Origin of the sequence: Bradyrhizobium sp. CCBAU 51765 (assembly GCF_015291725.1) — a bacterium.
Taxonomy (GTDB): Bacteria; Pseudomonadota; Alphaproteobacteria; order Rhizobiales; family Xanthobacteraceae; genus Bradyrhizobium; species Bradyrhizobium liaoningense.
Window position 1 is genome coordinate 3,980,445 of sequence record NZ_CP030038.1, and the last position, 55,516, is coordinate 4,035,960.

Annotated in this window: 56 protein-coding genes and 1 pseudogene (2 of these 57 only partly in view); 36 read left to right on the forward strand and 21 right to left on the reverse strand. The window is 64.4% G+C overall.

Translation table 11 applies throughout. The features are described 5' to 3' along the window. From XH96_RS19085 to XH96_RS19095, 3 genes are all read left to right on the forward strand, one after another. Positions 1–49, forward strand: the end of a protein-coding gene (locus XH96_RS19085; RefSeq protein ID WP_194393797.1) for a hypothetical protein. Its footprint begins 533 nt before the window's first position; 49 of the gene's 582 nt are visible here — the last part of the coding sequence; the start codon falls outside the window, past its left edge; it ends in the stop codon at positions 47–49. A 1,129-nt stretch (positions 50–1,178) separates the two neighbouring features. Then, a complete protein-coding gene (gene ilvD / locus XH96_RS19090; protein WP_194393798.1) occupies positions 1,179–2,900 on the forward strand; it encodes a dihydroxy-acid dehydratase in 1,722 nt (573 codons plus the stop codon). Next, positions 2,887–3,714 (forward strand): tetratricopeptide repeat protein, encoded by an 828-nt coding sequence (locus tag XH96_RS19095; RefSeq protein ID WP_194393799.1) that lies wholly within the window; start codon positions 2,887–2,889, stop codon positions 3,712–3,714. The genes ilvD and XH96_RS19095 overlap by 14 nt, the downstream gene beginning before the upstream one ends. A 60-nt stretch (positions 3,715–3,774) precedes the next feature. Here XH96_RS19095 and xth read toward each other — a convergent pair whose 3' ends face one another. Next, positions 3,775–4,572, reverse strand: coding sequence for an exodeoxyribonuclease III (gene xth, locus XH96_RS19100; RefSeq protein WP_194393800.1), 798 nt, complete (start codon positions 4,570–4,572; stop codon positions 3,775–3,777). A 133-nt stretch (positions 4,573–4,705) separates the two neighbouring features. On the opposite strand from xth, the gene XH96_RS19105 reads away from it, so the two are divergent. Then, entirely contained in the window at positions 4,706–7,036 is a 2,331-nt protein-coding gene (locus XH96_RS19105; protein ID WP_194393801.1) for an ATP-binding protein, read from the forward strand. Between the two features lie 84 nt (positions 7,037–7,120). After that, positions 7,121–8,227, forward strand: coding sequence for a dienelactone hydrolase family protein (locus XH96_RS19110; RefSeq protein ID WP_194393802.1), 1,107 nt, complete (start codon positions 7,121–7,123; stop codon positions 8,225–8,227). Positions 8,228–8,412: 185 nt separating this feature from the next. Here the strand turns inward: XH96_RS19110 and XH96_RS19115 are convergent, their stop codons facing one another. The 4 genes from XH96_RS19115 to erpA form a co-directional block, all read right to left on the reverse strand. Then, on the reverse strand, positions 8,413–8,847 hold the full coding sequence (locus XH96_RS19115; RefSeq protein WP_194393803.1) for a hypothetical protein: 435 nt from the start codon (positions 8,845–8,847) through the stop codon (positions 8,413–8,415). Between the two features lie 3 nt (positions 8,848–8,850). Beyond that, complete coding sequence (locus tag XH96_RS19120; RefSeq protein ID WP_194393804.1) at positions 8,851–9,372, reverse strand: hypothetical protein; 522 nt, start codon at positions 9,370–9,372, stop codon at positions 8,851–8,853. Then, the gene (locus XH96_RS19125) at positions 9,365–9,718 is read right to left on the reverse strand and encodes a hypothetical protein (protein WP_194393805.1); all 354 of its coding nucleotides are present in this window, start codon (positions 9,716–9,718) and stop codon (positions 9,365–9,367) included. The genes XH96_RS19120 and XH96_RS19125 overlap by 8 nt, the downstream gene beginning before the upstream one ends. A gap of 482 nt (positions 9,719–10,200) precedes the next feature. Then, positions 10,201–10,530, reverse strand: a complete 330-nt coding sequence (gene erpA / locus XH96_RS19130) for an iron-sulfur cluster insertion protein ErpA (protein ID WP_024342679.1) — start codon at positions 10,528–10,530, stop codon at positions 10,201–10,203. 110 nt (positions 10,531–10,640) lie between these two features. On the opposite strand from erpA, the gene XH96_RS19135 reads away from it, so the two are divergent. The 12 genes from XH96_RS19135 (at position 10,641) to surE (ending at position 22,757) form a co-directional block, all read left to right on the forward strand. Then, the gene (locus XH96_RS19135) at positions 10,641–11,849 is read left to right on the forward strand and encodes a deoxyguanosinetriphosphate triphosphohydrolase (protein ID WP_194393806.1); all 1,209 of its coding nucleotides are present in this window, start codon (positions 10,641–10,643) and stop codon (positions 11,847–11,849) included. 9 nt (positions 11,850–11,858) lie between these two features. Then, positions 11,859–13,649, forward strand: coding sequence for an arginine--tRNA ligase (argS, locus tag XH96_RS19140; RefSeq protein ID WP_194393807.1), 1,791 nt, complete (start codon positions 11,859–11,861; stop codon positions 13,647–13,649). Positions 13,650–13,789: 140 nt separating this feature from the next. Beyond that, the gene (locus XH96_RS19145; RefSeq protein WP_194394177.1) at positions 13,790–15,349 is read left to right on the forward strand and encodes an SPOR domain-containing protein; all 1,560 of its coding nucleotides are present in this window, start codon (positions 13,790–13,792) and stop codon (positions 15,347–15,349) included. Between the two features lie 46 nt (positions 15,350–15,395). Then, positions 15,396–16,424: a beta-N-acetylhexosaminidase gene (nagZ, locus tag XH96_RS19150; protein ID WP_194393808.1), complete on the forward strand. Its 1,029-nt coding sequence runs from the start codon at positions 15,396–15,398 to the stop codon at positions 16,422–16,424. Then, complete coding sequence (locus XH96_RS19155) at positions 16,421–17,260, forward strand: ScpA family protein (protein ID WP_028179491.1); 840 nt, start codon at positions 16,421–16,423, stop codon at positions 17,258–17,260. Before nagZ ends, XH96_RS19155 begins: the two co-directional genes overlap by 4 nt. Before the next feature lie 21 nt (positions 17,261–17,281). Continuing rightward, entirely contained in the window at positions 17,282–18,034 is a 753-nt protein-coding gene (gene scpB, locus XH96_RS19160) for an SMC-Scp complex subunit ScpB (protein WP_194393809.1), read from the forward strand. Between the two features lie 164 nt (positions 18,035–18,198). Further along, positions 18,199–18,432, forward strand: coding sequence for a twin-arginine translocase TatA/TatE family subunit (locus tag XH96_RS19165; protein ID WP_018317874.1), 234 nt, complete (start codon positions 18,199–18,201; stop codon positions 18,430–18,432). A gap of 87 nt (positions 18,433–18,519) precedes the next feature. Beyond that, positions 18,520–19,023, forward strand: a complete 504-nt coding sequence (gene tatB, locus XH96_RS19170; RefSeq protein WP_194393810.1) for a Sec-independent protein translocase protein TatB — start codon at positions 18,520–18,522, stop codon at positions 19,021–19,023. Then, positions 19,020–19,832 carry a twin-arginine translocase subunit TatC gene (tatC, locus tag XH96_RS19175; protein ID WP_028179494.1) on the forward strand — a complete coding sequence of 271 codons (813 nt, stop codon included), beginning with the start codon at positions 19,020–19,022 and terminating at the stop codon, positions 19,830–19,832. The genes tatB and tatC overlap by 4 nt, the downstream gene beginning before the upstream one ends. A 137-nt stretch (positions 19,833–19,969) precedes the next feature. After that, positions 19,970–21,301, forward strand: coding sequence for a serine--tRNA ligase (serS, locus tag XH96_RS19180; RefSeq protein WP_194393811.1), 1,332 nt, complete (start codon positions 19,970–19,972; stop codon positions 21,299–21,301). A 119-nt stretch (positions 21,302–21,420) separates the two neighbouring features. Beyond that, the gene (locus XH96_RS19185) at positions 21,421–21,783 is read left to right on the forward strand and encodes a hypothetical protein (protein ID WP_194394178.1); all 363 of its coding nucleotides are present in this window, start codon (positions 21,421–21,423) and stop codon (positions 21,781–21,783) included. Positions 21,784–21,989: 206 nt separating this feature from the next. Next, complete coding sequence (gene surE, locus XH96_RS19190; protein WP_124158183.1) at positions 21,990–22,757, forward strand: 5'/3'-nucleotidase SurE; 768 nt, start codon at positions 21,990–21,992, stop codon at positions 22,755–22,757. Between the two features lie 104 nt (positions 22,758–22,861). Here surE and XH96_RS19195 read toward each other — a convergent pair whose 3' ends face one another. After that, positions 22,862–23,233 carry a response regulator gene (locus tag XH96_RS19195; RefSeq protein WP_027576223.1) on the reverse strand — a complete coding sequence of 124 codons (372 nt, stop codon included), beginning with the start codon at positions 23,231–23,233 and terminating at the stop codon, positions 22,862–22,864. Between the two features lie 227 nt (positions 23,234–23,460). On the opposite strand from XH96_RS19195, the gene XH96_RS19200 reads away from it, so the two are divergent. Together XH96_RS19200 and XH96_RS19205 are read left to right on the forward strand one after the other, a co-directional pair. Then, positions 23,461–24,111: a protein-L-isoaspartate(D-aspartate) O-methyltransferase gene (locus XH96_RS19200; RefSeq protein ID WP_194393812.1), complete on the forward strand. Its 651-nt coding sequence runs from the start codon at positions 23,461–23,463 to the stop codon at positions 24,109–24,111. Between the two features lie 109 nt (positions 24,112–24,220). Next, positions 24,221–25,603 carry a LysM peptidoglycan-binding domain-containing M23 family metallopeptidase gene (locus XH96_RS19205; protein WP_194393813.1) on the forward strand — a complete coding sequence of 461 codons (1,383 nt, stop codon included), beginning with the start codon at positions 24,221–24,223 and terminating at the stop codon, positions 25,601–25,603. 185 nt (positions 25,604–25,788) lie between these two features. Here the strand turns inward: XH96_RS19205 and XH96_RS19210 are convergent, their stop codons facing one another. Next, entirely contained in the window at positions 25,789–26,781 is a 993-nt protein-coding gene (locus tag XH96_RS19210) for an ATP-binding protein (protein WP_194393814.1), read from the reverse strand. A 181-nt stretch (positions 26,782–26,962) separates the two neighbouring features. Here XH96_RS19210 and yajC point away from each other — a divergent pair, with 181 nt between their 5' ends. From yajC to XH96_RS19240, 6 genes are read left to right on the forward strand one after another with little or no spacing between them, the layout of a single operon-like run. Next, entirely contained in the window at positions 26,963–27,331 is a 369-nt protein-coding gene (yajC, locus tag XH96_RS19215) for a preprotein translocase subunit YajC (RefSeq protein ID WP_028179502.1), read from the forward strand. A gap of 47 nt (positions 27,332–27,378) precedes the next feature. Further along, positions 27,379–28,983, forward strand: a complete 1,605-nt coding sequence (gene secD / locus XH96_RS19220; RefSeq protein ID WP_194393815.1) for a protein translocase subunit SecD — start codon at positions 27,379–27,381, stop codon at positions 28,981–28,983. A gap of 10 nt (positions 28,984–28,993) precedes the next feature. Beyond that, a complete protein-coding gene (secF, locus tag XH96_RS19225; protein ID WP_194393816.1) occupies positions 28,994–30,013 on the forward strand; it encodes a protein translocase subunit SecF in 1,020 nt (339 codons plus the stop codon). Between the two features lie 60 nt (positions 30,014–30,073). Beyond that, positions 30,074–30,457 (forward strand): Mth938-like domain-containing protein, encoded by a 384-nt coding sequence (locus XH96_RS19230; RefSeq protein WP_194393817.1) that lies wholly within the window; start codon positions 30,074–30,076, stop codon positions 30,455–30,457. Beyond that, positions 30,454–31,317, forward strand: a complete 864-nt coding sequence (locus XH96_RS19235; protein WP_194393818.1) for a phytoene/squalene synthase family protein — start codon at positions 30,454–30,456, stop codon at positions 31,315–31,317. Before XH96_RS19230 ends, XH96_RS19235 begins: the two co-directional genes overlap by 4 nt. Before the next feature lie 45 nt (positions 31,318–31,362). After that, positions 31,363–32,604 carry a threonine ammonia-lyase gene (locus tag XH96_RS19240; RefSeq protein ID WP_194393819.1) on the forward strand — a complete coding sequence of 414 codons (1,242 nt, stop codon included), beginning with the start codon at positions 31,363–31,365 and terminating at the stop codon, positions 32,602–32,604. A gap of 6 nt (positions 32,605–32,610) precedes the next feature. Here XH96_RS19240 and XH96_RS19245 read toward each other — a convergent pair whose 3' ends face one another. From XH96_RS19245 to XH96_RS19265, 5 genes are all read right to left on the reverse strand, one after another. Further along, positions 32,611–33,789 carry an aminotransferase class V-fold PLP-dependent enzyme gene (locus XH96_RS19245; RefSeq protein WP_194393820.1) on the reverse strand — a complete coding sequence of 393 codons (1,179 nt, stop codon included), beginning with the start codon at positions 33,787–33,789 and terminating at the stop codon, positions 32,611–32,613. A gap of 78 nt (positions 33,790–33,867) precedes the next feature. After that, complete coding sequence (locus XH96_RS19250; protein WP_194394179.1) at positions 33,868–34,425, reverse strand: CAP domain-containing protein; 558 nt, start codon at positions 34,423–34,425, stop codon at positions 33,868–33,870. 94 nt (positions 34,426–34,519) lie between these two features. Beyond that, positions 34,520–35,614, reverse strand: a complete 1,095-nt coding sequence (locus XH96_RS19255) for a serine/threonine protein kinase (RefSeq protein WP_194393821.1) — start codon at positions 35,612–35,614, stop codon at positions 34,520–34,522. A gap of 7 nt (positions 35,615–35,621) precedes the next feature. Next, the gene (gene trmFO / locus XH96_RS19260) at positions 35,622–37,049 is read right to left on the reverse strand and encodes a methylenetetrahydrofolate--tRNA-(uracil(54)-C(5))-methyltransferase (FADH(2)-oxidizing) TrmFO (protein ID WP_194393822.1); all 1,428 of its coding nucleotides are present in this window, start codon (positions 37,047–37,049) and stop codon (positions 35,622–35,624) included. A gap of 125 nt (positions 37,050–37,174) precedes the next feature. After that, positions 37,175–37,327, reverse strand: a complete 153-nt coding sequence (locus XH96_RS19265; RefSeq protein ID WP_007590701.1) for a DUF1127 domain-containing protein — start codon at positions 37,325–37,327, stop codon at positions 37,175–37,177. A gap of 484 nt (positions 37,328–37,811) precedes the next feature. Between XH96_RS19265 and XH96_RS19270 the strand changes: the two genes are divergently transcribed. After that, the gene (locus tag XH96_RS19270) at positions 37,812–38,216 is read left to right on the forward strand and encodes a hypothetical protein (RefSeq protein ID WP_246790125.1); all 405 of its coding nucleotides are present in this window, start codon (positions 37,812–37,814) and stop codon (positions 38,214–38,216) included. Between the two features lie 83 nt (positions 38,217–38,299). Here the strand turns inward: XH96_RS19270 and XH96_RS19275 are convergent, their stop codons facing one another. Together XH96_RS19275 and XH96_RS19280 are read right to left on the reverse strand one after the other, a co-directional pair. Further along, the gene (locus XH96_RS19275) at positions 38,300–39,124 is read right to left on the reverse strand and encodes a lytic murein transglycosylase (protein WP_194393823.1); all 825 of its coding nucleotides are present in this window, start codon (positions 39,122–39,124) and stop codon (positions 38,300–38,302) included. Between the two features lie 135 nt (positions 39,125–39,259). Then, positions 39,260–40,168: a DUF2189 domain-containing protein gene (locus XH96_RS19280; protein ID WP_194393824.1), complete on the reverse strand. Its 909-nt coding sequence runs from the start codon at positions 40,166–40,168 to the stop codon at positions 39,260–39,262. 342 nt (positions 40,169–40,510) lie between these two features. Here XH96_RS19280 and XH96_RS19285 point away from each other — a divergent pair, with 342 nt between their 5' ends. Continuing rightward, complete coding sequence (locus XH96_RS19285) at positions 40,511–40,909, forward strand: DUF3597 domain-containing protein (RefSeq protein WP_131868342.1); 399 nt, start codon at positions 40,511–40,513, stop codon at positions 40,907–40,909. Positions 40,910–40,961: 52 nt separating this feature from the next. Here the strand turns inward: XH96_RS19285 and XH96_RS19290 are convergent, their stop codons facing one another. After that, positions 40,962–41,237: a GNAT family N-acetyltransferase gene (locus XH96_RS19290; RefSeq protein ID WP_194393825.1), complete on the reverse strand. Its 276-nt coding sequence runs from the start codon at positions 41,235–41,237 to the stop codon at positions 40,962–40,964. A 315-nt stretch (positions 41,238–41,552) separates the two neighbouring features. Between XH96_RS19290 and XH96_RS19295 the strand changes: the two genes are divergently transcribed. Beyond that, a complete protein-coding gene (locus tag XH96_RS19295) occupies positions 41,553–41,948 on the forward strand; it encodes an SPW repeat protein (protein WP_194393826.1) in 396 nt (131 codons plus the stop codon). 47 nt (positions 41,949–41,995) lie between these two features. On the opposite strand, the gene XH96_RS19300 is transcribed toward XH96_RS19295, so the two are convergent. Both XH96_RS19300 and XH96_RS19305 read right to left on the reverse strand, forming a co-directional pair. Further along, entirely contained in the window at positions 41,996–42,271 is a 276-nt protein-coding gene (locus XH96_RS19300) for a GNAT family N-acetyltransferase (protein ID WP_194393827.1), read from the reverse strand. A gap of 79 nt (positions 42,272–42,350) precedes the next feature. Further along, the gene (locus XH96_RS19305) at positions 42,351–42,710 is read right to left on the reverse strand and encodes a hypothetical protein (RefSeq protein ID WP_194393828.1); all 360 of its coding nucleotides are present in this window, start codon (positions 42,708–42,710) and stop codon (positions 42,351–42,353) included. A 93-nt stretch (positions 42,711–42,803) separates the two neighbouring features. Between XH96_RS19305 and XH96_RS19310 the strand changes: the two genes are divergently transcribed. The 3 genes from XH96_RS19310 to XH96_RS19320 all read left to right on the forward strand — a co-directional run bounded on the left by XH96_RS19310 (position 42,804) and on the right by XH96_RS19320 (position 45,884). After that, the gene (locus XH96_RS19310) at positions 42,804–43,301 is read left to right on the forward strand and encodes a hypothetical protein (RefSeq protein WP_194393829.1); all 498 of its coding nucleotides are present in this window, start codon (positions 42,804–42,806) and stop codon (positions 43,299–43,301) included. 105 nt (positions 43,302–43,406) lie between these two features. Continuing rightward, positions 43,407–45,014 (forward strand): acyl-CoA synthetase, encoded by a 1,608-nt coding sequence (locus tag XH96_RS19315; protein ID WP_194393830.1) that lies wholly within the window; start codon positions 43,407–43,409, stop codon positions 45,012–45,014. Positions 45,015–45,023: 9 nt separating this feature from the next. Continuing rightward, positions 45,024–45,884: a PCC domain-containing protein gene (locus XH96_RS19320; RefSeq protein ID WP_194393831.1), complete on the forward strand. Its 861-nt coding sequence runs from the start codon at positions 45,024–45,026 to the stop codon at positions 45,882–45,884. Between the two features lie 17 nt (positions 45,885–45,901). Here the strand turns inward: XH96_RS19320 and XH96_RS19325 are convergent, their stop codons facing one another. Beyond that, a complete protein-coding gene (locus tag XH96_RS19325; protein WP_194394180.1) occupies positions 45,902–47,983 on the reverse strand; it encodes a DUF1217 domain-containing protein in 2,082 nt (693 codons plus the stop codon). A gap of 286 nt (positions 47,984–48,269) precedes the next feature. Between XH96_RS19325 and XH96_RS19330 the strand changes: the two genes are divergently transcribed. The 3 genes and pseudogenes from XH96_RS19330 (at position 48,270) to XH96_RS19340 (ending at position 51,487) form a co-directional block, all read left to right on the forward strand. Further along, positions 48,270–49,037: an AAA family ATPase gene (locus XH96_RS19330; protein WP_194393832.1), complete on the forward strand. Its 768-nt coding sequence runs from the start codon at positions 48,270–48,272 to the stop codon at positions 49,035–49,037. Between the two features lie 916 nt (positions 49,038–49,953). Beyond that, positions 49,954–50,517 (forward strand): SRPBCC family protein, encoded by a 564-nt coding sequence (locus XH96_RS19335; RefSeq protein ID WP_194393833.1) that lies wholly within the window; start codon positions 49,954–49,956, stop codon positions 50,515–50,517. Between the two features lie 17 nt (positions 50,518–50,534). Beyond that, a pseudogene (locus tag XH96_RS19340) lies at positions 50,535–51,487 on the forward strand (cytochrome D1 domain-containing protein). Between the two features lie 130 nt (positions 51,488–51,617). Here the strand turns inward: XH96_RS19340 and XH96_RS19345 are convergent. Beyond that, the gene (locus XH96_RS19345) at positions 51,618–52,259 is read right to left on the reverse strand and encodes an HAD family hydrolase (RefSeq protein ID WP_194393834.1); all 642 of its coding nucleotides are present in this window, start codon (positions 52,257–52,259) and stop codon (positions 51,618–51,620) included. 140 nt (positions 52,260–52,399) lie between these two features. On the opposite strand from XH96_RS19345, the gene XH96_RS19350 reads away from it, so the two are divergent. Both XH96_RS19350 and XH96_RS39175 read left to right on the forward strand, forming a co-directional pair. Next, the gene (locus XH96_RS19350) at positions 52,400–52,552 is read left to right on the forward strand and encodes a DUF433 domain-containing protein (protein ID WP_246790128.1); all 153 of its coding nucleotides are present in this window, start codon (positions 52,400–52,402) and stop codon (positions 52,550–52,552) included. Positions 52,553–52,555: 3 nt separating this feature from the next. Beyond that, positions 52,556–52,729, forward strand: a complete 174-nt coding sequence (locus tag XH96_RS39175) for a DUF5615 family PIN-like protein (protein WP_246790130.1) — start codon at positions 52,556–52,558, stop codon at positions 52,727–52,729. A 253-nt stretch (positions 52,730–52,982) separates the two neighbouring features. On the opposite strand, the gene XH96_RS19360 is transcribed toward XH96_RS39175, so the two are convergent. Beyond that, complete coding sequence (locus XH96_RS19360; protein WP_194393835.1) at positions 52,983–53,582, reverse strand: YcxB family protein; 600 nt, start codon at positions 53,580–53,582, stop codon at positions 52,983–52,985. A 200-nt stretch (positions 53,583–53,782) separates the two neighbouring features. After that, positions 53,783–55,516, reverse strand: partial view of an excinuclease ABC subunit UvrA gene (gene uvrA, locus XH96_RS19365; RefSeq protein WP_194393836.1) — the 3' portion only. It continues 1,251 nt past the right edge of the window; only the last 1,734 of its 2,985 coding nucleotides appear in the window; its start codon lies off the right edge, out of view; the stop codon is at positions 53,783–53,785.

The following is a 55,516-nucleotide window of genomic DNA, read 5'->3' on the forward strand; positions in this document are numbered from 1 at the left end:
CGTGCGCCTGCTTGATCCGTTCGGGCGCAAGGGAGCGATGTCGGCCTGAGCAGTCCTCGCGTCGCCCGGATGGAGCGCGGCGAAATCCGGGACAAATCGTTCCATAGCGCGACACGTCCCGGACTGCGCTTCGGCGCCATCCGGGTTGCGTCGCCCGTGTCGCCCTCGGTCAATCCGATCGCGCGAAAATATTCCACTTACCGAAATTCGGATTTAACGTATGCGTCGCCCATCCCGGCTCACTCTTGAGGGGCGATCGTGAGGTCGTCATCGTCGCGAGCCGGGCTTGCGGTGGACGCGGCACCGTCGTGCACGAGAGGTGAAGGGCAGGGCGGATGCTCTCCGTGAGCCCTGAGCGGACGAGCGACGTTGCCAGACTTCGTCTCGCCAGTAGTAAGTTTCCGGCTCCGTCGACAGGGCCGGGAAAACTGCGGCGAAATGGCGGGCCGCGCGTACGGCAAAACCGTGTGGTCCTGGCCGTCGTTGCTACGGTCAAGCCCTCGCGAATGCTGCAGTCGCGTCAACCGGCGCGGCGCCGGTGAATTTCGCGAGGGCGATGCCGCCTTGCTCCGCCATTGCGAGCGCAGCGACTTGTCCGCCGAAGCCTTCGGCGAAGCGGAAGCAAACCAGAATCTTTCCATAGCGACAGCCTGGATTGCTTCGTCGCAACGGCTCCTCGCAATGACCAGGAGGAGGGCGTGCGCCAAATTCCACTGGCGTGCCCCGGACGCAGCGCAGCGTCCCTTCGACGGTGCGCTGCAGAGCCGGGGCCCATGCTGTTGTGTCGCATGCCGTGTGGCCGCGGCGGGTTGGCAGCCAATGCCCAAGCCGACTCAGCCGCCAACATGCGTTGTTCTCGGGACAGAAATGGGTGCGCTGCGTCCGTCGCAAAATCTGAAGTTGTCAGGTGGCCCATCCGCGGAGGTATCGAAGTAGCCTTATCCGTGTCTTCCGCGCCACGATTGTTGTGTCTTCGCAACACTCATGCCGCATTTAACCCTGATCACCGGCGGTCCGCGTCGTCGCCGCTTTTTGGCCACACCCGAACATGAATAAAATCACTCTAATGTTTTAAGGCAGTGGCGGTCTTCGAAGGCGACGAGAAAGTCCCAAGGTCGATTCAAATCTTGGCTCTGATTTTTCGGGTCTGAAAGGGTTGGCCGGGGAAACTGGTTGCGATGGTCGCGAAGATTGACAAGCAGAAGCTGCCGAGCCGTCACGTGACGGAAGGCCCTGCGCGTGCGCCCCATCGGTCCTACTTCTACGCCATGGGGCTGACCACCGATCAGATCCACCAGCCTTTCGTCGGCGTCGCCTCCTGCTGGAACGAGGCTGCTCCCTGCAACATCGCGCTGATGCGCCAGGCCCAGGCGGTGAAGAGGGGCGTGGCGTCGGCCGGCGGCACGCCGCGCGAATTCTGCACCATCACCGTCACCGATGGCATCGCCATGGGCCATGACGGCATGCGCTCCTCGCTGCCGTCGCGCGAATGCATCGCCGACTCGGTCGAGCTGACGGTGCGCGGTCATGCCTATGACGCGCTGGTCGGCCTTGCTGGCTGCGACAAGTCGCTGCCGGGTATGATGATGGCGATGGTCCGCCTCAACGTGCCCTCGATCTTCATCTATGGCGGCTCGATCCTGCCCGGCAATTTCCGCGGGCAGCAGGTCACCGTTCAGGACATGTTCGAGGCTGTCGGCAAGCACTCGGTCGGCGCCATGTCGGACGAGGACCTCGACGAGATCGAGCGTGTGGCCTGCCCGTCGGCGGGCGCTTGTGGCGCGCAGTTCACCGCGAACACCATGGCGACCGTCTCGGAGGCGATCGGCCTCGCTTTGCCGTACTCGGCCGGTGCTCCGGCACCCTACGAAATTCGCGACGCGTTCTGCATGACCGCGGGCGAGAAGGTGATGGACCTGATCGCCCAGAACATCCGGCCGCGCGACATCGTCACGCGCAAGGCGCTGGAGAATGCGGCTGCCGTGGTCGCCGCCTCCGGCGGCTCGACCAATGCTGCGCTGCACCTGCCGGCGATCGCGCACGAGGTCGGCATCAAGTTCGACCTGTTCGACGTCGCTGAAATCTTCAAAAAGACACCTTATGTCGCGGATTTGAAGCCAGGCGGCCGTTATGTCGCCAAAGACATGTTTGAAGTAGGTGGCATACCGCTTCTGATGAAGACGCTGCTCGACAACGGCTTCCTGCACGGTGATTGCCTTACCGTCACGGGCCGCACGATCGCCGAAAACCTCAAGAGCGTGAAATGGAATCCGCACCAGGACGTGGTGCGCCCGGCAGACAAGCCCATCACCGTGACAGGCGGCGTGGTCGGTCTGAAGGGAAATTTGGCGCCAGAAGGTGCGATCGTGAAAGTCGCGGGAATGTCCAACCTCAGGTTTACGGGTCCGGCCAGGTGCTTCGACCGTGAGGAGGATGCTTTCGAGGCGGTCCAGAACCGCACCTACCGCGAAGGCGAAGTCATCGTGATCCGCTACGAGGGGCCGAAGGGCGGCCCCGGCATGCGGGAAATGCTCCAGACCACAGCGGCGCTGACCGGCCAGGGCATGGGCGGCAAGATCGCGCTCATCACCGACGGCCGCTTCTCCGGCGCCACCCGCGGCTTCTGCATCGGCCATGTCGGGCCGGAGGCCGCCATCGGCGGCCCGATCGGGCTGCTCGAGGACGGCGACATCATCGAGATCGACGCGGTCGCCGGTACCCTTAACGTAAAATTGAGCGACGCCGAGCTCGCCCAGCGCAAAACCAAATGGAGCGCGCGCGCGACTAACCATACGTCGGGTGTGCTCTGGAAATATGCTCAGCAGGTCGGACCGGCGGTCGGTGGGGCGGTAACCCATCCAGGCGGCGCGCACGAGAAACAGTGCTATGCGGACATCTAGGCGTGCCATAGTTGCGTTTGTGTTGGGGGCGGCTGCGCTGGCCGCGCCGGCGCTCGCCTTCGACGGTGCGCCGGTCAACCCCAAGGACGCGGCCATCCCGGTCGTAACCACCTTGCCCGGCGCCGCAGGCGCGGTGCGCAGCAAGGTTCCGCCGGCGGTCGCACCCCAGGAAACCTCGCTCAGCGCGCTGCAATATGCCGCCGAGGGTGGCCACCCCATCGCGCAGTGGAAGCTCGGCCGCATGTACGCCAACGGCGACGGCGTCGCCCAGGACGATTTGCGTGCGTTCGAATATTTCAGCCGGATCGCCAATGCGCATGCCGAGGACAGCCCGTCGGCGCCGCAGGCGCAGATCGTGGCCAACGCCTTCGTCGCGCTCGGCCGTTATTATCTCAGCGGCATCCCGAACTCGAAGATCAAGTCGGACCCGGAGCGGGCGCGGGAGATGTTCTCCTATGCGGCCTCCTATTTCGGCAACGCCGATGCGCAATATGATCTCGCGCGGCTGTACCTGAAGACGCCGGACGCCTCGCGCGAGGATTTCCGCTATGGCGCGCGCTGGCTCGGCCTCGCCGCGCAGAAGGGCCAGCACCAGGCGCAGGCGCTGCTCGGCCAGATGCTGTTCAACGGCGACCGCCTGCCGCGACAGGCCGCGCGCGGCCTGATGTGGCTGACCCTGGCGCGCGACAGCGCCGGCGCCGAGGAGACCTGGATCAAGGAAAGCTACAACCGCGCCTTCGCCAAGGCCTCCGACGACGACCGCGCCATGTGCCTGCAAATGCTGGAGCAGTGGGTGCAGGGCCGCCGGGACTAGGTTGGGTCCTGCGGGATGGGCAAAGGCGCCTTGGCGCCGTGCCCGCCACCTGATCGGCGCTCACGCCGCGTCGAGATCCAGATCCGCCCACACCGGGACGTGGTCCGACGGCTTCTCCCAGCCGCGCACATAGCTGTCGATGCCGACATTGGCGAGCCGGTCGCTGGCCTGCGGCGACAGCAGCAGATGGTCGATGCGCAGGCCCTGGTTCTTCTGCCAGGCCCCGGCCTGGTAGTCCCAGAAGGTGTAGAGCCCGGGCTCGTCGGTGACGGCGCGCAAGGCGTCGGTCAGGCCGAGGCCGAGCAGGGACTGGAAGCTCTCGCGCGTCTCCGTCTTGAACAGGGCGTCCTCGGTCCAGGCGGCCGGATTGTGCACGTCGTGGGCATGCGGGATGACGTTGAAATCGCCGGCAAGGATCAGCGGCTCCTCGGCCTTGAGGCGCTCCTTCGAATATTCAAGAAGCCGGGACATCCATTTGAGTTTGTAGGGATATTTGTCGCTCCCGACCGGGTTGCCATTGGGCAGATAAAGGCAGGCGATGCGCAGCACCCCGCGCTTGAGCGTGACCACGCCCTCGAGGAAGCGGGCATGCGTATCCTCGTCGTCGCCGGCAAGCCCCGACTTGGTCTCGTCGAATCGCAGCTTCGAGAGCAGGGCGACGCCGTTGAACGTCTTCTGCCCATGGGTGACGACGTTGTAGCCCAGCGCCTCGATCTCCAGCCGCGGAAAGGCCTCGTCGACGCATTTGATCTCCTGGAGGCAGACGATGTCGGGCTGGCACTCCTTCAGCCAGGTCAGCAGCAGATCAATCCGCTGCCGGACCGAGTTCACGTTCCAGGTGGCTACTCTGATGGACATAGGGAGGGGCTCCGGGCGGGGCCATGGTTAGAACAAACTGCAAACGCGCCCGTCAAGGACGCCGCAAAATCTCCCACAAAATTAACCCGGTCTAAGCAGGCGGCGGGCCATTGATAATCGAAAGGTTCCGCGGATGGGTTGGCCGGACGAGTCGATGAAGCGAACTGAGCCGCGCGACGGCCTGATCGGCGCATTCCTGTATTGGCTTGGCGGCTTCGAGATCGAGGACGGCCTGACCGCCGATCTCAGCGAGCGCGAGATCCGCCGCATCCGCGCCAAGCAGATCGACGCCGTGACGCGGCTGATGCCGGTGACGATGGCGGTGACGATGCTGAACGTCGCCATCGTGCTAATCCTGTTCTGGGGCAGGGGCTGGAACGACTTCCTCGCGATCTGGGGCCTGACGCTCGCCGTCACCGCCTCGCTCGCGGTGCGCTCCTGGCAACGGTCGCATCAGAACCCGCCGCAGGAGGCCTCGCCCCGCGTCGCGCGCCAGATGCTGCGGCAGGCATTCTTCCTCGCCGCGATCTGGGGCACGCTGCCGCTCGCGCTGTTCAGCCGTATCGAGCCGACCAGTCAGCTCATCCTGGCCTGCCTGATGGTCGGCATGATGTCGGGCGGCGCCTTCACGCTCTCGACCTTCCCGCGCGCGGGCCTCGTCTATCTCGCCACCATGACCGTCGCCTGCGCCGGCGCGCTGCTGCTGTGCGGCACCGGGCCCTATCTCGTGACCTCGGTGTTCCTGCTGCTGTTCGCATTCTTCATGGCGCGCAACATCGTCTCGCAGGGCAATCTGTTCCTCGGCAATCTCAAGGCCCAGCTCGAGCTCGAGCGCCAGACCGAGATCATCTCGCTGCTGCTGAAGGACTTTCAGGAGAATGCCAGCGACTGGCTGTGGCAGACCGACGCCGACGGGCATCTGATCGACGTGCCCCAACGCTTCGCGGACGTCGCGCAGCTGCCGCTTCCGCTGTTGAAGGGATCCTATTTCGCGGACGTGCTCGACATGCTCTGCCCGGACGACAAGCGCGCAGCGTACAACGTTGTCGGCCTGATGGAGCAGAACGAGCCCTTGCACGAGATGAACCTCAAGGTCGTTGCCGGCGGCGAGGCGCGACTGTGGTCGCTGACGGCGAAGCCCGCCTATGACCGCGAGGGACATTTCCTCGGCTATCGCGGCTTCGGGCGCGACGTGACCGAGCGTTGGCGCGCTGAAAAGGCCGAGGCCGAGAGCCGCGCCAAGTCGGACTTCCTCGCGGTGATGAGCCACGAGATCCGCACGCCGATGAACGGCGTGCTCGGGCTCGCCAGCATGCTGCTCGAAACCAAGCTCGATCCGGAGCAGCGCGAAGCCGTCACCACGATCCGCGACTCCGGCGACAATCTCCAGCGCATCCTCAACGACATTCTCGACTTGTCCAAGCTCGAGGCCGGGCGCTTCACCTTCGAGGCGATCGACTTCGCCCCGCAGGCGCTGGTCGAGGCTGTCGCGACCGTTATTCGCGCGAGCGCCAAGAACAGGGGGCTGACGGTCAAGGTCGAACTCGATCCGAGCCTGCCGCCGACCCTGCGCGGCGACGTCGCACGCATCCGCCAGGTGCTGCTCAACCTCGCGTCCAATGCGGTGAAGTTCACCGACCAGGGCGAGGTGACGATTTCGGTCACCTGCCAGGCGCGACGCGACCTGCTGGCGACCGTCGAATGGACGGTGACCGACAGCGGCATCGGCATCGCCCCCGAAAAGCTCGGCCAGCTCTTCAGCGATTTCGCGCAAGCCGATGCCTCGATCAGCCGTCGCTTCGGAGGCACCGGCCTCGGCCTTGCGATCTCACGGCGCATCATCGAGCAGATGGGCGGCACCATCGGAGTCACCTCGACGCCGGGCGCAGGCTCGACCTTCCGTTTCACGCTGGTGCTGCCCTGGAGCCAGGCGCAGACGCCCGATCAGGCAGACGGCCGCGACGAGGCAGACGATCTCAAAGCCCGCATTGCCGGCCTCGACCGGCCGCTGAAGGTGCTGGTCGCGGAGGACGATGCCGTCAACCGCATGGTCGTGAGCAAGATGCTGGGATCCTTCGACGTCGAGCTGCGCGTCGTCGCCGACGGCGCCGAGGCCGTCGCGGCGGCATCCGAGGGCAATTACGACATCGTGCTGATGGACGTGCGCATGCCCGACATGGACGGGCTTGCCGCCACCCGCGCGATCCGCGCGCAAGGTGGGCGCCTCGAAGCCTTGCCGATCATCGCGCTCACCGCCAACGCCTTCCCCGAGGACATCAAGATATGTCGCGAGGCCGGTATGTCCGACTTCCTCGCCAAGCCGCTGCGCAAGCCGGCGCTGATCGCGGCACTCCTGCGCGCGCTGGACGGCCACGTCATGTCGGAGGATGCGCCGCTCCAGCCGGAGCTTTTGCCGGGCGACATGGAGTGGACGGACGAGGAAAGGCAGATGACGGGCGCGTAGGCGCTAACCACGTGCATGATATGTGTTTCGCACCGGATCGCTGGACGCTGGCAATTCGGATGCGCGGTGTTACCTTGCTGCGCCATGCGCCTCGTTGTCCTGCTTCTCATCCTGTTCACGGCCTCCGCCCGTGCCGGCGACGGGCCGCTGATGAGCGCGCACATGATGTTGCCTGTCGTGATCTCCGGCAACAAAGTGTCGCTGGAAAGCTTCGTCATACGTCCTGCTCGTCCCGGCAAATTTCCTCTCGTCGTGATCACTCACGGAATGCCTAGCGGCGGCGAGGAATTCTTCGCTGAAATCCTCAACCGTTCTCCAGTCGGTTACAGCAAGGCGGCCGTCGCCTTCGCGCAGCGCGGATATGCAGTTGTCTCGATCATGCGTCGTGGCTATGGACGATCTGGGGGAGGGTTCTCCGAGTCTGCGCGGCAGACCTGCGACTATCTTCCGGCCACGCGCGCCGCCAGCGACGATGTCATTGCGGCGGTCGCTTCACTGCGTCATGAGCCCTGGGTCGACGCTGAGCATGTCGTCTTGCTCGGTCACTCCGTTGGGGGGCTCACGGTGATGGCTGTCGCCGCACAGAACATACCGGGGGTCGTTGGCGCCGTGAACTTTGATGGCGGTCGGCATAGCTTCTCAGCACCCAACCAACCTTGCTCGCCTGATAATCTGGTCGAGATATCAGCCGCATTGGGGCGCTCGGCCCGTGTTCCCATGCTTTGGCTCTATGCCGAGAACGATCAATTCTACGGTCCAGACTTGGCACGGCGCATGTTCGCGGCCTACAGCGCCGGCGGCGCGCCTGCGCAGCTACAGGTGCTGCCTCCGTTTGGATCGAACGGCCACAATACCGTCATGCTCGCACCGGCGGACACCTGGTTTCCGTCCGTCGAACCCTTCCTCGAAAAGCTGGGGCTTCCTACCAAGACCGTCATAGAGGCGCCGCTGTTCGCTGAGCTGCCAATCCCGCCGGGGGCTGTCGCCGCTTGTCAGGGGGCATTCGCGGACTACCTCGCCAATCCCGATGATGCCAAGGCCTTCGCGGTGAGCACGCACGGCCATTGCGGGACTGGATTTGGCCGCACAGCTGTCGAGGCGCGCGAGCCTGCCTTGATGAAATGCAAGATCAATTCGCGCGGCGAAGATTGCCGGCTTTACGCGGTTGGACAGAAGCTGGCGGGGGATTGAACCACAGTCAGCATGTAACGCAGCGCCGTTACAATTTTCCATAGACCAGCGCGGCGACCGCCTTCAGGCGCTCAACCGAGCCGGACTCTGGATGTGGCTTGACCGGCGCGAACAGGATCGACGCTTGCCTGCCGTTCTTCACGGCATTGCCGTTGCCCTTGGTGCAGGAATGCTCGCCGAACGCTTCACTGCCGAGCGCTTGGGGGGATGGTCTGCCAGCAGAAAAAATCCTTGAAGGCCGAATTCTGTCGGATCGTCTCGGCGGTGCCTTGCCAGTGAATGAACTTGAACTCGGCGACACGCCGGTTGGTCTCAAGGTCGAACGGCCTTCCGGTATTGCCCGCACCGAGCGACACGTACTCGACGATCTCGCCTTCCTCCAGAATGTGCGGAAGGCAGAGCATGATCCCCAGCGCATGGATCGCCGTGTTCACCTGGCCTGCCACCAGCTTGAGCGAGGCGGCGGCTGCGAGCGCCTGCTTCTCGTCGCCGGACGAGGAGAGGGCGGCAAGGGATGCCGCTTGGGTCGCCCCCTTCAGTTCGCCCTCGATGCGCGCAAGCGCTCCCGTGAGGCCGGTGCCGCTGAATTTCTGCAAAGCGGCGGCGGCAGCAATATCCATGTCTCAACCCTGCTTCACGGGGGGCGCCTCCGGATTGGCCTCGGGCCAGCCCGGAATGATCTTGTTCTCGACGAAGGTGTCGATCAGGGACGCGCCATTGGCCGTCACGCGCTTCTTGTCACCCGACTCTCGAAAGGCCACGCCGTGCAGCTTCTTGTTGACGGCGACGACCTTGCCCTCCGGGTTCAGCTCCACATGCAGCTCCCAGAAGGCTCCGCCGCTCACCCCGCCATAGCTTTTGGGGACCCGGGGGCCGGTCTCATAGCTGACCTCGATCTCGACAAGATCCTTGCCGTCCTCCTTGAAGGGCCGGACGGTCTTGGCGGAGCCGAAGAGGCCGCCGACGTCGATCTTTTTTCCTTTGAGAAAGGCCGCTGCGCCGTCCTCGGTCCACTCGCCAACAACGCCGACGAGCGCATAGCATGTGCCCATGCGGTGCCCGGCAGTCCCGGCCTTGAACTCGCGCGGAATACCGAGGTTGTAGAAAATGGCCCCCTTGGCCTCCAGGTCACGTGCGTCAACCATCCGGGATGGATACGAACGCAAGATCGGGTGCGTCGCATTCCTTTCCGTTCCAGTCCATCACACGCTTGGTGTGGGCGAGGTTCAGCCGCCGGTTTTGAAGCGCAGGTTGGACGCTCGGAAAGCGGACAAGGCCAACCGTTTCATTCGGCTCAAGCTCTTTCAGGACATGACCCGCGGTCAGGATGCCGTACAATTTGCCGAGCTTGACGAAGGTGCCGGTGCCCATAGGCGTCGCGGTCTCATGATTGCCCTCGCGTCCGAATTTCAGGAAGCCCACGCTGTAGTCGCACACGGGACCGGTGAATGTATCATCGATCTTGATCGTGAATTCCTGTTGCAAAGACAATGCGAGGGCTCCGCTGAGAAGTCGGCGGCACGCATCAGCGGTCCCGCGCAAGGCGACGGAAGATAACAGCTTCCAGTTGCGCTATCGAGAGTAGAGCAGTGTGATGAGCAGCGCATCGATCACATCCCGCCAGCGCGCGATCTGTCCGCCGGGAGCCGACAACAACCGTGAACCAAGCGTGCTCGTCGAAATCTTGATCTGCCCGATCCTGTGGTCGTCTCGAAACACACGAGTGTTCGCGCCATAGTCGGCGCGCGCTCACCGAACCGCTGGTCGCGGAAATGGCAGGGGCCGCTTCGGCGTTGGGCTGTATCGAACCCACCGCATGTGTGTCCCGTCGAGCTCCCTTTTGGGGACATCGCGATGATCACACATTACCCCTGTTTTGCCCGACGCGTCAAATGCATTTCGTAAAAGACGAAACGTACGTGCCGGCGTCTCGGCTACTGTGCATGGGGTTGTTTTGCAGATTTTGACTCGGCCTAGACCGAGAAGCTGGTCCCGCAGCCGCAGGACGCCGTGGCATTGGGATTGTTGACGCGGAACGAGGCGCCGATCAGATCGTCGACGAAATCGACCTGCGATCCCGCCAGGAACGGCTGGGAGGCGGAATCGACCAGCACCACCGCATTGTCCTGCTCGATCACGAGATCGTCGTCGGTGCGGGCACGGTCGATGTCGAACTTGTACTGGAAGCCGGAGCAGCCGCCGCCCTCGACGGAGATGCGCAGCATCGCGCCGGAACCTTCGCCCTTGAGGATCTCCCCAATCCGGCGTGCGGCCCGGTCGCTGATGGTCACGGCAGTCGTCATCGTTCGTCTCCGATAGTCCCGCAGTCATACCCAATTCATTTGGTATCCCGCGCCCGACATAGTTAAGTGCCACCATACGCAGAATCAAATGGATAGGGACTAAATTCGCCGTGTCCGTCGGAATGGCAGCCCCCCGCGCGCCCTATGCCTGCGACCCCGATCGCAGCCGCGGCCGGCTGGTCGCCGAGCCCCCGAGCCGGACCCGCAGCCCCTTCCGGCGGGATTGCGACCGGGTGATCCATTCCACCGCGTTCCGCCGGTTGAAATACAAGACCCAGGTGTTCGTGTTCCACGAGGGCGACCATTACCGCACCCGGCTGACCCATTCGCTGGAGGTGGCGCAGATCGCCCGGGCGCTGGCCCGGCAGCTCGGGCTGGACGAGGACCTCACTGAAACCCTCGCGCTCGCGCACGATCTCGGTCATCCGCCGTTCGGGCATGCCGGCGAGCGGGCCCTGGACGCCTGCCTGAAGGACTTTGGCGGCTTCGATCACAACGCCCAGACCCTCCGCGTCGTGGCTTCGCTCGAGCACCGCTATCCCGAGTTCGACGGGCTCAACCTGACCTGGGAATCGCTGGAGGGCATCGTCAAGCACAACGGTCCGCTGATCGACCGCAGCGGCGCGCCGGTCGGGCGCTATCGCGAGCACGGCATTCCCGTCGGCATCGCCGACTACATCAGGACCTACGACCTCGAACTGTGGAGCTTCGCTTCGCTGGAAGCGCAGGTCGCCGCGATCGCCGACGACATCGCCTATGACGCCCACGACATCGACGACGGCCTGCGCGCCGGCCTGTTTCACCTCAACGATCTCAAGGTAATGCCGCTGACCGCGGAGATCATCGCCGGGATCGCTGCGCATTATCCCGATCTCGAGGACGTCCGGCGCGGCGCCGAGCTGGTGCGCGAGCTGATCTCGCACCTGATCGGGGCGGTGTTTGCGGAGGCACGGAAGAACCTCGCCGCCACCAAGCCGCAATCGGCTCAGGAGGTGCGCCAGCAGAGCCGGGCGCTGATCACGTTCCCCTCCGAGGTTGCGAAGGAAGAGGCCGCCATCAAGACCTTCCTGTACCAGCACATGTACCGCCACAAGCGGGTGATGCGGGTGATGGGCGAGGCGGAGCAGATCCTGTTCGACCTGTTCGCAAAATACCTGAAATCCCCCGGCGAGTTGCCGCCGGAATGGCTGCTGGGGGCGGAGGCGGACGACGAGGGCGACCGGGCCCGGCGGATCGGCAATTTCATAGCCGGAATGACGGATCGTTTCGCACTGACCGAGCACCAGCGGCTCTTTGACTCGACCCCGGATTTGCGTTAGGCGGCGGCCATGCCCCAGACACCCTCATCCCTGCATCTGTTCGCCGACGTGCTCGCGCGCGTGCACGCCGCCTGCCGCGAGCTTGCGGCAGACGCCAATTGGCCGGAGGGCATCGATTTCTCACGCGTGGTGGTCGAGCCGCCGCGCGATGCCTCCCACGGCGACATGGCGACCAACGCCGCCATGGTGCTTGCGAAAGAGGCAAAGGCAAAGCCGCGCGACCTCGCCGAGCAGATCGCCGAGCGGCTGCGTGCCGACGCGCTGATCACCAAGGTCGACGTCGCCGGTCCCGGCTTCATCAACCTGACACTCAAGCCGGCCGCCTGGGCCGAAGCCCTGCGGACGGTGCTGCGCGAGGGCGCCGATTACGGCCGCGTCCGGGGCGGCTCAAAGGTCAACGTCGAATACGTCTCGGCCAATCCGACCGGACCGATGCATGTCGGCCATTGCCGCGGTGCCGTGTTCGGTGACGCATTGGCGAGCCTGCTCCAGTTCGCCGGCCACGACGTCACGCGCGAGTACTACATCAACGATGCCGGCGCTCAGGTCGACGTGCTCGCACGCTCCGCGTTCCTGAGGTATCGCGAAGCGCTCGGCGAGGACATCGGTGCCATTCCCGAAGGGCTCTATCCCGGCGACTACCTCAAGCCGGTCGGCGAGGCGCTGGCGAAGGAGCACGGCGACAAGCTTCTCTCGATGAGCGAGGCTGGGTGGCTGCCGACCGTGCGCGCCAAGGCGATCGCGATGATGATGGACGAGATCAAGGACGATCTCGCCGCCCTCAACATTCGTCACGACGTATTCTTCTCCGAGCGCTCCCTGATCGAGACCGGTAACAACAAGGTTGCCGAGACCATCGACTTCCTGAAGGCCAAGGGCGACATCTATGAGGGCCGCCTGCCGCCGCCGAAGGGCGCCCCGGTCGAGGATTGGGAGGATCGCGAGCAGCTGCTGTTCAAGGCGACCGCCTACGGCGACGACGTCGATCGTCCGCTGATCAAGTCGGACAATTCCTACACCTACTTTGCCTCCGACATCGCCTACCACAAGAACAAGTTCGATCGCGGCTTCGCCGAAATGATCGACGTCTGGGGCGCCGACCATGGCGGCTACATCAAGCGCATGCAGGCGGCGGTAAAGGCGACCACCTCCGGAAAGGGTGCGCTCGACGTCAAGATCGTTCAGCTCGTGAAGCTCTTGCGCAACGGCGAGCCGGTCAAAATGTCGAAGCGGAGCGGGGACTTCGTCACCTTGCGTGAGGTGGTGGATGAGGTCGGTCAGGACGCCGTCCGCTTCATGATGCTCTACCGGAAGAACGACGCGGTGCTCGACTTCGACCTCGCCAAGGTCATGGAACAGTCGCGCGACAATCCGGTGTTCTACGTCCAGTACGGTCACGCCCGCGGCCACTCGATCTTCCGCAACGCGCGCGCCGAGGTGTTCCCGGAACTGCCCGAGGATACCGGGAAGCGGATCGCTTGGCTCAGTGAGTCGGCCGTGGAGCGGCTGTCGGACCCGGTCGAACTCGATCTTCTCAAGCGCCTCGCAATTTATCCGCGCATGCTGGAAGCGGCCGCCGCGGCCCACGAGCCGCACCGAATTGCCTTTTATCTCTATGAGTTAGCGAGCGAATTTCACGCACTTTGGACGAAGGGGCGTGATTTGCCCTATTTACGCTTCATTATCAATAATGATGCAGATCTTACAAAGGCGCGACTGGCCATGGTCCAGGGCGTCGTCTCGGTCCTGGCATCGGGCCTCGCCATCCTCGGCGTCCATGCCCCGGACGAGATGCGGTAGTTTGGGGCGAACTACCTAAGGGGAATTCGGGGGTAACCGGCAGAAGCCGGATCGCTTAGACTTGGTTGAAAGCCTTGTGGGTCGAAGGCCGCGCCTTGGTCGAGGGGCGCGCGGCTTTCCCGAAGGGACGCATCATTACGATGGCCGAACGATATCAGGACAGACCGTTTCCTTCCGATGACTATGGTCGCGGCGGCGATCAGCATGGGAAGGCGGAAAATGATCCCTTGGCCGAGCTCGCCCGTCTGATCGGACAAACCGATCCGTTTGCAGGGCAGGGCCGGCCGACCGCGCGCCCGCAGGCAGCGCCGACCCGGAGCTATCATCCAGACGATTATCGCCAGGACGATGATCAGCAGGATTATGCCGAGCAGGCCCCGCCGCCGGCCGGGCCGCCCTCATGGATGCGCCGTGCCAACGTGCAGCCCGCACCCGCGCCGGAGCCTGACTATCCCGTCTCCGTCAGCCCGGTTCATCCGCTGCATCGCTATTCGGCCAAGCCTGCCGCGCCCGAGCCTGATGTTCATCAGGCTCAGGCCTATCAGGATGGCTCTTATCAGGATCAGGCATATCAAGGTCAGGCCTACCAGCAGCACGGCCAAACTTACCAGGATCAGGCGGAGCAGGAGTCGCACGCGCAGACAGATCCGTCGCGCTACGATGATGCGCTCTACGGCCGGCTGGAGACAGGCGAGCAGGACTATCAGCGCGATCCCGCCTATCCGGACGACCCTTACGCGTTCCAAAGCGACTACCCCGACGAAATCGAAGAGCCGAAGAAGCAGCGCGGTGGCATGATGACGGTCGCGGCGATCCTCGCGCTCGCCGTGGTCGGCACCGGTGCGGCCTTCGCCTACAAGACCTATCTGGGCTCGCCCCGCAGCGGCGAGCCGCCGATCATCAAGGCCGACAACACGCCGACCAAGATCGTGCCGGCGCCGACGGACTCATCGGCCAAAGTGCCGGACCGTATGGCCAGCGGTGACGGCACTGAGAAGATCGTGCCGCGCGAGGAGGCGCCCGTCGACGTCAACGCCAAGGCGGGCGGTCCCCGCGTCGTGTTCCCACCGTTGAACCAGAATGCGAACCCGCCGTCGGTGGCCAGCGTCTCGCCATCTGCGGTTCCGTCGCCCAGCACGGGACCGGTCCCAGGCAATGGGACGTTGCCGAGCAATTCGCCGCGCCCGATCCGGACCGTCGCCGTAAAGGGCGACCAGACCGACGGCACCGCGCCGCAATCGGCCGCCGCCAAGCCGACGATCGCCGCGCCCAAGCCTGTTGCCGCGCCCGCTGCGACGGCGGCGCCGCACAATTCGCCGACCTCGGCAAATGCCAGCCTCAACCAGCCGCTTTCGCTCGCGCCGCAGTCGGGACCGACGGCCGAGCCTGCGCACCGGATGGCTGCCACCAACCCGACGCAAATCGCCCCCGCCAGCAACGGTGGCGGCTACATCGTGCAGGTGTCTTCGCAGCAAAGCGAAGACAGCGCCGCGGCGTCATACCGAGTGCTTCAGAGCAAATACGGCAGCGTGCTCGGCTCCCGTTCGCCGGTGATCAAGCGGGTCGATCTGACCGACAAGGGCAAGGGGATCGTCTATCGCGCCTTCGCGGGTCCCTACGCTTCGGCCGAGGAGGCGACGCAGGCCTGCAACAGCCTGAAGGCTGCCGGCCTGTCCGCTTGCTTCATCCAGAGGAATTAACGGCCGTTTCCTTGACCCCCTCGCGGGGCAGGGTTAATCGGCCGTTATGAGCACGCGGGCCTTCATTACCGGCGTATCCGGAACAGAACTGACCGCCGCCGAGCGGGAGTTCATCCGTGCCGAACGCCCATGGGGCTTCATCCTCTTCAAGCGCAACGTCGCGACACCAGCCCAAGTCGCTGCACTGGTTGCGGAATTGCGGGCGGTTGCCAATGCTCCTGACGCTCCGGTCCTGATCGATCAGGAGGGCGGACGGGTGCAGCGGCTGGGGCCGCCGCATTGGCCGGTCTATCCGCCGGGCGCCGTATTCGCGACCTTATACGACACTGATTCGGCGCTTGGGCTCACCGCGGCGCGCCTCAGCGCCCGCCTGATCGCAGCCGATCTCGCTGATCTCGGCATCACCGTGGATTGCCTGCCGCTGGCCGATGTGCCCGTGCCGGGTGCCGACGCCGTCATCGGGAACCGGGCCTATGGCACCGAGCCAGGCAAGGTCGCGGCGATTGCCCGTGCGGTCACCGAGGGCCTGGAGCAGGGTGGCGTCTTGCCGGTTCTCAAGCACATTCCCGGTCATGGCCGGGCCACCGCCGACACCCACTTCAAGCTGCCGACGGTCGACACGCCCCGGGACGAGCTGGAACGGACCGATTTCGCCCCGTTCAAGTCCCTCGCGGATCTGCCGATGGCCATGACTGCACATGTTGTGTTTAGCGCGGTCGACCCCGCCCATCCGGCGACGACATCTGCGACAATGATTGCTGACGTGATTCGCGGCGCAATCGGGTTCCAAGGTTTGTTGATGAGTGATGACGTGTCGATGAACGCGCTGTCGGGGAATATCGCCGAGCGGACCAGCGCCATCTTCGCGGCCGGCTGCGACGTGGCCCTGCATTGCAACGGCGACATCGAGGAGATGCGCGACGTCGCCGGCCAGACACCTGAATTGTCGGGCAGGGCATTGGAGCGGGCGAAAGCCGCGCTTGCCGCACGCAAGCCGCCGCAGCCATTCGACCGGGCGGCCGCGCGCGCGGAACTGGACGCATTGATCGCACGGGCAAATACGGCATCGGCATGACCGCAGAAATCCTATCGTTCGAAACCGGGCGGCCCGCAGAGCTCGCCGAGGGTGAGCCGGCGTTGGTGGTGGACGTCGAGGGCTATGAGGGCCCGCTCGACCTCCTGCTCGCATTGGCGCGGCAGCAGAAGGTCGACCTCGCCAAGATTTCGATCCTGGCGTTGGCCGACCAGTACCTCCACTTCATCGAGGCCGCGCGGAAGATCCGGCTCGAGCTTGCCGCCGACTACCTCGTCATGGCGGCCTGGCTTGCCTTTCTGAAGTCGCGCCTGCTGCTGCCGGAGCCGCCGAGTGCGGAAGGCCCGAGCGCGGAGCAGATGGCGACGGCACTGGCCAACCGCCTGCGCCGGCTGGAAGCCATACGCGAAGCGGCCAACCGGCTCATGAACAGGCCGCAATTGCAGCGCGACATCTTCCCGCGCGGCGAGCCCGAGCAGATCGCCGAGATCAAGCATCCGAAATACACCGCGACGCTGTACGACCTGCTCACCGCCTACGCGGCACAGCGCCAGTCGCGCGTGCTGGCGAGCGTGCATCTGGCCAAGCGCACGGTGTGGTCGCTCGCCGAAGCACGTGCCACGCTGGAGCGGTTGGTCGGAAGCCTCAACGAACAGGACGACTGGGGCGTGCTCGACGATTTTCTGATCCGGCATGTCGCCGATCCGACGCAGCGGGCGACGGTGTTCGCCTCGAGCTTTGCCGCCGCGCTCGAGCTGGTGCGCGAAGGTCAGCTCGAGCTGAACCAGAAAGAGGCGTTTGCGCCGATCTATTTCCGGAAGGGGCGCCCAAAACCGGTCCCGGACGCAGCTCCTGCGCCCGACGCGCCGGTCGCCTAAGTGCAAGAAGGAGAATCTGCCATGGCAAGCCTGGCTGAAGTGCGGGTAGAAGAGGCCGAGCCGATGGACAACGAATCCCAGGCACGTCCCGAAGAATTGCGGCTGCTTGAAGCGCTGCTGTTCGCGTCGAGTGAACCGCTGGATACCGCGACGCTGGCCAAGCGCATGCCCGAGGGCGTGGACGTGAAGGCTGCGCTTGAGCAGCTCCAGGCCGATTATGCCTCGCGCGGCGTCAACCTCGTGCGTGTCGCCAACAAATGGACCTTCCGCACGGCCGGCGACCTCGCCTGGCTGATGACGCGGGAGACCACCGAGACCCGTCGCCTGTCGCGTGCGGCGATCGAGGTGCTGGCGATCATCGCCTATCACCAGCCGGTGACCCGTGCCGAGATCGAGGAGATCCGCGGTGTCGTGACCTCAAAGGGCACGCTCGACGTGCTGCTGGAGACCGGCTGGATCAAGCCGCGTGGCCGCCGCAAGACGCCCGGCCGCCCCTTGACCTTCGGAACCACCGAGGAATTCCTGTCGCAATTCACCCTGGAACAGCTCGGCGACCTGCCGGGCCTCGAAGAGCTGAAGGGCACGGGCCTGCTGGATTCGCGGCTGCCGACTGGATTTAGCGTGCCGACGCCGTCCGACGACCCGACTTTGCGCGAGGACGAGGATCCGCTGGAACCGGGCGAGGACCTCGATCTCGCCCTGGCGCCTGCGGTTGAGCCCGAGACGCCGGAAGGCGGCAATGAGGGCGGCAGCGAAGGCGGCGCCGAGGAGTGATGCCCTTCCGCTTACGGGCCCTGCGACCAGTTAACACTAGCAAGATTGCGTAGTGCCGACAGCGAATTGGCGCTGCCTTGGTCCTTGTTTTTGAGACCTGCCAAGCCTACGTTTCGGTGAAGATCGGCCGGGTCCCCGGCCATGCGCGTTTGGAGGGTTGCAGGATGGGTTCACTCAGCATTTGGCACTGGATCTTGGTGATCGCAGTGGTCCTGCTGCTGTTCGGCCGCGGCAAGATTTCGGATCTGATGGGCGACGTGGCGCAGGGCATCAAGGCCTTCAAGAAGGGCATGCAGGACGACGACAAGCCCGCCGAGAAGCCCGAGCCGGCCAAGTCGATCGAGCACAATGGTGCGCCGACTGCCGCACGGTCCGACGTCGGCAGCAAGGCCGTCTGAGCCAGAGAGCACGCGAGACACGGGTAGCGGCCCCGATCCTGCGCGCGAGGATTGGGCCGGCTCCGGCTGGCGTGAACGGAAGACCTCATGTTCGACATCGGGTGGAGTGAACTGGTCCTGATCGGGGTCGTGGCCCTGATCGCCATCGGCCCGAAAGAGCTGCCGGGCGTGTTGCGCATGGTCGGGCAATGGATGGGCAAGGCCCGCAAGATGGCCGCGGAGTTCCAGGGCCAATTTCAGGAAGCGATGCGCGAGGCCGAGATGGCCGACCTCAAGAAAAGCTTTGACGAGGTCAAGGAAGCCGCCACTGGCTTTGCCGGCAACAATCCGCTGACCTCGCTCCAGAAGGACGTCAGCGACGCGCTCCGCGTCGATGCGCTGGACAAGCCGGCCGAGACGCCTGCCGCCACCGCCATCGATCCGCCCGTCACACCGACGACACCGGAAGCGCCGACGTCTGCGACCTTCATGGAAGCCGAAGCGCATGCGGCTGCGAACGAGCCGCTCGCGATCACCCGTGACGTCGAACAGGCACCGGTTGCGCAGGACACCGCGCCATCCGAGGCGATCAAGGACGCTAAAGCGTCATGACCGACGCCGATATCGAGGCCAGCAAAGCCCCGCTGATGGACCATCTGATCGAGCTGCGCTCGCGGCTGATCAAGGCGCTGCTCGGCTTTGGCATTGCCTTCATCTTCTGCTTCTTCTTCGCCAAGCAGATCTACAACGTGCTGGTCTGGCCGTTCGTGTGGGTCGCGGGGCCCGAGAACTCCAAGTTCATCTACACGGCGCTGCTGGAATATTTCATCACACAGCTGAAGCTTGCGCTGTTCGGCGCCGGCTTCATCTCGTTCCCGATCGTGGCGACGCAGATCTACAAGTTCGTCGCGCCCGGGCTCTATAAGCACGAGAAGCAGGCTTTCCTGCCGTACCTCGTCGCCACCCCGTTCTTCTTCGTGCTCGGTGCTGCGCTGGTCTATTTCGTCGTGCTGCCGATGCTGGTCCGCTTCTCGCTCGGCATGCAGCAGGCCGGCAGCGACGAGACCGCGCAGATCCAGCTCCTGCCCAAGGTCGGCGAATATCTGTCGCTGATGATGTCGCTGATCTTCGCCTTCGGCATCGCCTTCCAGCTTCCGGTGATCCTGACGCTGCTCGGGCGGATCGGCATCGTCACCTCGAAGATGCTGCGCGAGAAGCGCCGCTATTTCATCGTGATTGCCTTCGTCATAGCGGCCGTGCTGACACCGCCCGACGTGCTCAGCCAGTGCTCCCTGGCCATTCCGCTGATGGCGCTCTACGAGGGCTCGATCATCGCGGTGGGGATGGTGGAGAAGAAGGCAGCGGCTTCGCAGGCCGCCACCGGCACCGACGTGTCGACGCCGGCCAATCCGGCGGAGTAGGGCACTTTCGCTTTATCATCGCACGGCTCAGCCCATGATTCGTCATGCCCGGGCTTGACCCGGGCATCCACGACTTGATCTAAGGCGGCAGACACGTGGATGGTCGGGATAAACCCGGCCATGACGGGAAAACAGCCATGCACGACATCAAATCGATCCGCGACAATCCACAAGCCTTCGACGCCGGCCTGGCACGGCGCGGTTTGAAGCCGATGTCGGCCGCGCTGCTGGCGATCGACGAGAGGCGTCGTGCGGCGATCCTCGCCTCCGAGCAGGCGCAGGCGCGGCGCAATGCTGCGTCCAAGGAGATCGGCGACGCCAAGAAAGCCAAGGACGAGGCCCGCGCCGCCAGGCTGATGGCCGAGGTCGCCGACCTCAAGACCACGATGCCGCAGCTCGAAGCCGCCGCCAAGGCTGCCGACGAGGAGCTGACGAAAGAGCTGTCGGCGATCCCGAACATTCCGTTTGACGAGGTGCCCGACGGCGTCGACGAGCACGGCAACGTCCAGCGCCACGTGTTCGGCAACAAGCGCAACTACAGCTTTGCGCCGAAGCTGCATGACGATCTCGGCACGGCACTCGGCTATATGGATTTCGAGGCGGCGGCCAAACTCTCCGGCGCGCGCTTCGTCGTGCTGAAGAAGGGGCTGGCGCGGCTCGAACGCGCGATCGGCCAGTTCATGCTCGATCTGCACACGACCGAGCATGGCTACACCGAGATCAATCCGCCGCTTCTGGTGCGCAACGAGGTGATGTTCGGCACCGGGCAACTGCCGAAATTCGAGGACGACCAGTTCTGGGCGATCAAGGGCGAACTGCTCGCCTCGCCCGACCTTGAGCGGTTGAAGACCGAGCGCCTCGGTCTGATTCCCACCGCCGAAGTGTCGCTCACCAATCTGGCGCGCGAGTCCATTCTCGACGAGAAGCAATTGCCGATGCGGCTCACCGCGCTGACGCCATGCTTCCGTGCCGAGGCGGGCGCGGCCGGGCGCGACACGCGCGGCATGATCCGCCAGCACCAGTTCACCAAGGTCGAGCTGGTCTCGATCACCACGCCGGAAACCAGCAAGGATGAGCTGGAGCGGATGCTGTCCTGCGCCGAGCAGGTGCTGCAGAAGCTCGACCTGCATTATCGCGTGATGACGCTCTGTGCAGGAGATATGGGTTTTTCGTCGCAGAAGACCTATGACATCGAGGTCTGGATGCCAGGGCAGGGCGATGGAGGCATGTTCCGCGAGATCTCGAGCTGCTCCGTCTGCGGCGACTTTCAGGCGCGCCGCATGGATGCGCGCTCGCGCGGGCCGGACGGCAAGCCGCGCTTCGTGCACACGCTGAACGGCTCCGGCACTGCGGTCGGCCGCGCGCTGATCGCCGTGATGGAGACCTATCAGCAGGAGGACGGCTCGATCGCGGTCCCCAGCGTGCTCCAGCCCTATATGGGCGGGCTGAAGGTGATCGCGCGCGACTAAAGCGTTTTCCCGCGAAGTGGGCACCGGTTCGCGTCCGAAAACGCGGCATGACGAGAATCGCGTTGCGAAGATCGGACGGCCGGCTATCCTGCCGGCCCCTCAACGCAACCCCACCCTTCATGCCCTTGCACCGCGACATCTTCTGGATCGGCAGACAATGGGCGGTGACAGGTGCCGGGATCCAGGCCATCGATCAGCGTCTTCGCGGCGTCCTGGACATCGAGATCGCGCAGCTCTGGGACGACGATCTCGTGCAGAGCCGACGAGCCAGGCCCGGAGTGAATGCTGCGGATTTCGACAAGGCGCTGACGGTGGCACGCGAACGGTTTCCGCAGGAGCCGACACCTGACCCGTTCGTCGCGCAGCTGGAGGCGCTCGGGGTGATCGAGGCTCCCGTCGTGAATCCGGTCGTGCCGGCGATGCAACTGCGTGCGGAGGGCCGGCTCGCGCGTTTCCTGCCGCAATGGCGCATTCGCCGCTAAAGCGCGATGAGGTTTGGATGAATCGTCATCGCGCTTTAGGTCTTTGTTTGAGCATGATCTTTTCGGAAAACCGCTTTACACTTTTCCGGATCATGCTCTAGCGGGACCAGGCCGGGAACCTGTTGCCGGGCCTTGATCTGCCGGTTTGCCTGATGGGCCACGGCCGGATATGACAGATCAAACGGTTTTCGGAATCGACCTCGCGCATGCGCATTCTCTGTACCAATGACGACGGCATCCATGCTCCCGGCCTCAAGGTTGTGGAGGAGATCGCGCGCGCCTTGTCGGACGACGTCTGGGTGGTGGCGCCCGAGCTCGACCAGTCCGGCGTGTCGCATTCGCTGTCGCTGAACGATCCCTTGCGCCTGCGCGAGGTCGGCCCGCGGCACTTTGCCGTGCGCGGCACGCCGACGGACTGCGTCATCATGGGGGCCCGCCATATCCTGGGGGCCAAGCTGCCTGATGTCGTGCTGTCCGGCGTCAACAAGGGCCGCAACGTCGCCGAGGACGTGGTCTATTCCGGTACCATTGCCGGCGCGTTGGAGGGCACCATCCTGGGGCTGCCGTCATTCGCACTGTCGCAGGAATTCAGCGTCGAGACCCGTGAACGGCCGCCGTGGGACACCGCGCGCAAATTCGGGCCCGACATCCTGCGCAAGGTGATCGCTGCCGGCGTTCCCAAAGACACCGTCATCAACGTCAATTTCCCGTCCTGTGCGCCGGAGGATGTGCTGGGCGTCCGCGTCACGCGCCAGGGCAAGCGCAATCTCGGCTTCCTCAAGATCGACGAGCGCAGCGATGGCCGCGGCAATCCCTATTTCTGGATCGGCTTCGAGCGCACCGCGATGATGGATACGCCCGCCGACGGCACCGATCTCGCGGCGCTGCGCGAACGCTACGTTTCCGTCACGCCGCTCAGGCTCGATCGCACCAACGAAGCGTTTTCGGAAGAGCTGAGCCGGACGCTGAAATAGGGCTCGAGCCTTTGCCGTTCCGATGGAATCAGAACGGGGCTCCCGATTCTTGTTTCGACGGGTTTTCTTGACGCGAACCGGTGTCCACTTCGCTCGAAAACGCTCTAGCCGCCGCGAAGCGCGGCTTCGATGGTCTTGCCGAGTGCATCGAGCTGAAACGGCTTCTGGAGCGCCGGCCGGTCGCGGTATTGTTCGGGCAGACCGGAAGAGCCGTAACCGGTGGCGAAGATAAACGGGCAGCCCTTCGCCATGATGACGTCGGCCACCGGCGAGATGACCTTGCCGTTGACGTTGACGTCCAGAATGGCGAGGTCGAACTCGGTGGATTGCGCAAGCCGCATGGCCTCGGTGATGTCGCCCGCTTCGGCGGCAACCTTGTAGCCGAGCTCCTCCAGCATGTCCGCGACCATCATTCTGATCATGACCTCGTCCTCGACGAGGAAAACAGAGCGGCCCGAAAGCCCTGTCGCAGTCATAGGAGAGTCCTTGCCCATTCTCGTGAACGTTCGCAGATTACGATAGGAGACGCAATGCGCGTTTCGGCGAACGCAAACCCGCAAACGGCTTAGCGCTTTGAAAGCCCGGTTGTGGTCAAATGCTGCGCCGAAAGGCTATCATGAGTTCCTGAGCCGGAACAAGATTCTCGTTTCGGGTTCTTGCGGTGCAGTACGCGATGCGCCAGACGAGATGAGCAACAGCAGCTATGACGTCCCATCAGCACCCGCCGGAAAAGATGATGTTTCAGCTGACGCTGAGGCGTCGGGGCATCAGCGATCAGGCCGTGCTGAGGACCATGGAAGAGGTGCCGCGCGAGCTTTTCGTCGAGGACGCCGATCGCGACGGCGCCTATCGTGACAGCGCGCTGCCGATCGCCTGCGGGCAGACCATCAGCCAGCCTTTCGTCGTCGCCTACATGACCGAGCAGCTCCAGCTCAAGAAGCAGCACCGGGTGCTCGAAATCGGCACCGGGTCTGGCTACCAGGCTGCCGTGCTGTCGCGGCTCGCTGGCCAGGTGCTGACGGTCGAGCGCTATCGCAAGCTCGCCGACACGGCACGCGCCCGACTCGAAAAGCTCGATTGTCACAATGTCGAGGTGATGCTCGGCGACGGTCTCAACCTGCCTCCCAATATCGGTCCGTTCGATCGCATCATCGTCACCGCCGCGCTGGAGCAGATTCCGGACAACCTGATCGAGCGGCTGGAGGTCGGGGGCATCCTGATCGCCCCGGTCGGCCCGCATCAGGGCGTGCAGACGCTGACCCGCCTGACCCGCAGCGAGACAGGAATCGAGCGGAGGGAACTCGTCGAGGTCCGCTTCGTACCGGCACTGCCCGGGGTGGCACGGGAACTGTAGAACCCCGGATCGGCTGTGCCGCCAACACGTTATTGGGAGGGTTAAGCCGTTATTTACTCGGCAGGTGTTTACTTAAAACACCAGTTCTGTTGCGTACGAGTGAGTAACCATGTCCGCTGTCGCCGAGTTGCTTTACTCGCGCCGCGTGCCGCAGGTCGCGGCGCTGGCGCTGATCTCCTTCAGCTTTGCAGGGTGCAGCGCCGACATGTCGTCGCGTCTCTCCCAGACGAATTTCTCCAATCCCTTCGCCTCGGAAGCCACGGGATCGGTGCAGCAGGCGCCGCCGCCGCAGCGTGAGCTGCCGCAATATGCGCGGCCGCAGACGCAGCCCGGCTATTATCAGTCGCAGCCGTTGCCGGCGCCGGCAGTGTCCGCGCCGCAATCCTATCCCGTCACGTCGGGTGGGGGAGTGTCCGGTGGCGGACGCGGCGTCGGCTCCTATGCGCCTCCGACGCAGCCGCATCTCGAGACCACGGCCACCGTGCCGCCGCGCTCGGTTGCGGCCGCCCAGCCGGCGGGCGGGACCAAGATCATCGTCGGTACCAGCGATACGCTGGACGTGCTGGCCAAGCGCTATCGCGTCACGCCGCAGGCGATCCTTGCCGCCAACGGCTACAAGGGGCCGCGCGCGCTTTCGCCCGGCCAACAGCTGATCATTCCGCATCCGGCGACGGCCGCTGCGCCGGTGCCCGCGCCGGCGATGGCGCCCGTTGCGGCAGCGCCCGCGGCCAAGCCGGTCGCGGCCATGGCTGCACCGTCGAGCACCCATTTCGTCAATCGCGGCGACACGCTCGTCAGCATTGCCCGGAAGAACCATGTCTCGGCGGCTGAACTCGCCCGTGCCAATGGCCTCGATCCGTCTGCAAAACTCAAGCTCGGCACCAGGCTGACCGTGCCCGGTGCCAGGACTGCCGCCGCCGCGGCGCCTGCGGCACCGGCCACAGCTGCGCCCGTTGCGGGGACGCTCCAGCCCGTCGCGGCCGCCCCCGCGCCTGCCACCAAGATGGCGGCGGCCGCGCCGGTGCAGAGCGCGCGCCTGGCCCAGGCGACGGCCAATGTCGAAGAGAAACCCGCCGAGACGCCGGCGAAGGCCGCGGAGGCCACCGGCGCGCTGCCGACCTTCCGCTGGCCGGTCCGCGGCAAGGTGGTCACCAGCTACGGCGCCAAGACCAATGGCAAGGCCAATGACGGCATCAATCTCGCGGTGCCCGAAGGCACGCCGGTCAAGGCGGCCGAAGACGGCGTCGTCGCCTATTCCGGCAACGAGCTGAAAGGTTACGGCAATCTGGTCCTGGTTCGGCACTCCAACGGCTACGTCACCGCATATGCCCATGCGAGTGAGCTGTTGGTGAAGCGCGGCGACACCATCAAGCGCGGCCAGGTCATTGCCAAGTCGGGTCAATCCGGCGAGGTGGCGTCGCCGCAGCTCCACTTCGAGATCCGCAAGGGATCGAGCCCGGTTGACCCGCTTCAATTCCTGAACGGGGCCTGAGGCCCAAGTAGAGCAGGGCAAGCCATCATCACAAGCACAGTGTCATCGCCCGCCTCGTGCGCACTTGCGCACTGGAGCGGGCGATCCAGTACGCTGCGGCTCTCGACCGATCACGACCGTCTCTGGAATACTGGATTCCCCACCTGCGCGGGGAATGACAGTGGTGGGTGAGGCGATAGCGAGCCTTACTTCGCCGTCAGCTTCACGCCGAGCCGTCCCGCCAGCTCCTGCACGAACTGCCAGGCGACGCGGCCCGAGCGCGAGCCGCGCGTCGTCGACCATTCCAGCGCCTCGCGCTCCAGCGCTTCGTCATCGATCCTGATGCCGAAATGGCTGCAATAGCCCCGCACCATGGCAAGATATTCGTCCTGGCTGCAGCGGTGAAAGCCGAGCCAGAGGCCGAAGCGATCCGACAGCGACACCTTCTCCTCGACCGCTTCCCCCGGATTGATCGCGGTCGAGCGCTCATTCTCGATCATTTCGCGCGCCAGCAGGTGGCGGCGGTTGGAGGTGGCGTAGAGAATGACGTTCTCGGGCCGGCCCTCGATGCCGCCTTCGAGCACGGCCTTGAGCGACTTGTAGGAGGCATCGTTGCCGTCGAAGGAGAGGTCGTCGCAGAACACGATGAAGCGGAAGGACGAGGCCCGCAGCTGCTCCATCAGTGCGGGGAGGCTCTCGATGTCCTCGCGGTGGATCTCGACTAGTTTCAGCTTGTCGGCCGGTTTGCGCTCCGCGTTGATGCTGGCATGCGCTGCCTTCACCAGCGACGACTTGCCCATGCCGCGCGCACCCCAGAGCAGGGCGTTATTGGCCGGCAGGCCATTGGCGAAGCGCTCGGTGTTCTCCATCAGGATGTCGCGCATCCGGTCGACGCCCTTCAGCAGGAACAGCTCGACGCGGCTGACCCGCGGCACGGCCGCAAGGCGCCCGTCGGGATGCCAGACATAAGCATCCGCCCGTTCGAACGATTCGCGCTCGGCGGCCGGCATCCCCTGGGCGGAGAGGTGCGCCGCGATCGTCTCCAGCGCGCGCACGATGCGCTCCTGCGCGAGGTCCGGGGCTGCCTTGGCGATGGCTTTGGAGGCTGCCGTGGGGCGTTTTGCCGCGACGCGGGCGCGCTTCTTGGCAGGGGTGCGGGGGCCTTTGCCGGCCGGGCTTTTGCTTGGTTTTTTGGGCATGTCCGAAGTTCCTGAGAACGCAGCCTTATCGGGCCTCACGGCGCACCGCAAGGTGGCCCAAAAGGGCGGTCTGGCAGCGTTGCAATTGGGGCAATGGCCGCTATAGTCCGCGCGAATTTGACCGAACCGGTCGCCTTGAGGGCCTGACCGGCTTTCTCCCGTTTTCACGAGGATCGTCCGAATGCTGATTACCCCTGCGTATGCCCAGGCCGCGGGCGCCGGCGACACCAACAGCATGTTGATGTCGCTGCTGCCGTTCGCCCTGATCTTCGTGATCATGTACTTCCTGATTCTGCGTCCGCAGCAGAAGAAGGTGCGCGACCACGCCGAACTCGTGAAGAACATCCGCCGCGGCGACACCGTCGTGACCTCGGGAGGCCTCGTCGGCAAGGTCACCAAGGTCGTCGACGACGACCAGATCGAGTTCGAGATTTCCGACGGCGTGCGCGTGCGGCAGATGCGCCAGATGATCTCCGGCGTGCGAGCCAAGGGCGAGCCGGCGAAAGAAAGCTCGAAGGATAGCGCCAAGGACGACACCGCGGCGAAATGAGCGCACGCGCGAGTCTCTCAAGTCTCCTGATCTGACAGGTCCAGTCGATGTTGTATTTCACGCGGTGGAAGGCGCTGGGGATTATCCTCACGGCGCTGATCGTGTGCCTCTGCGCGGTCCCCAACTTCTTCCCCGAGGCGCAGGTCAAGACCTGGCCCGCCTGGGCGCAGCGCAGGATCGTGCTCGGCCTCGATCTCCAGGGCGGCTCCTACCTGCTGCTCGAGGTCGATTCCAACTACGTGAAGAAGGAGCGGCTCGACCAAGTCCGCGACGACGTTCGCCGGACGCTGCGCGATGCCAAGATCGGCTTCACCGGCGGCGTCACCGTGCGCAACGACGCGGTCGAGGTTCGGATCACCAAGGAATCCGATGCGCAGGCTGCACTCGCCAAGCTGCGGGAGCTGTCCCAGCCATTGGGCGGCCTCATGGGATCCAGCGGTCAGCGCGACCTCGAGGTGGCTGATGCCGGCGGCGGTGTGATCCGCCTGAGCATCCCACAGGCCGCGATGCTCGACCGCATGCGCAAGACCATCGAGCAGTCGATCCAGATCGTCGAACGCCGCGTCAACGAGCTCGGCACCGTCGAGCCCGTGATCCAGCGCCAGGGCAATGACCGTATCCTGGTGCAGGTGCCGGGTCTTCAGGATCCGACCCGCCTGAAGGAACTGCTGGGCAAGACCGCGAAGATGGAATTCCGCATGGTCGACACCTCCGTGCCGCCGGACCAGGCGCAGCAGGGGCGGTTGCCGCCGGAATCCGAGCTGCTGATGAGCGCATCGCCGCCGCCCACGCCCTACGTGGTCAAGAAGCAGGTGCTCGTCGCCGGCGGCGACCTGACCGACGCCCAGGCGAGTTTCGACCAGCGCACGGGCGAGCCGGTCGTTAGCTTCAAGTTCAACACCTCGGGCGCGCGCAAGTTCGCGCAGGCCACGACGGAGAACGTCGGACTGCCCTTCGCGATTGTGCTCGACAACAAGGTGATCTCGGCACCGGTCATCCGCGAGCCCATCACCGGCGGCCAAGGCCAGATCTCCGGCAATTTCACGGTGCAATCGGCCAACGATCTCGCGATCCTGCTGCGCGCCGGCGCGCTGCCGGCGCCGCTCACGGTGGTCGAGGAGCGCACCGTCGGTCCGGGCCTCGGCCAGGATTCGATCGAGAAGGGCGAGCTTGCGGCCTATGTCGGCTCGATCCTCGTCATCGTCTTCATGCTGCTGACCTACCGCCTGTTCGGCGTGTTCGCCAACATCGCGGTGGCGATCAACGTCGCGATGATCTTCGGCCTGCTGTCGCTGCTCAATGCCACGCTGACCTTGCCCGGCATCGCCGGCATCGTGCTCACCGTCGGTATCGCGGTGGACTCCAACGTGCTGATCTACGAGCGTATCCGCGAGGAGCTGCGCGGCGGCCGCAACGCGATCTCGGCCATCGACGCCGGCTTCAAGCGGGCGCTCGCGACCATCCTCGATTCCAACATCACCACCTTCATTGCCGCGGCGGTGCTGTTCTACATCGGCACCGGCCCGGTGCGCGGGTTTGCCGTGACGCTCGGAATCGGCATCATCACCACGGTGTTCACCGCCTTCACCATGACCCGGCTGATCGTCGCCTGGTGGGTGCGGTGGAAGCGGCCGCAGAGCGTGCCGATCTAGGAGCCTGATAGTGACTCACACCGTTCTCGTCGGGCTCGGCGTCCTCATTGCCATTCTCACCGTGGTCTCGGTGTTCGGCTGGCTGCCGTCGCTGCGCATCGTCCCTGACGATACGCATTTCGACTTCACGCGCTTCCGCCGCATCAGCTTCCCGATCTCGGCGGCGCTATCGATCGTCGCGATCACGCTGTTCTTCACCCACGGCCTGAATTTCGGCATCGATTTCAAGGGAGGCACGCTGCTCGAAGTGCGGGCCAAATCCGGCGCCGCCGACATCGCGGCGATGCGCACGACGCTGGATGGCTTGCGTCTTGGCGAAGTCCAGCTGCAGCAGTTTGGCGGACCCGAGAACGTCCTGATCCGCGTCGCGGAGCAGCCGGGCGGCGACGCCGCCCAGCAGGAGGCCGTGCAGAAGGTTCGCGCCGCGCTTGGCGATTCCGTCGAATACCGCCGCGTCGAGGTGGTCGGCCCGCGCGTCTCAGGCGAACTGCTGGCCTACGGCATGCTCGGCCTGATGCTCGCGATCCTGGGCATCTTGATCTATCTCTGGTTCCGGTTCGAATGGCAGTTCGCGCTCGGCGCCATGATCGCGAACGTGCATGACATCGTGCTGACCATCGGCTTCATGTCCATCAGCCAGGTCGATTTCGACTTGACCAGTATCGCCGCACTGCTGACGATCCTGGGCTATTCGCTCAACGACACCGTCGTCATCTACGATCGTATTCGTGAAATGCTGCGGCGCTACAAGAAGATGCCGATGCCGCAGCTTCTCAACGAGTCCATCAACTCGACGCTCTCGCGCTCGATCATCACTCACTTCACGGTGACGCTGGCGCTGCTCGCGTTGCTGTTGTTCGGCGGACACGCGATCCACAGCTTTACCGCAGTGATGATGTTCGGCGTGGTGCTGGTCGGCACCTACACCTCGATCTTCATCGCGGCCCCGATCCTGATCTACCTCGGCGTCGGCGAGCATCGCGAAGATGCGGTGGAAGCGACTACGCCGGCGAAGAAAAACAAGGCATGATCCGAACCTCGTGCCCTCGCAGGAGTTTGCGAGGGCAGTAAGCCCATTCGGACGAAGCTCATGGCCGGCGATCCCAATGCTCCGCATTTCCCGCGCTCGGCGCCGATCGACGCCTATGGCAAGGGCGGCTTCGCCTTTGCCGGCATGTCGCATCGGGGCTCGCTGCTCTGCCTGCCGGACGCGATCTGGGCGTGGGACGTGACGAACCCCACGAAGATCGACCGCTATTCGCTGGATCGGGTCTTCACGGCGGCCAACAGCATCGACACGCTCCTGGTCGGCACCGGAACCGGGCTGTGGCTGCCGCCGCCGGAGCTGCGTCAGGCGCTCAAGGCCGTGAGGGTGGTGCTGGACACGATGCAGACCGGACCCGCCGTACGGACCTACAACATCATGATCGGCGAACGGCGGCGGGTTGCCGCTGCGCTGATCGCCGTGCCATGAGCAGCCCTGCGGCGCCGCCCGATTCCGTTGCCTTCTGCGCCGATCTGGTGCGCAGCCACGATTTTCCGCGTTACGCCGCGACTCTGTTCGCGCCGACCGCCGAGCGCCGCGCGTTGCTGGCCCTGTATGCCTTCAACGTCGAGATCGTCCGCGTCCGCGACCAGGTGAGCCAGCCCTTGCCGGGCGAGATCCGCCTGCAATGGTGGACCGACATGCTGTCGGGCCATGTCCATGGCAGCGCCGAGGGCAATCCGGTGGCGGCCGAGCTGCTCCGTGCGATCCGTGATTTCAACCTGCCGGTCGAGCCGCTGTCGCTGCTTGCCGACGAGCACCAGTTCGATCTCTACAACGACCCGATGCCGACCATGGCCGCGCTGGAAGGCTATCTGGCCGCGACCTCATCGGCGCTGTTCGGTCTGGCGGCGCAGGTTTTGGGACCTCCGTCGGAGGCGGTCGATCATCTCGCCCGCTATGCCGGGCTGGCACAGGGCATCGTGCAGGTCATCGCCAACTTGCCGCGCGATGCCGCGCATCGGCAGTTGTTCCTGCCGCAACAGCTGATGGAGAGGCACAATTGCAGCATCGAGGATGTCTTCGCCGGCAAGGAGACACCCAATCTCCGTGCGGTGCTGGAGCAGCTTGCGGGTGAAGCCCGGCAGCATCTGACGACGGCTTTCTCGCTGCTGGCGCAGGTGGCGCCGCCCATGCGGCCGGCGTTTCTGCCGCTGAGCCAGGCGCAGGCCGATCTCGAGCGCCTGTCGCGTCCGGGACGCAACCCGTTTACGCTGCAGCCATCGTCGCGGCTGCGCACGCTCTGGACATTGTTGCGCGCCTCGCGATCGCGTGAATTTACCAAATAGCGGCTGGCTTATCGCCTGAGCCCGCCAAATGCTCTATGCTGTCCTATGGCTGACTTATCCCGAAGCACGTCCGATCTCAGCGGCTTTCCGGTCGCACCAAGCGACATTCTTGCGGCCGCCGAGACCATCCGCGGCGCCGTCGTCGAGACGCCCTGCAGCCACAGCCGAACACTGAGCAGTATCTGCGGCTGCGACATCTGGCTGAAGTTCGAGAACCTCCAGTTCACCTCCTCGTTCAAAGAGCGCGGCGCGCTCAACCGACTCACCGCGCTGACGCCGGAAGAGCGCGCGCGGGGCGTGATCGCAATGTCCGCGGGCAACCACGCGCAAGGCGTCGCCTACCACGCCAAGCGGCTCGGCATTCCCGCCACCATCGTGATGCCGATCGGCACGCCCATGGTGAAGATCGAGAACACCAGACATCACGGCGCCGAGGTGGTGGTCACGGGCGCGACGCTGGAAGAGGCGGCCGCCTTCGCGCGCAGCCACGGTGAAGCGCGCGGCATGATCTTCGTCCACCCATATGACGATCCGCTTGTCATCGCGGGACAGGGCACGATCGGGCTGGAAATGCTGAAGGCGGTACCGGATCTCGACACGCTGGTCGTTCCGATCGGCGGCGGCGGGTTGATCAGCGGTATCGCCATTGCTGCGAAATCGATCAAGCCGTCGCTGCGGATATTGGGCGTCGAGGCCTGGCTGTATCCCTCGATGTACAACGCGATCCATGACGGCAATCTGCCGGCGCGCGGCGATACGTTGGCCGAAGGCATCGCAGTGAAATCGCCGGGGAAGATCACGACCGAGATCGTCCGTCGTCTCGTCGACGATATCGCACTGGTCAACGAAGCCGAGCTCGAGCGTGCGGTCGCAACCCTGATCTCGATCGAGAAGACGGTGGTCGAGGGCGCCGGCGCCGCCTGCCTCGCCGCGCTGATGTCCGATCCGTCCCGCTTTGCCGGCCAGAAGGTCGGCCTGGTGCTGAGCGGAGGCAATATCGACACGCGGCTGATTGCCTCCGTCCTCACCCGAGAGCTGGCGCGAGAGGGGCGGCTGACGCAGTTGTCGCTCGATATCCCGGACAGGCCGGGGCAGCTCGCCGCGGTGGCAGCGCTGCTGGCCGAAGCCGGCGCCAACATCATCGAAGTCTCGCATCAGCGGACCTTCTCTGACCTGCCGGCCAAGGCGACGCTCCTGCAATTGGTCATCGAGACCCGCGATGCCGCCCATCTCGACGAGGTGATGGCCAGGCTCAACGCGTCCGGCTTGAGCGCGCGCTGCACCTGAGCACCGCTAACGTGACGCCAAATCCGCGACGTGGTCGATCAGCCGGTCGATCTCGGCTTGGGTGTTGTAGTAGTGGGGGGAAGCCCGCACGAGCGGCGGCAGCTCGCGGATCTCGGCATCGATGCGGGTACTTGACGGCTCTGAAGCGCCGATTGTGATGCCCGCCGTCGCGGCGCTGCTGACAATGGCCTCCGCCTCATATCCATACAATGTGAAGCTGATGATTGCGCCCGGCGCACGTCCGAGGTCGTAAATGATGACGCCGGGAATGCTGAAGAGCCCGCAGCGCAGGCCGCTGGCAAGCAGGCGGCTGCGTTCTTCGATCGGAGCGAGTCCGATCTCGAGGGCGTAGTCGACGGCAGCGCCGAGCCCAAGCCGGGCCGCGTAATTATTCTCCCATGTCTCGAAGCGGCGCGCATCGTCGCGGAGCCGATATTCATTGCGAGAGACCCAGGGCGCTGCAAAATGGTCGATCATCGGCGGCTCGAGCTGCTGCAGCAGTGCACGGCGGACGTAGAGAAAACCGGTGCCGCGCGGGCCGCGCAGGAATTTGCGGCCCGTAGCCGACAGCATGTCGCAGCCGATGGCTTCGACGTCGACCGCCATCTGCCCGACCGCCTGGCAGGCGTCGAGCAGATAGGGAATGCCATGCGCCCGCGCGATCCTGCCGATTGCCTCTGCCGGATTGACCAGCCCGCCATTGGTCGGAACCCAGGTGATGGCGATCAGCTTCACGCGTCGGTCGATCATGCGCTCCAGCGCGTGCACGTCGAGCTCGCCGCTGGCATCGCTCGGCACCACGTCGATGATCGCGCCGGTGCGCTTGGCGACCTGAAGGAAGGCGACATAGTTGGCGGCGTATTCCGCTTCGGCGGTCAGGATCCGGTCGCCCCGGCGAAACGGAAGCGAATAGAACGCCATCTGCCAGGCAACCGTCGCGTTCTCCACGAGGGCGATCTCGTCTGGGGCGGCATTCAGCAGGCGCGCGACCGAGCCATAGACCGCGTCGAGCCGCTGGGCTTCGCGGTCAGCGGCGGCATAGCCTCCGATCTCGCTTTCGAGGTCGATATGCTGCTTCATTGCAGCGACAACGGGGGTCGGCATGAGCGCCGCGCCGGCGTTGTGGAGATAGGTGAGCCGGCTGGTGGCAGGCGTGTCGGCACGTATCCGGTCGAGGTCGATCACTTACGCCTCCGCTTCTCGCGATCTTGATGCATGAATTAGACGCGTCGAGGACTGCGAGCAAGACGGCGCAGTCTTGGCTCAGATGCAGAGGCTGAGCAGCTTGATGGTGCAGGTGCTGGATCTGGGCTTGGTTGCGGGCGCCGCCTCGCGCTTCACGGCAACCAGCGGCTCCTTGTCCTTCTTGCCCTTACCCTTGCCCTTCGGCTCGTAATCGCCGGCGATCACCATGGCCCAATAGGTGCGCTTGCCGCTGGCATTCTTGGCGCTGGCGATGCCGACGCGGGAGGCGTTGTGCAGCAGGAGGTTCTTGCGGTGCCCGGACGAGTCGATCCACTGTCCCAGCGTCTTCTCGAAATTGTCGTAACCGTAGGCGATGTTCTCGGCGGCGCGGCCCGCGCCCGCCGGCGCGACGCGGCGGTTGAAGGGCCCGAGCGCATCATGACTGAGGTCGTCCTTCGCCGCCATCGCGCGGGCCTGATCCATGGCGATGCGGTCGAGGGTGGCATCGCGAACGACGCGGACCTCGCCATGCTTGAGACGGAAGCTCGAGATCAGCTCGGCCGGCGAGTCAGCCATCGCGGGCGCGCCTGCCAGCAGCAGAAGGCCGGCGATCATCCCGCCAATCACACGATGCATCATCATCCCCCGAATGCCCATGATCTTTGCCAGCCCTGCGCTATCCAAGCGTTTCTCCATCGCCAATGTGGACGCTTCAAGGCATGCCGCAATGCTAACCCGCCGGCAGCTTCGCCTCGAAATTGAAGCGGTCGCGCAGGTTCTTGCGCTGTTCCAGGATGTCTTTCAGGAAGGCGCGGTCCTGCTCGTTCTTCATCATCGGCTCGATCAGGTCGAGCTGGTTCATGGCGACCAGTTGCAGGACCTCGGTGCGCGGCGCGCCGCTCGCGTTGCGCGGCAAGGCGTGCACGATCTGGATGTGCTCGGGCGGCTTCGGTCCCTTGGCGGCGGCAAGCTCGCTGCGGAGCTGGCCTTCGAGCGCGGCCTGATCGGCTTCGACGAAGGCATAGAGCCCGACGCCGGAGCGGCGGTCGGCAAAGGCGACGATGGCGGTGTCGCGCACGGCCGGATTCCGGCGGATCAGTTCGGCGAGGACCGGCGCGTCGTTGACGAGCCGGCGGCCGCCGCCCTCGCGGTCGGTGAAGTTGAACAGGCCGCGGGTGATGGCGCGATAGACCTTCTTGCCGGTGGCGAGCCACAGGCGTGCGGCGAACGACTTCTTCGCCAGGATCTTCCGCTCCCGCGGCGTCAGCGCCTCCGGCGCGTAGGAGCGCTTGTGCTTCAGCAGATGCCGCAGGTCTTCATAGGCCAGGATGCGATAGAGCCGGCCGCGACGGTTGAAGCACGCGGCGAGCTGAAAATCGGTCACGTAGGCGCGGCCGTCGCGGCCGACCAGCCAGTTCTGCTCCTTGGCGAGATCGTTGTGGCAGATGCCGGCGCGGCGCAGCCGGCGCAGCGCGGCCTTGGCCGAGCGGAAATAGGCGAGATCGCCATGCGGTTTTGCCAGATGCAGCGCGACGCCGTCGACGAAGCCGCGCACCAGCGCGCGGCGTCCGGCCCACAGCAGCTCGGGACCGACATCGAGGCCTTTGGCGCGCACCAGCGCATGCTTCTCGCGGGCGAACAGATGGCGTGCCAGCGGAAACGACCACCATGGCACCTCGTCGAGCCGGCGCAGCACCGCGTCGGTCTCGCCGCTCTCGGCGCGGAAGCGGCCGCGCTCGACGGTCGAGAACACGTCGCGCTTGAGCAGCACGCCTTCGGTCCAGCGCGCCGACAGCTCTGCAGCGTCGTCTTTGGGCAGGCTCATCGAAGACTCATGCGGCAGCGGCAATGCGAAGGTGATCGGCGATCCAGCGATCGAGATCGGCGAGCGCCCGTGTGCTCAGCGCCTGCTTCTTGGCCACCGTCTTCTCGTTGCCGCGCAATCGCGTGCCATCGGGCTTCTTCGTCGGTATCGTCGTGAGCGGCGGGAACAGGCCGAAATTGACGTTCATCGGCTGGAACGATCGCGTGCCCGGCTCGATGGTCTCGATATGACCGCCGGTGATGTGGCCGAGCAGCGATCCGAGCGCGGTCGTGCCAGGCGGACTGACAAGCGTCTCGCCGCGGGCCTGCGCTGCCGCATAGAGACCGGCGATCAAGCCGACGCTGGCGGATTCCACATAGCCCTCGCAGCCCGTCATCTGGCCGGCAAAGCGCAGCCGCGGCTGTGCGCGCAGTCGCAACTGAGTGTCGAGCAGCTTCGGCGAATTCAGGAAGGTGTTGCGATGCAGGCCGCCGAGGCGGGCGAACTCGGCCTTCTCCAGACCGGGAATGGTGCGGAAGATGCGCTGCTGCTCGCCGTACTTCAATTTCGTCTGGAAGCCGACGATGTTGTAGAGCGTGCCGAGCTTGTTGTCCTGACGGAGCTGCACGATCGCATAAGCCTTCGTGGCGGGATCGTGCGGATTGGTGAGGCCGACGGGCTTCATGGGACCATGGCGCAGCGTCTCGGGGCCGCGCTGCGCCATCACTTCGATCGGCAGGCAGCCGTCGAAATAGGGCGTATTGGTCTCCCATTCCTTGAATTCGGTCTTCTCGCCGGTCATCAGCGCGGCGACGAAGCTGTCATACTGCTCCTTTGTCATCGGGCAGTTGATGTAGTCGGCGCCATTGCCGCCGGGGCCGACCTTGTCGTAGCGCGACTGGAACCAGGCCACCGACATGTCGATGGACTCGCGGTGCACGATCGGCGCGATGGCGTCGAAGAAGGCGAGCGCGTTCTCGTCGGTCAGCTCGCGGATGGCGTCGACCAGCGGCGCGGAGGTGAGGGGGCCGGTGGCAACGATGACGTTGCTCCAGTCGGCCGGCGGCAGGCCTGCGACCTCGCCACGGGTGACCTCGATCAGGGGATGGTCTTTCAGCGCCTTGGTGACGGCCGCCGAGAAGCCGTCGCGGTCGACCGCGAGTGCGCCGCCGGCGGGCACCTGGTTGGCATCGGCCGCGCGCATGATCAGCGAGTCGAGCCGGCGCATCTCCGCGTGCAGGAGGCCGACGGCGTTGTTGGCGGCGTCGTCCGAGCGGAACGAGTTCGAGCAGACGAGCTCGGCGAGCCCGTCGGTGCGGTGCGCCTCGGTCATGCGGGTCGGCCGCATCTCGTGCAGCACCACCGGCACACCGGATTTCGCCACCTGCCAGGCAGCTTCGGAACCGGCGAGGCCGGCGCCGATCACGTGGACGATGTTGGATTGGGGTCCTGTCATGGGGCGGACAGGTAGCGCTTTTCGGCGGAGAGTGGAATCGCCGAGATCGAGTTTTCCTGCCACCAGAGACGACAACGCCCGCACGAGGCGGGCGCTATCGGGTCGTCCGGTTGGGGCTGAGATTATCAGCCCTGATACTGACCGGCGGCAACGCGCGGGATGTCCGAGCGATCGAGGCCGATATCGGCCAGTTCGCGATCGCTGAGCTGGGACAGCTCGGCAACATTGCGCTGATAGTCCCGGAAGGCCTGGATCATGCGGATGAGCGAGAGCAGCATTGGTAGTCTCCTGTAGTTCGATTCAGCTCTTGCCCGAGCCTCATCGTTGAAGTGAATATAGATGGGAGTAGTGCAGTGCGAAAGTTCCTATGTTGCGATGCAGCTAAGCGCAGGGTGCATAGCGTCTGTAACGAACGATTAACCCGAGGGCGCTCCCGCCCAAGCAACGGGCACCGTCCCGTGCAACAGGCAACAAATGCCCGTGAATTCACGGACTTATGGCGCCAGCGTGAGCTGATGAGCCAGGGAAATATGTTGCTTTTTCTACACCCGCCAAGGACCAGAACTAGCTACTGAACCCAAGTCACACATGCGCGATTCGCATGTGTCAGGAACAAAAGATATGAATATATATTCATTCATATCCGCTGTTGAATCCGCCTGGATGTCTGTCGCTTTCGACCGGTAAACGCCCCTGCGCGCGGACTGCACGCTTTGCGTGCAGTCTTCATTACACGGCCGTCATGAAGAGCAGAATTTCTGCATGCCTCTCTGCGCCATGCGCAGCATCACGCAATTCTCGCGGAGAATTTATTGCGACAAGTTGACGCGCCTAGATGAAAGTCATGCCGCAGAATCCGGCAATGTCGCTGGTCTGTGCAAGGACAAGAAGGAAGGTAACGTCATGTCGAAGTTACTCGGGGTTATCGCAATTGCTACCGTCGCGTTCGCCGTTGCGCCGGCTGAGGCCGCCAAGCACGCCGCAGGCGGTTGCAGCGGGACGAATCTGGAGAAGACGGAGACCGCGATCGAGAACATGGCCGACGGCGACAGCAAGTTCGTCGCGCAGAAGGAAATCGCAGCGGCGCAGGACGCGCTGCTCAACGGCAAGATGGGTGTGTGCGGTGCGCATCTGAACAAGGCGATGCAGGCCAGCATGGCCAAATAGAACCAAACAAAAGCTGAGAAGTCAGCGCATCAAAGAGAGGGCCGATCGCCGCGCGATCGGCCCTTACTCGCTTGTCCGAGGGTCTAAGGGGCGCGCGCCAGCTGGGTGGCGAAATAAGCGATGGTCTTGGAATAGACCTCGCTCTTGTTCCATTGCTGAAGCACCGCAAAATTCGGACTGCCCGGCTGCCAATCCTTGCCTCGTTGCCAGCCATAGCCGGCGAGATAGTTGGCGGTGGAGGCGAGCACGTCGGGCGCGTTGTGCAGGAGATCGCGCTTGCCATTGCCGTCGAAATCGACGGCATATTTCATCCAGGATGACGGCATGAACTGGGTTTGGCCGAGCTCACCGGCCCAGGCGCCCTTCATGTCGGCCGGGGCGAGATCGCCGCGCTGGACGATGCGCAGCGCGTCCATCAGCTCGGTGCGAAACTGCTCGGAGCGGCGGCAGTCATAGGCGAGCGTTGCCAGCGAGCGGATCGTCGCGAACTTGCCGGTGTTGACGCCAAAATCGGTCTCCAGACCCCAGATCGCGACCAGGATCTCGCCGGGTACGCCATAGGCCTGCTCGATGCGCGACAGCACCGAGCCGTATTGCTTCATCATGTTGGAGCCGCGCTGCATGCGTGGCGGCACCATGCGGCCGGAAAACTCCTCGAAGGACTGGGTGAAGACCTTTTGCGAGCGGTCGCGGTTAAGCACGCTCTGATCGAGCGTCACGCCGGCAAGCCCGGCGGTGATGGCCTGCTGCGAGATGCCTTTCGCCGCAGCGTCGGTTTTGAAATCCGCAAGCCAAGCGTCGAAATTGCCCGAGCCACAGGCAACTGCAGCGAGCGCTGGCTGGGCCGACAGGATTGAAGCGGAGAGGGCGAAGGCTGCGAGAGCAAGACGAGAAATCGTCGGCGTCATTCGAGTAAATGAATTCCGTGAAGCGATCTGACCAGTCCGCGCAATCTCGGTCGGAACCGCGGCCAAAGCAAGGCGCACAGCAGGGTGCGATCCTGCCCGAGCCAGGGCAGGGCAGGATCGCATGTCACGATATCGTCAGGCGTCGGTTCGATTGCGCCAGGGGAAGAGGTTGGCCGGGAAGTCGGCGGCCGGCTTGCGCGGACGATGCGGCGGGGGCGGCACCGGACGCGCCCCGGGCTCCGAGACGATCACCTTGCGGTAGAGGTGCCACGTGGCATGGCCGAGCAGTGGGATCACCACGGCAAGGCCGAGGAAGGCCGGTATTGTGCCGAGCGCGAGCAACACCGCCACAATGAAGCCCCACGCCGCCATCGGCACGGGGTTTCTTGCGACGACCCGCAGCGACGTCACCATCGACTCGAATGCGCCGGCATGACGGTCGAGCATCAAGGGGAACGACACGACGCTGATGCAGAGCGCGGCGAGCGCGAACAGGAAGCCGGTGCCGCAGCCAACCGCGATCAGCCACCAGCCTTGCTGAGTCGTCAGCACGCGCGTCACGAAGTCCGAGAGTCCGGTCACGCCCTCGTAGCCGAACGCTGCGATGTAGATCGCCTGCGCGGTCGCGACCCAGGTGACGAGCAGGGCGAGCAGCAACGTGCCGAGGCCCAGCATCGCACCGAACGACGGCGAGCGCAGCACCTCCATGGCATCCCAGGCACTGGCCGGTTCATAGCGCTCGCGCCGGCTGGAGAGCTCGTAAAGTCCGAGCGCCGCGAAGGGCCCGATCAGGGCGAAACCGGCAGCCAGTGGAAACAACAGCGGCAGCACCGAATAGCCCATCACCACGCGGGCGAGCACGAGGCCGAGCACCGGGTAGATCACGCACAGGATGATGGCGTGGCTCGGAACGGCCTTGAAGTCTTCCCACCCGCGCCTGAGCGCGTCCCGCAGATCGGACAGTCGGATGGTTCGGATTACCGGTCCAGCCGAATCCGCGGGCTGGGCCATCGTGGGGACATTGCCCTGGTAGAGTGTGGCCATGGTCGCTAGCTCCCTTGCCAGGCAGCCAAGACCGGCGCCGGCAAACGGCGCAAGCGGCCGCCATTCTCTGAAATGTCGCGATCCCGACCACACGCGAATTCCGGCTGGCATCGCGAGCTGAACACCAACCATACTCCCAAGTCCAAGTCCTGTCCCTCGTGCTTGGGTGAAATTCGATGCCGCGCCGCAACCGCAACCACAACGACGTCATTCTGTCGTCATTTCGCCGCAGATAAGCTGATGCTGCTGTTAGCCCGCGGAACTTCGCGGGCACAGCGCGGCAACTTCGTCTATAAGTGCCACTCAAGGCCCTTCCAACGGATTCCTTTTCGGGGAGCAGACATGAGCATTTTCGGGAAAATCATGAGCGCGATCTTCGGCAGCCAGCCGGCCTCTGCCGCGCCCGCCGGTGGCACAGCTTCGCCCGGCGCGCCCGCAAGCGCGCCAGGCGCTTCGTCGCCGGCCGCCGCGCCCATGGCTGCCGTCGACGTGGCGGCGATCGTCGACAAGGCGGCGGCCGCGCACAAGGGCGAGAAGCTGGAATGGCGCACCTCGATTGTCGACCTCATGAAGGCGCTCGACATCGATTCCAGCCTCGCTGCACGCAAGGATCTTGCCAAGGAACTCGGCTACAGCGGCGACATGAACGACTCGGCCAGCATGAACGTCTGGCTGCACAAGCAGGTCATGTCCAAGCTCGCCGCCAACGGCGGCAAGCTGCCGCCGGAGATCAAGCACTGACCCGCGCCGGGTCGAGCCGGAGGGGCCCGCGATCTCGCGGGCCCTTTTGCTTTCAGGCGACCAGATCCGCATCCTCCGGATGCCTGTCGAGATAGTCGACGACGAAGCTGCAGCCGGCGATCACCTTCCTGCCGTCGCGCCGGATCAGGTCCAGCGCCCCCTTGACCAGCTCGGAGCCGATGCCACGGCCGCGCAGCGCGCGCGGCGTCTCGGTATGGGTGATGATGACGGCCGACGGCGTCAGCCGGTAATTGGCGAAGGCGACGTCGTTGCCGACATCGAGCTCGAAGCGGCTGCTGTCCTTGTTGTCGCGTACCGGTGCCGCCATGAAGGATCCTTCCGAAATGCAGATTGCCTCCTGATCTAGGAGGCCAATTCCGCCCTTGCCAAGGTGAGACCAAGGCAGATTGGCGCAGAGGAGATATCCGCAAATGCGCCGCTGTGACCGCAGTGCAGTATGGAAATCGCGCTCTGCGAGCGGCGCGGCGACGGTAAATAATCCTCGCTACAGCTCTTGCACGCCGAAGTTCTGTTCCCACGTCCTGGAAAGGACATACGCCCGAATGCGGCCGGCAGGTCGCCAGACATTCGGAGTGTCGTGATCGCCAGCCGCAGACGTATGCCTCTTTTGCAGGAGGGTACGATGTCGGACTCTGGTTTATTGAAGACTCATCGAACATGGGAAGACTGGTGCGGGATGCTGCTCGGCGCGGCGATCGTGGCTTCGCCGTGGTTTCCCGTTCAGGATCCGGCGATCACCGGGCACCAGACGGCCATCCTCAACACCGTCGCGATCGGTCTGATCGTGTTTGGTCTCAGCCAGCTCGAATACGTCGCCCTGCAGCGGTGGCAGGAGGTGACCACGATCCTGGTCGGGCTGTGGCTCATCGCCTCGCCTTACCTGATCGGCTATTCCGCCGACGGCTTCCTCCGCATCTATCATACGACCCTCGGTGCGGTGGTGGTGCTGCTCGGCATACTCCAGCTGTGGCAGGACTGGGATCAGACTGACCAGGACCTGCTCAAGCATGGGCAATAGGCCATAGATGCCGGCAGGCCCGCCGGCCATGGGCGGCGGGCGTGCACTCATCTTGTTACGAGATCTGCATAGTCCGGGTGCTTGTCGATCCACGCCTTCACGAACGGGCATTGTGGGATCAGCTTCAATCCGGCGGCGCGGACCTGGTCGAGTGCGCCTTGTACCAGCTTCGAGCCGATGCCCTTGCCACCAAGTTCCTTCGGCACGTCCGTGTGCTCGAACGTGATCACGTTGCCATCGAGCTTGTAATGCTCGGTCGCAAGATGGCCTTCCACCGCGAGCTCGTAGCGGTGTTGCGCCTTGTTGTTGATGACGTCGCTCATGTCGTGGCCCCTCCAGCTGCCAGCCTCGCGCACGAGGCCGTAACGCGCGGTCGGGTCGGCAGGTTTCCGATATTGCGGTTCAATCGGTCGCCTTGGCCAGCCTGGCATCTTCGGGCTGTGGCGGCTGGCGGAGGCAACCCTGGCAGATGACCAGGGAGCGGTTGACCCTGGCGTCCTGCTCGGCCTCGACGCCATCCTGCGCCTGCCACCATTCCTTCGAATAGGGCTGAACGCCGGCTTGCGACCTGTTGCGCTCGGAGTGGGCAGCGGTGCGCGCTGGTCGTGAAGCAGCGTGCGGCCGGTTGGGATCCTCGCCGGCGCCATCCCAGGCGTAACGCGCAGGCTTGAAGGCGGGATCGGAAGCCAGATGCGCCTGTGGCGCAACGGCACATCCGGCGAGCGCCAGCGTGAGCAGGAGGACGGCGGGCGCTTTGATCATGGAATGCACTCTGTACGCGAAGACGGATGGAGGGTGCGCCGATCATGTTTAAAATTCCCTGAACGATAACGGTCGTGGCTGCGACCAACGCCAATGCGATATCTGATCCTCTTGCTCGTCCTGCTCGCGACCAGCGCGCGCGCCGACGACGCAAAGCCGTTCAATCCGGCCGACTATCCACCCGGCGTGCAGAAGGCGCTGCGCTACGCCAATGAGGAATGCGACGCCCAGGAGGGCGGCAAGGTGACCTTCGCGCCAAACACCGTGCGCAAGATCGACCTCACCGGCGATGGCCGCGAGGACTACATCGTCGATTTCCAGGACACCAAATGCGGCGATCGCGAGACGACCTATTGCGGAACCGGCGGCTGCGTCATGAAGATCCTGGTGACACTGCCGGACGGCAGCGTGCGCGAGGTGTTCGACGGCTATGTCCGCAGCTACAAGATCGTGGCGCCGCCGATGAAGCGCGGCGCCGCGCGCACCATCCGTTTTGATCTGCACGGCAGCTTCTGCGGCGGCTTCGGTGCGCAGGCCTGCTGGAAGGCGAAGGCCATTACGGCGACGCCGTTTGCGTTCAAGCAGCCGTAGAGCTGGTCCGCGGCCGCCGGCCTTGCAGGGGCACCGGCGATGGCGATAAATGGGCGGCAATGAGCGGGCGGCTTGTGCGCTGTCCGTCTTCGAAGAGGAAGCCCGATGCAGCCCTTGCGCATGTCCCGCCGCGTCATGAATCTCGCCTACATGCTGACTCAGAATGCGCGGCGGCATGGATCGCGCCCCGGCTTCGTCTGGGGTGACAAATCCTGGACCTGGCGCGAGATCGATGCGCAGGTCTCGGCGCTGGCCGCGGCGCTCGCCGCACGTGGCATTGCCAGGGGCGACCGCATCCTCGTTCATTCCAAGAACGGCGAGGAGATGTTCGTCTCGATGTTCGCCGCGTTCCGGCTCGGCGCGGTCTGGGTGCCCACCAATTTCCGCCTGATGCCGGACGAGGTCACTTATCTCGCGCAGGCCTCCGGGGCGAAGGCGTTCCTGTGCCATGTCGATTTCCCCGAGCACGCGGCGGCGGTGAAGGGCGGCGCTCTCGAATTCACCTGGAGCGTCGACGGGAAGGCGCCATTCGCGGATATGTCGGTTGCCGAGGCCATGGCCTCGCGGGCAGGAACGGCAGTCGAGAACGTCGCCGTCGAACACGACGATCCCTGCTGGTTCTTCTTCACCTCCGGCACCACCGGCCGTTCCAAGGCGGCCGTGCTCACCCACGGCCAGATGGGGTTCGTCGTCACCAATCATCTCGCCGATCTGACGCCAGGTGTGACGGAGCAGGATGCCTCGCTGGTGGTGGCACCGCTGTCGCACGGCGCCGGCGTGCATCAGCTGATGCAGACCGCGCGCGGCGCATGCACGGTGCTGCTGCCGACCGAAAAATTCGATATCAGCGAGGCGTTCCGCCTGATCGAGGCGCATCGCGTCAGCAATCTCTTCACGGTGCCGACGATCCTCAAGATGATGGTCGAGCATCCCGCCGCCGACAAATACGATCATTCCTCGCTGCGCCATGTGATCTACGCCGGCGCGCCAATGTATCGCGAGGACCAGAAGGCCGCGCTGAAGAAGCTCGGCAAGGTCATCGTGCAGTATTTCGGCCTTGGCGAGGTCACCGGCAACATCACCGTGCTGCCGGCCGCGCTGCACGATCCCGAGGACGGCCCGCACGCGAAGATCGGCACCTGCGGCTTCGAGCGCACCGGCATGCAGGTCTCGATCCAGGACGACGAGGGACGGGAGCTTGCCGCCAACCAGAGCGGCGAGATCTGCGTGATCGGGCCTGCCGTGTTCGCCGGCTATTACGACAACCCCGAAGCCAATGCGAAGGCGTTTCGTAACGGCTGGTTCCGTACCGGCGATCTCGGTCACATGGACGAGGAGGGATTCGTCTACATCACGGGACGTGCCTCCGACATGTACATCTCCGGCGGCTCCAACATCTATCCGCGCGAGATCGAGGAGAAGATACTGACGCATCCCGCGGTCGGCGAGGTCGCCGTGCTCGGCGTGCCCGATGCGACCTGGGGCGAGGTCGGAATAGCTGTCTGCGTTGCGCGCGAAGGCGCGAAGCCGGTGAGCGAAGCGGAGATGGCGGCGTTCCTCTTGCCAAAAGTGCCGCGCTACAAGATGCCGAAGCGGTTCTTCTTCTGGGAGGCGCTGCCCAAGTCCGGCTACGGCAAGGTGCCGAAGCGGATGGTGCGTGACGAGCTCGAGGCGCGCGGGCTGCTCGATCTCGACAAGACCAAGGCAGGCTGAGCGCAAGTGATGCGGAGTATCAAGCAGCCGGGCGCGCCCGTCGCCGAACGCATCCAGTGGGTGGAGGCGAGGGGGCGCGCCTTTTCCTTCACGCTTCAGGCAGATCTGCCGCTGCTGGAAGCTGCACGTCGCGGATTTGCGGCAGAGGGATTTGCCGGCGGCGTACTGAATTTCGGCCGCGGTGCGCTCGGGCCGTTCGCCTATGTCATGCCGGCGTTGTCGAAGACCGGCGAGAACGCGGCGTTCTACAGTGACACGTATCGGCCCGAAGGTGTGACGCGCACGAAGCTTGGCAGCATGACGCTCGGCATGCGCGATGGCGCGCCGTTCTTTCATTGCCACGGGCTCTGGACCGAAGCCGATGGCAAGGCCAGCGGCGGCCACATGCTGCCGGACGAGACCGTTGTTGCCGAGCCGTTCGAGGTCGAGGCGTTCGGCGTGGATGGCGCGACGTTCACCGCCGAGCCCGATCCGGAGACCAATTTCAAGCTGTTTGGGCCCGTCGTCTCCGCGAGCACCGGCGCGCGCACGACGAGCCGCAGCTTCGCATTGCGGCTGCGGCCCAATCAGGATTTTGCCGGCGGGCTCGAGGAGTTCTGCCGTGCACACGGCATCGCGCGTGCGAAAATTCACGGCGGCGTCGGCTCGACCATCGGCGCACGTTTCACCGACGGCGGCGTCACCGAGCCGTTTGCGACGGAGCTGGCGATCACGGCCGGGACGATCGCCCCCGGTTCGGCGGGCGCGCCGGAAGCGGTGCTCGACGTCGCGCTGATCGACTACACCGGAGGCATTGCGGAGGGCCGCCTGGTCCGTGGCGACAATCCCGTGCTGATGACCATGGAGCTGGTGCTCGAGGTGCAAGACTAGTATCGATCGGGCGATCGTCAGCGAGCGCGTAGTTTGGCAATGGCCAGGTAAGTGGATGCGCTCATGCCCGATAGGCCCGAGCTCGATCCTTGAAAGAGGTTGAGCAAGGGAGATTGCGCCTGGCCCGTGCTCTCGCTGTTCTTGATGTCATACATGGCTGAGAATCGATTCAGCAGCTTCGCAACTTTCGCAGGATCGGACAGATCCTTGATCTTCATGAATTTGTCCACGAACTTGGCCTGTTGATCGATCGGCATCGCCGCCATCTGATCAGGCAAATTGAAGGTGGTCCTGAACACCTCCGAAAGCGCCTTGTCGGCAAGGATGTCGTATGCCGACGTGATGTCGCCCGCCTTTCGCTGGAAGTAGAGCGCCAGGCGCACGCCGGGATTCGTGTCCCCTTGCTGCTGCTCCAGGCTTTGCTGGAGATAGTTCGCCTGGGTTTCCCGAAATTGATCTTGCTGCTGGGGACCCATCATCGGGAGGCGCGCGACGTTGCCCTTGCTGTCGAAGTTGAACGACGCCGCGATGTCGGCAAAGCGGGGATCGCTCTGCGTGTTCGCAAAGCTCTTTGGATCGTTCAGGTCGGAGGCGAAGATTCTCTTGAGAAAATCGGTGCTGATCTTCCTGGGATCCAAACCCTTGGCCAAGAGAATGAAATCGACCATCGGTCTGTTTGCAAGAAGATCGGACACGCTGTCGATGCCTGCAATCGCCTCCTGATAATCCGTCGCATCCTTGGTTGCCTGGGCCCGAACTGCCGCCTGCTGCTGGGGGCTCGCCGTGCTTGCGCTCTTCACCGCTGAAATGACGTAGTCCCTTGTGATCTCGAGCACGTCAGCAGCGTCCTGGGCCACCAGGGGGGTCGTCAGATTGCCCTTTGCATCGAAATTGAAGGCGCGCGCGAGCTGGACATAGCGATCGTCCTTGAGGGTATGGACGTAGCTCTTGGGATCACTCAGGTCGCTTTCGAGAACGGCCTTGATCGCGGCCTGGGAGACCTCCTTGGGATCGAGGCCGACGGCGCCCAGCGCAAAAACATACACGTCCGGCGTCGATATGAACGCGTCGACCGAATTGACGGTGAGGAGAGCCGTTCTGAATTGCCTGATTGCGAAAGCTTCGTTCAGCGGGCTTGCCGCCGAATAGACGGCCGCCTTGCTGTCGTCGAACCGCTGTTTCGTGATCGTGACATTTGCAGCAGTCTGTGCGGACACGCCTGACGGAAGCGATCCGTCGGGCGAAAACTCGAAGGCGCCGGCCAGGTCCACGAACCCGTTAATGGTCGCGATCTGGTCGCTGAGGCTGGAAATGCTGCTCGCGTATGATTCCAGGTGATATTTTTCGACCAGGATCTGGACCTTCAACTGGGTCACATTAGCGTCCGGTTGCGATAGTTGGGCCGTATAGTCGGCTATTTTTGAATTTGCGGCGCTGACATCGGATTGGGCTTGAGCAAGCTGGGCCTTGAGGCCGTTCAACTGGGAAGCAAAGGTGGTGTTGACGTAGCTGTTTGGATCGGATGGGTCGCTGCGCAGGACCTGACTGATCGTGTCACGAGGCCACTTGCTTTGATCGATCCCGTATGCCGAATAGACATAGTTGCGCAGACGGTCGTCGTTCAGGAGTTGGTCTGCGCTTGTGATACTGCCGATATGGGCGCTGTAGTATTTCGAGTCGTCCGCAAGTGCATCCACCTGGCTCTTCTTGGTCGCCGTATACAGGCCGATCATCTCATCGGTCTGGTGCTCCGATTGCGCGACCGGCGTCGTGCCGCCGGCGAAGGAGAATGCCGCGGCAAACTCCCGGTACCGCTTGTCGACCAGCTTGTTGACGAAGCTTTTTGAGTCGTTGAGGTCGCTCTCGAGCACCTGCTTCATGAAAGCCTTGGCATACGCCATGTCTTCCAGGCCATATGCCTTCGTCGCATAATGATACAGGCGATAGTCCTTCATGAAATCGTCAATGGTTTTCACCTTGCCGATGTTGGCTTTGTAATAGGCGGCCTCCCGCGCGACGTCCGATTGCTGTTCGACCCGGGTGAGGGACTGCTTGAGATTGTGCGTGATGTAGCTGTAGCTGAAATACGTTGTCACCATCGCGCATTCCTCGCGGCTTTGCAGTCCCGGACGTCCGTCAATCATTGCGGGGTCGCGAGGTGGAAGCTGGCCTCATGCCAGCAAGACTGTCTCGTGGTCACGTTTTCCCAGGACGATTCCGAGCTACAATCTGAGTTTTTTCAGCTCGCGCCCAAATAGCGCAGATCAAGTAACGCAGATCGAGTTTATCTCCGGTTGTTTCTGGATGTTTCTCAAATGCAGCTTTCGCGAGGGTTGTGTTCCTGATATGTTCCAGTTCAGGGATGGGTCCGAATTGGGGGCTGGCATGAGCCGAAGAAGCGGTCGAACGATCAACCTGCCTGCGCCGTATCTGAAGCGGGTCTGGCTCGATCCGTCGCAAGTTCACGATCGGGAGGCCTATCCGTTTTGCCTGCCCATCTTCCCCGATGATTTCGAGCTCAACTTCGATGCGGCCATCACCATCATCGTGGGAGAGAACGGGACCGGGAAATCGACGATCCTCGAGGGCATCGCGGCGCTCGCCGGCTACGACGATGCCGGTGGCGGCAAGGGGTACAGGCCGGTCGATCATTCCGTAGCGCGCGAGAAGATGGGCGGCCAGCTCTCCAAGGCGCTGCGCGCAAGCTGGCTGCCGAAGATCACCAATGGCTGGTTTTTCCGTGCGGAGAGCTTTTTCTCGGTCGCGCGTTATCTGGACAAGGCTGCGCGTGATGCCGGCCAGGTCGGCCCCGATTTCCTGTCCCATTCCCATGGAGAGGGTTTTCTCCGCTTCTTCGAGGAGCGCTGCCAGCGCCAGGGCATCTTCATCTTCGACGAGCCGGAATCGGCGCTGTCGCCGGCGCGCCAGATCGAATTCCTGACGCTGCTGCGCCGCATGGAAGAGTCCCGCATCTGCCAGGTGATCATGGCAACGCATTCGCCGGTGCTGATGGCCTATCCCAACGCGCGGCTGCTGCGGCTCGGGAAATACGGCCTGGAGCCGACGACGGTGGAGCAGACCGATCATTACCGGGTGATGCGGGAGTTTTGTGCCGATCCACGCGGGTTCGTGGAGGCGATCCTGGCGGAGTAGGGGCGCACCCGACGCCCACACGCGTGTCCCGGACAAGCTGCAACGCGTGAGCGTTGCGGCGCAGAGCGGGGACTCGGGGTCCGCGCGTCGTGCTGCTGCATGGGCCCCGGCTCAGCAGCGCACCGCCGAAGGGGCGCTGCGCTGCGTCCGGGGCACGAGAGCCTGAATGTCTCTAGCATTGCTACCCGCATCATACGCGCGGCTTCGCATTCTCGCGGCGCTTCGCGCCCGAGCTTTGCGTCGATTGCCGCCCTCAAGAGTGCCGAGGGCGCAGGGAAGGCCGGGTGCCGGCTGGCACCCGCGGTCCGCTGTGCGCAAATTGCGCTGGAAGTGATGCACAGCGGCATACAGGTGAAGCCAAACATCCGGCCTTCCCTGCGCAGTGGTTTTACGGCTTATGTCGTGATCTCCTCGGGGAGCGATGCACTATTGCCCCCGTCGCCTTGCGGATGACTGACGATGCGAACCCGGTCGGGCCGCAACGTCACCACAAGCCTTGGCGCACAGACCCCGGGCGCCAGGACCACACGATTTTGCCGTACGCTGGCTGCGCCCGTCGTGTGCGCGCCTCGTCTGCTCACGGAGTGACCCGCCCTGCAGACCGCCTGCGCGCGACGCTGCCTGCGTCCACCACATTCCCATCCCGCGTTCGTGACGATCGCGATCCGCCCCTCGGCCCGGGCTGGGATGGCCAAAACATGCGATAATTCCGAATTCTAGTAAAGCGAATTATTTCCGCCCGCGGGAGTTGACCGTGGTCTGGCGTGTTTTGCCCGTCAGGCAACGCAACGGATGGTGTGATAGTGGGGAGCGCGCCGCCACAGCCGCGCCACGAACCGGTCTCCCCACCGTCCAAAAATGCGCTACGATGCTTCCAGCGCGCGTCAAGTCGCGCAGGATCAAGTGAGGAAACGACATGAGGATGACGATGGGACCGGCGATCGCCGGGGTGGCGGCGCTGGCGGTGGCGGGGATGGCTCTGACGACGGCGTTCGAGCCGGTCTGGGCTCACGGGCCGACCCGGCAGAAGGTGAGGGAATCCATCGAGATCAACGCGGCTCCGGCCAAGGTATGGGCGGTGATCGGCAATTTCCAGGACATGAGCTGGCTCCAGCCGGTCACCAAGACCACGGGCGAGAAGGGCAACGAGATCGGCGCGACGCGGACGCTGACGCTCACGGGCGGCGCAACGGTCGAGGAGGAGCTCTACAAATACGAGCCCGACATGCTCAGCTATTCGTACCGGATCACCAAGGTCGACGTGAAGGTGCTGCCGGTGACCAATTATTCCTCGACACTGACGGTGTCGCCCGCGCCGGACGGCAAGGCGAAGCTGGAATGGGCCGGCGCGTTCTATCGCGGCTATCCCAACAACGATCCGCCGCCGGAACTGAGCGACGAGGCCGCCAGGACCGCGGTGAGCGGGCTGTACAAGGCCGGGCTCGAAGCGCTCAAGAAGAAGATCGAGAGCGGAAGCTGACAGTGCGGGCGCTGGTCTTGCAGGCGCTGGTCTTGGCGGCGCTCGCCGCCAGCCTTTGCCTTGCCGGTGTCGGCGGCGCGTCCGCCGAGGAGGCGTTCGTCACCAACCAGCTGAGCGATGATCTGATGGTCGTGGACCTCGCGACGTCGCGTAGCGTTGCGACGATCCCGATCGGCGGCAAGCCGGCGGGCGCGGCCGTCAGCGCGGACGGACGTTTTGCCTATGTGACGAGTCCCGACGCCAAGGCGGTGACGGTGGTGGACGCGGCCGCGCGGCAAGTCGCGGGGCGGATCGAGGTCGGCGGCGGGCCGCTCGGCATTGCCGTCGCGCCCGACGGCCGCACCGTCTATGTCGCCGACTGGTATGCCGCCGCGGTGCGGGTGATCGATACGGCGAGCCGCAGCGTCACGGCCAGCATCGCGGTCGGCGCCTCGCCATCGGGCCTCGCGGTGACGCCGGATGGCAAGCTGCTGCTCTCGGCGGATCGCGACGACGACAGCGTCTCGGTGGTGGACACCGCAACGCGCCAGCGCAAGGCGACCATCAAGGTCGGCACCCGACCGTTCGGCGTCACGATCGACGCCGAGGGCAGGCGCGCCTACACCGCCAATGTCGGCTCCGACGATGTCTCGGTGATCGATATCGCCGAGGCCCGCGAGATCGGCCGCGTGCCGGTCGGGATGCGCCCCTATGCGGTAGCGCTGACGAGGGGCCGCGGCTTCGTCACGGATCAGTATGGCGGCACCGTCAGCGTGTTCGACCTTGCGATGCTGAAGCCAATCAAGCGCATCGCTGTCGGCGACTACCCCGAAGGCATTGCCGCGACCGCCGACGGCAAGCGCATCATTGTCGCCTGCTGGGAGAGCAACACGCTCAGCATCATCGATGCGGCGAGCTGAAAGTCGTGGGTGAGATCAAGACCGGCGACGGCCCGCGCGCATTCGGGGCGTTCTTGCGCAGGACGGAGTAGGGGTGTGTAGGGTGGGTTAGCCTTGCGGCTGCGCGAAGCGCAGTCGGAAGGCGTAACCCACCTCTTTGGATTCCGCGGAGACAGAAGTGGTGGGTTACGCTGCGCAGATGCGCTTTGCGCATCTGCAGGGCTAACCCACCCTACCAGTCCGCGCTAGCGTCGGCACAATCTCCTCCATCCGCTCAAACACGTGGTCCGGCCCCAGCGCCCGCAACGCCGCCGGCGCCGCATAGCCCCAGCACACGGCCCCGCAGGCAATTCCCGCGGCCCGCGCCGCCTCGATGTCGCGGACCTCGTCGCCGATCGCGATGACACTTTCGGGCTGGACGCCTGCGCGCCTGACAACCCGGCGGAATTTCGCGGGCTTGCCGAACAGTGACGCCGAGCAATCGAAATGCGCGAACAGCGACGCAGCCTCGCCGAGCTTCTCGCGCGCATTGGCCTCGCTGTCGGAGGTCACCAGCGCAAGCTGCACACCGTTCTCAGCCAGCGTCCGCAGCATTGTCTCGACGCCCGCGAACAGCGCAATCTCCGCGGCCGCCTCCGCCTTCAGCCTCCGCGCATGCCGCGCGATCGCCGGCAGCTTCCACAGGGGCACTTCGAGGTGGCTGAGGATCTCGCGCGTTGAGGCATGCCGCAACTCTTCGATGTCCTCATCCCGCACGCGGCGAAAATTGAAGTGATCGGCGATGTCGTTGATGGTGCGCAGGAACCACGGGAAGCTGTCGGCGAGGGTGCCGTCGAGGTCGAAGATGGCGAGGGCGTAGGGCATGGGGAGGATTTCGTGTTCGCTGACAAGGGGTGCTTGTTGTGCTATATCCTGGCAAAATTCGAGGACAGCCATGCGGCACCAGCGCATTGAAATCAATCCGGCGATCACGGACAGGTAAGCCTGTGATCCGCGGAACACGCGTGCCGGTCGAGTTGGTGTTGCGCGAGCTCGGCGCCGGTATGACTATTGAATCGATCATCGAGGAGCATCCGCGGTTGACGGCGGACGACATCCGGGCAGCCCAGGCTTTTGCGGCAGACTATCTGGCCGACGAAGACGTCATCTATCGCTGAACAGTGCTCTGGCTTGCGGACGAATGTATCGCGGTCTCTCTGGTTCGAGAGCTACGAAACGCCGGTCACGATGTGCTCTACATCGCCGAATTCGCTGCCAGTCTGAGTGACACGGAGGTCATGGCGCTGGCGTCGCGCGAAGGGCGTCTTCTCCTCACGGCTGAAGGATTTTGGTGAGCTGGTCTTTCGCCGCGGCCAAGCCGCTCCTGGTCTAATCTTGTTGCGTATCGATACGGAGAGCGGGCCATTGGTACGAGCGCGGCTTCTAGAGGTCGTCGACCAATTTGGTCAGAAGCTTTTTGGCCGTTATGTCGTGATCGACGAAGTTCGTTTGCGGTCCCGTCCGTTGCAAACTTGAATTTTGCTGCAAGTTGCGCACGTGAGTATCGATCTCACTCGTGCTAGCGGCGGGACGCGCAGACCGCTGACATTAGCGAGCTACAGCATCGCCATTGGGCGGATTAATTGCGCTTGAAGAAGCGGTGGCGGACCGCAACCGCTCGCTCACCCATTCGACAAAAGCAGCGCGTGCGGAGGGATCGAAAAAGGCTCGCGCCGGGATGAAAAAGCCGTACCCCGAATTGTACCATATCGCCACCATGGTCGGCGTATCTGTCACGCCCTGGATGGAGTGCCAGAACGTCCGGCGTTCGCTGGCGGGAGTCCTGACGACAATCGAGCTATCGTCTAGAGTGACGTGCCACGTCATTTGCGCGACGCGATCTACTTCAAATAGGTTGTCCTGGATTTGTCGGAATACCTGCCACGCTAGGAAGAACGCGTAAATCTGACCTAGCACAAAGCCGACTAGCAACGCAGACAGAATTTGCGCTGCTGCCCATTCCAGGGCCATGGCAAGAAGGCCGGCGACCATCACGACACCCCAAATGATGAGCGCTTGAACTTGAAGGGCTTCCCGATTGACGTGCACCTTCAGACGTTTGCCTGCAAGTTTTCGGAAGGATCTATCGTCCTCTATTGTGATATTGAATTGAAACCGAAAGCTTGACTGATCGATTACATCGCTCAAATCTGATCTCCGCGGCGAAGCCAGTTAGTATAGCCATCACTCGCGAAAATAACCAAAGGTTGTGTCGACTGACAACGCCGTCATCTGAACATCTTGCGCACCCGCGGATGGGGTCGCCGCGACCCGGCTGCGTCCTCGCCGATGTCTGTCTGATTGCAGACCCTTGGTGTCGCCTAGGCTGGCCGAGTCCAAAGTGAGGCTTACTCAGCCGCCTCGCTGGCCGCACGCCTCCGCTTCGGCTTCCGCGCCTTCTCCAGCACCGGGGCCAGGAATTTCCCCGTGTAGCTCCGCGGTGCCTTCGCGATGTCTTCCGGCGGGCCCCACGCCACGATCTCGCCGCCGCCGTCCCCGCCTTCGGGGCCGAGGTCGATGACCCAGTCGGCGGTCTTGATGACTTCGAGATTGTGCTCGATGACGACGACCGTGTTGCCCTGCGCGACCAGCTCGTGCAGCACCTCCAGCAGCTTCTTGACGTCGTGAAAATGAAGGCCGGTGGTCGGCTCGTCCAGGATGTAGAGCGTGCGGCCGGTGGCGCGCTTGGACAGCTCCTTGGCGAGCTTGACGCGCTGGGCTTCGCCGCCCGAGAGCGTCGTGGCCTGCTGGCCGACATGGATGTAGTCGAGGCCGACGCGGTGCAATGTCTGGAACGTCTCGCGGACGCGCGGCACCGCCTTGAAGAACTCGGCGGCTTCCTCGACGGTCATGTCGAGCACGTCGGCGATGCTCTTGCCCTTGAACAGCACCTCCAGCGTCTCGCGGTTGTAGCGCTTGCCCTTGCAGACGTCGCAGGTGACGTAGACGTCGGGCAGGAAGTGCATCTCGATCTTGATGACGCCGTCGCCCTGGCAGGCTTCGCAGCGGCCGCCCTTGACGTTGAAGGAGAAGCGGCCGGGCTCGTAGCCGCGCGCTTTCGCCTCCGGCAGGCCGGCGAACCATTCGCGGATCGGCGTGAAGGCGCCGGTATAGGTCGCCGGGTTCGAGCGCGGGGTGCGGCCGATCGGTGACTGGTCGATGTCGATGATCTTGTCGATGTGCTCGAGGCCCTCGATGCGGTCGTGCGGGGCGGCGCCCTCGCTGGCATTGTTGAGCTTGCGCGCGATGGCGCGGTAGAGCGTGTCGATCAGCAGCGTCGACTTGCCGCCGCCGGAGACGCCGGTGACGCAGGTGAACAGGCCGAGCGGAATCTCCGCCGTGACGTTCTTGAGGTTGTTGCCGCGCGCGTTGACCACCTTGATGGTGCGGCGATGGTTGGGCGGACGCCGCTCCGGCACTTCGACCTCGAGCTCGCCGGTCAGGTACTTGCCGGTCAGCGATTTCGGGTTGCGCATGATCTCGGCGGGCGTGCCTTCGGCGACGATGTGGCCGCCATGCATGCCGGCGCCGGGACCGATGTCGAGGACGTAGTCGGCGAGGCGGATGGCGTCCTCGTCGTGCTCGACCACGACCACGGTGTTGCCGAGGTCGCGCAGCCGCTTCAGCGTGTCGAGCAGGCGGGCGTTGTCGCGCTGGTGCAGGCCGATCGAGGGCTCGTCCAGCACGTAGAGCACGCCCGTGAGGCCTGAGCCGATCTGCGAGGCCAGGCGGATGCGCTGGCTCTCGCCGCCGGACAGCGTGCCGGAGGAGCGGGACAGCGTGAGATAGTTGAGGCCGACGTCGAGCAGGAAGGTCAGGCGCTCGCGGATCTCTTTCAGGATGCGGCCGGCGATCTCGTTCTGCTGCTTGTTCAGCGTCTCGGGCACGCCCTCGAACCATTCGCCGGCCTTCCTGACCGAGAGCTCCGAGATCTCGCCGATATGCTTGCCGCCGATCTTGACGCAGAGCGCCTCGGGCTTGAGCCGAAAGCCCTTGCAGCCCTCGCAGGGCACGTCGTGGAAATATTTCGCCAGCTCCTCGCGCGCCCACTCGCTCTCGGTCTCGCGATAGCGGCGGTTGAT

What these genes read in the sequence shown, in the direction of transcription:
- ilvD (WP_194393798.1), top strand. Translation starts at nt 1,179, where the DNA reads ATGGTCGCGAAGATTGACAAGCAGAAGCTGCCGAGCCGTCACGTGACG.
- XH96_RS19095 (WP_194393799.1), top strand. Translation starts at nt 2,887, where the DNA reads ATGCGGACATCTAGGCGTGCCATAGTTGCGTTTGTGTTGGGGGCGGCT.
- xth (WP_194393800.1), bottom strand. Translation starts at nt 4,572, where the DNA reads ATGTCCATCAGAGTAGCCACCTGGAACGTGAACTCGGTCCGGCAGCGG.
- XH96_RS19105 (WP_194393801.1), top strand. Translation starts at nt 4,706, where the DNA reads ATGGGTTGGCCGGACGAGTCGATGAAGCGAACTGAGCCGCGCGACGGC.
- XH96_RS19110 (WP_194393802.1), top strand. Translation starts at nt 7,121, where the DNA reads ATGCGCCTCGTTGTCCTGCTTCTCATCCTGTTCACGGCCTCCGCCCGT.
- XH96_RS19115 (WP_194393803.1), bottom strand. Translation starts at nt 8,847, where the DNA reads ATGGATATTGCTGCCGCCGCCGCTTTGCAGAAATTCAGCGGCACCGGC.
- XH96_RS19120 (WP_194393804.1), bottom strand. Translation starts at nt 9,372, where the DNA reads ATGGTTGACGCACGTGACCTGGAGGCCAAGGGGGCCATTTTCTACAAC.
- erpA (WP_024342679.1), bottom strand. Translation starts at nt 10,530, where the DNA reads ATGACGACTGCCGTGACCATCAGCGACCGGGCCGCACGCCGGATTGGG.
- argS (WP_194393807.1), top strand. Translation starts at nt 11,859, where the DNA reads ATGCCCCAGACACCCTCATCCCTGCATCTGTTCGCCGACGTGCTCGCG.
- XH96_RS19145 (WP_194394177.1), top strand. Translation starts at nt 13,790, where the DNA reads ATGGCCGAACGATATCAGGACAGACCGTTTCCTTCCGATGACTATGGT.
- nagZ (WP_194393808.1), top strand. Translation starts at nt 15,396, where the DNA reads ATGAGCACGCGGGCCTTCATTACCGGCGTATCCGGAACAGAACTGACC.
- XH96_RS19155 (WP_028179491.1), top strand. Translation starts at nt 16,421, where the DNA reads ATGACCGCAGAAATCCTATCGTTCGAAACCGGGCGGCCCGCAGAGCTC.
- scpB (WP_194393809.1), top strand. Translation starts at nt 17,282, where the DNA reads ATGGCAAGCCTGGCTGAAGTGCGGGTAGAAGAGGCCGAGCCGATGGAC.
- XH96_RS19165 (WP_018317874.1), top strand. Translation starts at nt 18,199, where the DNA reads ATGGGTTCACTCAGCATTTGGCACTGGATCTTGGTGATCGCAGTGGTC.
- tatB (WP_194393810.1), top strand. Translation starts at nt 18,520, where the DNA reads ATGTTCGACATCGGGTGGAGTGAACTGGTCCTGATCGGGGTCGTGGCC.
- tatC (WP_028179494.1), top strand. Translation starts at nt 19,020, where the DNA reads ATGACCGACGCCGATATCGAGGCCAGCAAAGCCCCGCTGATGGACCAT.
- serS (WP_194393811.1), top strand. Translation starts at nt 19,970, where the DNA reads ATGCACGACATCAAATCGATCCGCGACAATCCACAAGCCTTCGACGCC.
- XH96_RS19185 (WP_194394178.1), top strand. Translation starts at nt 21,421, where the DNA reads ATGCCCTTGCACCGCGACATCTTCTGGATCGGCAGACAATGGGCGGTG.
- surE (WP_124158183.1), top strand. Translation starts at nt 21,990, where the DNA reads ATGCGCATTCTCTGTACCAATGACGACGGCATCCATGCTCCCGGCCTC.
- XH96_RS19195 (WP_027576223.1), bottom strand. Translation starts at nt 23,233, where the DNA reads ATGACTGCGACAGGGCTTTCGGGCCGCTCTGTTTTCCTCGTCGAGGAC.
- XH96_RS19200 (WP_194393812.1), top strand. Translation starts at nt 23,461, where the DNA reads ATGACGTCCCATCAGCACCCGCCGGAAAAGATGATGTTTCAGCTGACG.
- XH96_RS19205 (WP_194393813.1), top strand. Translation starts at nt 24,221, where the DNA reads ATGTCCGCTGTCGCCGAGTTGCTTTACTCGCGCCGCGTGCCGCAGGTC.
- XH96_RS19210 (WP_194393814.1), bottom strand. Translation starts at nt 26,781, where the DNA reads ATGCCCAAAAAACCAAGCAAAAGCCCGGCCGGCAAAGGCCCCCGCACC.
- yajC (WP_028179502.1), top strand. Translation starts at nt 26,963, where the DNA reads ATGCTGATTACCCCTGCGTATGCCCAGGCCGCGGGCGCCGGCGACACC.
- secD (WP_194393815.1), top strand. Translation starts at nt 27,379, where the DNA reads ATGTTGTATTTCACGCGGTGGAAGGCGCTGGGGATTATCCTCACGGCG.
- XH96_RS19230 (WP_194393817.1), top strand. Translation starts at nt 30,074, where the DNA reads ATGGCCGGCGATCCCAATGCTCCGCATTTCCCGCGCTCGGCGCCGATC.
- XH96_RS19235 (WP_194393818.1), top strand. Translation starts at nt 30,454, where the DNA reads ATGAGCAGCCCTGCGGCGCCGCCCGATTCCGTTGCCTTCTGCGCCGAT.
- XH96_RS19240 (WP_194393819.1), top strand. Translation starts at nt 31,363, where the DNA reads ATGGCTGACTTATCCCGAAGCACGTCCGATCTCAGCGGCTTTCCGGTC.
- XH96_RS19250 (WP_194394179.1), bottom strand. Translation starts at nt 34,425, where the DNA reads ATGCATCGTGTGATTGGCGGGATGATCGCCGGCCTTCTGCTGCTGGCA.
- XH96_RS19255 (WP_194393821.1), bottom strand. Translation starts at nt 35,614, where the DNA reads ATGAGCCTGCCCAAAGACGACGCTGCAGAGCTGTCGGCGCGCTGGACC.
- trmFO (WP_194393822.1), bottom strand. Translation starts at nt 37,049, where the DNA reads ATGACAGGACCCCAATCCAACATCGTCCACGTGATCGGCGCCGGCCTC.
- XH96_RS19265 (WP_007590701.1), bottom strand. Translation starts at nt 37,327, where the DNA reads ATGCTGCTCTCGCTCATCCGCATGATCCAGGCCTTCCGGGACTATCAG.
- XH96_RS19270 (WP_246790125.1), top strand. Translation starts at nt 37,812, where the DNA reads ATGCCTCTCTGCGCCATGCGCAGCATCACGCAATTCTCGCGGAGAATT.
- XH96_RS19275 (WP_194393823.1), bottom strand. Translation starts at nt 39,124, where the DNA reads ATGACGCCGACGATTTCTCGTCTTGCTCTCGCAGCCTTCGCCCTCTCC.
- XH96_RS19280 (WP_194393824.1), bottom strand. Translation starts at nt 40,168, where the DNA reads ATGGCCACACTCTACCAGGGCAATGTCCCCACGATGGCCCAGCCCGCG.
- XH96_RS19285 (WP_131868342.1), top strand. Translation starts at nt 40,511, where the DNA reads ATGAGCATTTTCGGGAAAATCATGAGCGCGATCTTCGGCAGCCAGCCG.
- XH96_RS19290 (WP_194393825.1), bottom strand. Translation starts at nt 41,237, where the DNA reads ATGGCGGCACCGGTACGCGACAACAAGGACAGCAGCCGCTTCGAGCTC.
- XH96_RS19295 (WP_194393826.1), top strand. Translation starts at nt 41,553, where the DNA reads ATGTCGGACTCTGGTTTATTGAAGACTCATCGAACATGGGAAGACTGG.
- XH96_RS19300 (WP_194393827.1), bottom strand. Translation starts at nt 42,271, where the DNA reads ATGAGCGACGTCATCAACAACAAGGCGCAACACCGCTACGAGCTCGCG.
- XH96_RS19305 (WP_194393828.1), bottom strand. Translation starts at nt 42,710, where the DNA reads ATGATCAAAGCGCCCGCCGTCCTCCTGCTCACGCTGGCGCTCGCCGGA.
- XH96_RS19310 (WP_194393829.1), top strand. Translation starts at nt 42,804, where the DNA reads ATGCGATATCTGATCCTCTTGCTCGTCCTGCTCGCGACCAGCGCGCGC.
- XH96_RS19315 (WP_194393830.1), top strand. Translation starts at nt 43,407, where the DNA reads ATGCAGCCCTTGCGCATGTCCCGCCGCGTCATGAATCTCGCCTACATG.
- XH96_RS19320 (WP_194393831.1), top strand. Translation starts at nt 45,024, where the DNA reads ATGCGGAGTATCAAGCAGCCGGGCGCGCCCGTCGCCGAACGCATCCAG.
- XH96_RS19325 (WP_194394180.1), bottom strand. Translation starts at nt 47,983, where the DNA reads ATGGTGACAACGTATTTCAGCTACAGCTACATCACGCACAATCTCAAG.
- XH96_RS19330 (WP_194393832.1), top strand. Translation starts at nt 48,270, where the DNA reads ATGAGCCGAAGAAGCGGTCGAACGATCAACCTGCCTGCGCCGTATCTG.
- XH96_RS19335 (WP_194393833.1), top strand. Translation starts at nt 49,954, where the DNA reads ATGAGGATGACGATGGGACCGGCGATCGCCGGGGTGGCGGCGCTGGCG.
- XH96_RS19345 (WP_194393834.1), bottom strand. Translation starts at nt 52,259, where the DNA reads ATGCCCTACGCCCTCGCCATCTTCGACCTCGACGGCACCCTCGCCGAC.